This is a genomic window from uncultured Roseobacter sp. (genome assembly GCF_947499265.1).
Lineage (GTDB): Bacteria > Pseudomonadota > Alphaproteobacteria > Rhodobacterales > Rhodobacteraceae > Roseobacter.
On record NZ_CANMNK010000005.1, the window covers coordinates 389,983 to 446,106 of the forward strand.

Consider the following 56,124-nt stretch of genomic DNA (forward strand, 5'->3'; position numbering starts at 1 on the left):
TTTGTGATGGCGACCAGTACAAGCTCTTTGGCCTGATCCGGTCTGACACGCATCTTTTCTGCGCGCCAGAAGGCGCCACGATCTTTTTGTGGGGGTCGGATCGGTTGGGGCGGGATGTGTTCAGCCGTATTCTCTACGGCGCACAACTCTCGCTCACCGTGGGCCTTATTGGCATCACGGTGTCCTTCGCCCTTGGCATCTTTTTTGGCTCCATCGCGGGGTATTTCGGCGGCAAGACGGATTGGGTGATCAACCGGGTCATCGAGATTCTGCGCTCCTTGCCAGAACTGCCGCTGTGGCTGGCGCTGTCGGCAGCGGTGCCGTCGAACTGGAGCCCGGTGGCGGTTTTCTTCATCATCTCGATCATTCTGGGCATACTCGACTGGCCCGGGTTGGCGCGGGCGGTCCGAAGTAAATTCCTCTCGTTGAGAGAGGAGGAATATGTCAGAGCGGCAGAGATGATGGGAGCAAAACCCGGTCGGGTCATTCGCAGGCACCTGTTGCCCAATTTCATGTCCCACCTCATCGCTTCTGCCACGCTGTCGATCCCGGCGATGATCCTGGGTGAAACAGCCCTCAGCTTCCTGGGCCTCGGCCTGCGCGCGCCTGCCGTGAGTTGGGGCGTGATGCTCAATGATGCCCAGAACCTCGCCAGCATCGAGATTTACCCGTGGACGGCCATCCCGATGCTGCCGATCATCTTTGTGGTACTGGCCTTCAACTTTCTGGGCGACGGGTTACGCGCCTCTTTGGACCCTTACAAATCCTGAGAAATCGTTGAAGTTTGGGCAACAATTTGCCACGCAAATACCAGATTTCACCTTCAATCTCACGCAACGAACACGTGTGAGGGATATAAATGGATGTGATGTTTGCTCTGTTGGAGTGGTTCACCAGCTTTCTGTTCAACTGGGAATCTCGCCTCTCGGTGATCTACCTCTGCGCGACCGTGGTGCTGGTTTACGTACTCTGGATCCTGCGCGGACGGTCAGGCAGTTTCACTGCCTACCTGCTGCCAAAAGAAACATATCTGCACAAATCCAACCTCGTCGACATCAAAATCTTTTTATTCAATACGCTGCTAGCAGTATCCGGCTTCTTTGCAGCCGTTACACTGACACCTTTGATGACGGTCTATTTTCTGGATGCAATGTTACTCTTGACCGGCGGTGACCTGGCTCCCGTGCCCGGTCAAGACGACTGGAAAAAGCTCGCCTTGGCGACGCTGATCATGATCCTCACGCTCGACTTCTGCAAATACTGGGCACATCGGCTACACCATGAAACGGCGATCCTATGGCCCTTCCATGCGGTCCATCACTCCGCCGAAGTCCTGACACCACTGACGGCCAATCGTAACCACCCGGTTTTCATTGTCATCCGACTGTTCATATACGGTCTGATCGTCGGATTGATACAGGCGCTCATGCTGTTTCTACTGATGGGTAAGATCGATGTTCTTACCGTTGGCAGCGTGAATGCCGGATATTTCCTGTTCAACGCGCTGGGATCAAACCTGCGCCACAGCCACATCTGGCTCAGCTACGGGCGCGTGCTGGAGCATATCTTCATTTCACCCGCGCAACACCACATTCATCACTCCATCGAACGCAAACACTACAATAAGAACTACGGCGAGGTTTTTGCCTTTTGGGACTGGATGTTCGGTACGCTCTATGTTCCGGCGAGCTATGAAAACATCAATTACGGCCTCTCGGACGAAGAAGGGAACCGCATTGAGCAACCGCATCCTACCCTGCGCGCCGCCCTGCTGCATCCCTTCGTCGAAAGCTGGGAGGCGCTGTGGAAAGGCACCTCGCGCGATCCGAACCTGACGCCCGACGCGGATCAGACGGCACTGCAATGAACCGCGGTCTTTCCCTTTGGCTCGACGTACTGCGGGTGGGTGCAACGCTTGTGGTCGTCTTGTCGCATATCGCCTATGCCCGTTTTACGCGCGGGGATTATCAGTTCATGCGCGATCTCAATCTGGGCAGCGATGCTGTCATCGTTTTCTTCGTGATTTCGGGAATTGTGATTGCTTACGCCGCTGAGCGCGACAAGCATCTGCCGACCTACACCTTCAACCGCGGCACGCGGCTGCTGTCGGTTCTGCTGCCTGCTCTGCTGTTGACCTTCGTCTTTGACCAGATGGGACAACGCATTGACCCCGGTGCCTATCCGGCTGGGTATTACGGGGCCTTGCCGCTTTGGGAGATGCTGCTGCGCGGGCTGAGCTTTTCCAACGAATGGGGCGCATTTGAGCGCGTGCGTCTGGGCACCAACGGTCCGCTTTGGTCACTGAGTTACGAGGCCGCCTATTACATCCTTTTCGGGGTGGCATTTTTCATGTCAGGCGCGCGCCGGGTGATCATCCTGCTGGGCCTGGTCGTGCTCTTCGGTCCGCGGGTTTTGCTGTTGATGCCTGCATGGCTGATGGGCGTCTGGCTCTGGCGCAAACTGGCCGCCGGTGGCGCGGGCACGCTCCCCTCAAAAACGGCGCGCATGATGGCATGGGGGGCACCCGTGCTCTACGCGGCCTGCTTGTGGATCGGCGTGCCCGACATGCTCGCACATCTGACCGCCGAGGCCATGGCCCCCGCCCGCTACCGGCACGTGCTGGCCTTCTCCGATGAATTCATCTGGAACGCACTGGTCGGCGTATTCACAACCATCCATATCTTCGGCATGGCCCGCCTTTTGCAAAACCACACGCGGGACAACCGCGCCGTGCGCTGGTGGGCCGGTGCGAGCTTCTCGATCTATGTGACCCATTATCCTGCGTTACACCTGATCGACTCTGTCTTTCCGGCGGAAACACTGGCGCGAGACGCCCTTTTTGTGGTCGGATCCATCGCCATCAGCCTGATCTTTGCCCAGATCTTCGAAAGGCGGATCGCGGGGCTGCGCAGCTGCATCCGTGCGCTCATCGGGCATTGGGGCCCTAGCGGTCGTCGCCCGCGTCCTCACCATCCATAAGCTCCTCTTCCATGGAAGCCTGCGCCGCCGCCGAGATGGATTTCTTATCCTCTTCGGACAGGTCCTCGACCTTGCCATCCTTCAGCCGCACGGTGACCTCTTTATGCGCGAACTGGATGCCCTCGCGCTCGAAAAGGATACGGATTTCTTCGTAAACCCGCTTGCGCACCAACCATTGATCGCCGGGTTTGGTCATGAATTTGACCCGGATAATCATCGCGGAATCCTGCATTTCAATGACACCCTGGGACTTCAGCGGCTGGATGAAGTTTTCACCAATCACCGGATCGTCCAATAGTTCGACCCCCAACTTCTTGATCAGCTTGCGCACCTTCTCCACATCGGTGTCATAGGTCACGCGCAGGGGCAGTTTCATGATCACCCAGTCGCGTGAATAATTCGTCATGACCTGAATTTCGCCAAAGGGTATGGTATGCAATGCGCCCAGGTGATGGCGCAGCTGGAAAGACCGCACCGAGATTTTCTCCACCGTGCCTTTGACACCACCGATGTCCAGATACTCACCTTTGCGAAAGGCATCATCAAACAGGAAGAACCCGCCCGAAAAGATGTCGCGCACCAGCGCCTGAGACCCAAAGCCCACCGCGACACCGACCACACCTGCGCCAGCAAAAAGCGGGCCGACGTTCACACCCATTTCCAACAGGATGATGAGGCTGATCGTGACCAACACCACGATCAGAATGAAATTGCGGAACAGCGGCAGCAGCGTCGCCAGACGGCTGGCCCCGGTCCCACCACCATCGCCGCCCAGATCCTCTTCGCTCACGTCCCCCTGTTCTTCCAATATCTTATTGTCGATCCAGATGCGGAAGGTGTGATAAACAATATAGCCGATGAATATGATCACCATGATGTCGAGAAGCTGGGCCGCGTAGCTTTCCACCATCTGGGCCGAATTATTGTCCCAGATGTAGAAAAACGCATAGACTCCGGCGACAAACGCCAGAATACCCGCCACACGCCGCGCCAGCGCTTCGAAGGAATTCAACGCATGCCGCGGACGCAGCGGCATTGGCGCCTCTTCCATCGGGATGTCGTCCGGGGTGACCCCATCTGCCGCGCCTGCTTCGTTCAATTCGCGCAAGGCCCGGGCGCGTTGAAAGCTGCGCTCGATCATGAAATTGATCACGCCATAAACCACGATGATCGACATCAGGATGATATACGCCCCGGCGATCAGCGGGATCGACGACGGGTGCCCCAGCACCAGATCATAGGTCAGTTCGAGCCACGCAAAGATCACGTAAAGGATGACCACCGGGGCCCAGATCGTTGTCATGAACTTCACAGCCCAGCTGACCTGGGTCACGGATTTACCGTTCCGCATCGCGTTGGAAATGGCGGCGCGGTTTACCAGCACCATAACGATGTTCAGCAACACCACGATGGCCGACATCAGCGAAGACAGGAAGGCGTAGACGTCGTAATTAAGGCCCAACTCACCAATCCAGACGCCAAAGAGAATGGCCGTGATATCAAAGGTGCCCAGCACCCAGAGCCAGGTGTGAAGCCGTTTGGCATCCCGGTTGCTCATCACGGGCACCCGGTATTGTTCAAGGTAGGGGGATAGCACCATGCGCCACAGGTTCGCGACCAGACGGCACATGAAATAGGCGGTATTGATCACGCTGACGGTGAACTGCATCGCCTTGTCTTCCAGCGGGCCAAAGATCAGCGCCCCAAGGACATAGGCCACCAGCATGGACACCAGAATACCGATGACGCCCATGAAAAACCTGAAGACGAGAAAGGGCATCTTCTCGGCGTATCCCACCGGGTTTTCCCGGATGCGGGAGACCACGAAATTCCTGACAATCCTCTTGCCATAGACCTGGCTCTCGAAAACCATCCCCACAGCGAAAAGCAGCAGCGAGACAATCAGCGCATAGGCGAAAGCCCAGATCGTGCCATCCGGGCTGGTGGCGCGCAGGATGTAGATCACCTCGTTGAAGGCATTGGGCAGATCCAGGATGCGATCCACCAGCGCCGTGCGGAATCGCACCACCGTGTCCTGCGCCTTCATCAGGCGCGATCCTTCGACGCCTTCGGCCGGGGCATCCTCGACCTCGGCGGCTGTGCTCAGAATCTCGCCATCATTGTTGATGACGACCACGCCGACACCATTCTCCGACGCTTGACGCATGATCTCCGAAATTTGATCGGTGCTTTCGCTGCTCGACGAATTCGCACCTGGCAGGAGAGAGCCCAAACCCTGTGCATCTGTATCTGTGGGAGAAATCGAACAAAAGAGCGCCAAAAAGCAGAGAAGAATGGCAAAAAAGCGCACGCGCATAAAGAAAGTCCGGGCAATGTTAATTTGGTGTTTGACGGTAGGGGAGCGCATGACCCATTGCAATTGCACATCAGCGCAATATCTCGCGATCACTGGTGTTTTGCACATAATTCGCTTTTGTGCCAAATATGCAGTGAAAACGGGGCAAAGCGCCCCTCACCCGACCCAAGGACCGGCCGATGCGCCTGAATTATTTGCTTTGCACCGCGGCTGGTGTTCCCAAATTCCCCACGACAGGTATACGCTCCCCTGGCTCTGACAGGCGGGACATCCGGTAACATGAACGTGCATCATCAAGCCGGGTCAACGGCCCAACCTGAAAGTGCCGCGGAGCCCGAGCGGTCGCTGCGTGTCATGCTTTACAGCCATGACACCTTTGGTCTGGGGCATTTGCGGCGCTCACGTGCGCTGGCCTCCGCACTGACGGCGGCAGACCCGAAAGCCTCTGCCATCATTCTGACCGGATCCCCGGTTGCCGGGCGCTTCACCTTTCCGGAGCGGGTCGACCACATGCGGCTGCCGGGCGTCACGAAACTGCCCGACGGGACCTATGTGAGCCAGACCCTGGGCCTGGACATCGATGATACGACCAACCTGCGCTCGGGCCTGATCCAGACGGCGGTGGAGCAGTATGAACCGGACCTGCTGATCGTCGATAAAGAACCCACAGGGTTTCGCGGGGAATTGCTACCGACACTGGAATGGCTTGAGGGGCGCGATCAGACCCGCTGTGTTCTGGGCCTGCGCGATGTGCTCGACGCGCCCTCGGTCCTGGCGGCTGAATGGGATCGCAAGGGTGCGGTCGCAGCAACCGAACGGTTCTATGATCAGATATGGGTCTATGGGCCTCGCTCGGTTTATGACCCGACAGAGGGGTTGCAGCTGTCGGAGGCTACGCGCGCGCGGATCTACTGGACCGGGTATCTGCGCCGCGAAGTGATTGATGCCGCAGATACCCCGGATACCCCCTATGTCTTGATCACACCCGGCGGCGGCGGTGACGGTCAGGCGATGGTCAGCCTTGTCCTCGAAGCTTACGAAAAAGACCCGACCCTGAAACCCGACGCGGTGCTGGTCTATGGCCCCTTCCTGTCCGGCGAGGTCCGCGAGGCTTTTGAAGCCCGCGTTGCGAAGTTGAATGGCCGGGTGACGGCGGTCGGGTTCGACGCCAAGATCGAAGCGCTTTTTGCCGGGGCCGAAGGCGTTGTCTGCATGGGGGGCTACAACACGTTTTGCGAGGTCCTGTCATTTGATAAACGGGCCGTGATCGTGCCGCGGACGATCCCACGGCTGGAACAATGGATCAGAGCATCGCGCGCCGAAGAGCTTGGCCTTGTCCGAATGCTGGACGAAGAGCGCGACGGGATGACGCCGGAGACAATGATCGCATTCATCCGCGGCTTACCGTCCCAGAGAAAACCATCGCACGCCGGTGCGAACGGATTGCTGGATGGTTTGGATGTCGTCGTGGCACGCGCTGCACAATTGATGGCGGATAAATGACATCAAACCGCGCGCGCCTGGGCGTGATCGTTAAAGGATGGCCGCGCCTGTCAGAGACATTCATCGCCCAGGAGCTTGTGGCGCTGGAGGAGGCTGGCCTGGCGTTCGAGATCTGGTCGTTGCGCCATCCCACGGATCATAAGACCCACCCGCTGCATGATCGGCTGCGCGCGCCGGTGCATTATCTGCCTGAATATCTGAAAGATGAACCGTTGCGGGTGCTCAAGGGGTTTTTCAGCGCGCTCACACGCCCCGGTTTCGCCGCTGCCTGGCGCGCCATTCGTGCAGATTATCCGCGCGACCGCACGCCAAATCGCCTGCGCCGGTTCGGGCAGGCCTGTGTTCTCGCGCGCGAACTGCCGCCGGAAACGCGCGGGCTCTATGCACATTTCTTGCATACCCCGTCTTCCGTCGCCCGCTACGCGGCGATACTCACCGGCGTGCCGTGGTCATTCTCGGCCCATGCCAAGGACATCTGGACCTCACCAGAATGGGAGTTGCGCGAAAAGCTCTCCGCAGAAAGCCATGGTGCCACCTTTGGCGCGACCTGCACCAGTTTTGGTGCGGCTTATTTAAAAGACCTCACCGACACGCCCGACCGGGTGGATCTTGTCTATCACGGGCTTGATCTGGCGCGGTTTCCAGCCCCTCCGCAGCGAAAGCGACGACGCCCGGGTGATCCGATCAAATTGATGTCCGTCGGGCGCCTCGTCGAAAAGAAGGGGTTTGACCGGCTCATCCAGGCCTTCGGTCTGCTGCCTGCATCGGTTGACTGGCACTGGACCCATATCGGCGGTGGTGCCCTGAAAGATGAGTTGCAAGCGCTGGCGCGGACGCAGGGCGTCGCCGAGCGGATCACCTGGCATGGCCCCAGCGATCAACCAGAAGTCATCGAGGAGATGCGCGCGGCGGACCTCTTTGTGCTGCCCAGCCGGATCGCTTCCAATGGTGATCGCGACGGGCTGCCCAATGTTCTGATGGAAGCGGCCAGCCAGAAGCTGCCCATTCTATCGACACCGGTCTCCGCCATCCCGGAATTCATCGATACCGGCACCCATGGCATTCTGACCGATGATGCCCCCACAAGCCTTGCCCGCCAGATCGAGGCGATTGCCGCCAGCCCGGAGAACGCCCAAAAAATGGCGGACGCGGCCTATGACAGACTGGTATCCGCCTTCCAGATGCACCCGGGCATTGCGCAGCTGAAATCGCGACTGACGCAGATGTTGAGCGACGGGTCATGACCAAAGTTGCCTTCTATGCGCCGATGAAACCGCCGACCCATCCGGTGCCCTCGGGGGACCGTGCGATGGGCCGCGCCATCCTCGCGGCGCTCAGATATGGCGGGATAGAGGCTGAACTGGTCTCAAAGCTGCAGACACGCGACAAGGACGGTCATGTCGATACCCAAGCGCGGCTGCTGGCGCTGGCAGAGGCGGAAGCAACACGGTTGATCGCGCAAGGGCGCTATGCGGATTGGCAGGTATGGATCACCTATCACTGCTATTACAAAGCCCCTGATCTGGTCGGCCCGACGGTGGCCGCGGCGTTGAACCTGCCATATTTCCAGATCGAGGCCACACGGGCACGCAAGCGGTTGAACGGACCGTGGTCCACCTTTGCCCAGGCCGCAGAAGCGGCCAGCGATGCAGCGGATGTGATTTTCCACCTGACCGCCAGAGACGCAGAATCTCTTTATGCCTACGCGCCCGCACACCAGCGGATCGTCCACCTGCCGCCCTTCCTGCCGCGCAACGATTTACCCCCCGCCAGCTCCGGCGATGGCCCGATGCTCAGCGTCGGCATGCTGCGGCATGGCGACAAATTCGCGTCCTACGAGCTTATCGCCGACACGCTGACCCTTCTCAAAACGCCCGACTGGCGCTTGGTGATCGCGGGTGACGGGCCAGCGCTCAACGCCGTCGCCTCCATCATGCAACCCTTTGGAGATCGGGTAGAGCTACGCGGATCGCTGGACGACGCGGCATTGGGGGAGGCTTACGGGCAGGCCAGCCTGCTGTTTTGGCCCGGTGTCAACGAAGCCTTCGGCATGACCTACCTCGAAGCACAGGCCGCAGGGCTGCCCGTCGTCGCGCAGGACAGACCGGGTGTGATTGACGTTCTGGCACCACATCAGCATCCAACGCCCGCAGGCGGGCCGGAGGTATTGGCGCAGGAAATTGATTTGCTCCTCGGTGATTGCGCGGAACGCGCGCGGCGCGGACAGGCCGCACGCGACTATGTTGCAACCCACCATCTGCTCGGGGCTGCAAGCAAGACACTCTGCGATGCCGTCACCGGGGCAATTGCATGATACGTCTCGCATTGATCCGCCACGGCCACACCGCCTGGAACCGGCAGGGCCGCATTCAGGGACGCACCGATGTGCCGCTGGATGCAGAAGCCGAAGCGCAACTTGCCAGCCTGGCATTGCCGGATGACTGGCGCGCGGCAATGCTCTGGTCGAGCCCTTTGCAACGTGCAACGCGCACGGCAACCCTGCTGGCGGGCAGACCTCCCAAGACCGCCCCCGCGTTGACAGAGATGGATTGGGGCGATTGGGAAGGTCAGGAGGGCGCAGTCCTGCGGGCCGATCCATCGTCTGGATACCGGGACATAGAAGATTGGGGGTGGGATTTCCGCCCCCCAAAGGGTGAAACCCCCGCAGAGCTACGCGCGCGCCTTCTGCCCTGGGCGCAAGACCTGCGTGAGGACGCAGTAGCGGTCTGCCATATCGGCATCATGCGCGTTCTGATGGCCCATGCTACGGGCTGGGATTTCAAAGGTCCCGCGCCCTTCCAGATCAAGCGCAACAGGCTATTCGTGATCACGATCTCCGATGATATCTGGACCACTACAGATACCCCCATCAGACTAAGGCAACGCGCGTCATGAAGATCATGATCGCCGTGACACATCTTTTGGGCACGGGTCATCTGACCCGCGCGCTCACGCTTGCACGGGCCTTCGCGGCGGAAGGACATGCCAGCACGGTCGTGACCGGCGGTATGCCTGCGCCCCATCTGGACAGCACGAATGTGTCCCTTGTCCAACTGCCGCCACTGCGGTCGGACGGGGTGAATTTCACGCGGCTCCTGAACGCCGAGGGGCTGGATGCCGGTGAAGAGGTAATGCAGGCCCGGATGCAGGCGTTGGAGGTGACGCTGCACGACCTCAGGCCCGACGTCCTGATCACGGAGCTATTTCCCTTCGGACGTCGGGTGCTGCGCGCGGAATTCTTGCATCTGCTCACCTGCGCCGCGACACAGCTCAAGCGGCCGCTGATCTGCGCCTCGGTCCGCGATATCCTCGCACCCCCTTCCAAACCTGAAAAGGCCCATGCCACCGAAAACATCATCACCTCCCACTACGATGCGGTACTGGTGCATTCGGATCGGGCGATAACACCGTTGAACATCAGCTGGCCCGTGACCGAAACGCTGGAGGATTACCTGGACTATACCGGATTTGTGGCTCCGCCCGCACCTGCCCCGCATCCGCACCACCTGGGATCTGGAGAGATCCTGGTCAGCGCGGGGGGCGGCGACGTCGGCACAGATCTCTTCGCCGCGGCCCTTGATGCCGCACGCCGAGATCCGGCACGGTCCTGGCGGTTGCTGATCGGGGGGACAAATGCCCAGAGCAGGGTAGCGGCGCTGCAGGTCGATGCCCCCACAAACGTCGTCATTGAACCCGCCCGGCCCGATTTCAGACACATGCTGCACCACGCGGCGGCATCCATTTCGATGGCAGGCTACAACACCGCGCTTGATCTTCTGCAAACCGGCACACCGGCTGTCTTTGTCCCCTTCGATGCCGGTGGCGAAGTCGAGCAGAGCCTGCGCGCCAAAGCTTTGGCAGCGCTGCCCGGCATATCAGTGCTTCCCACCGCGCAGTTGAGCGGCGACGCGCTCTTGCACCATCTGGCGCAGGTGATGACCGCGCCTCAAAGATCGCCGCAAACCAACGCACTGGACGGCGCACGCAAGACCGTTGAAATCGTCGAAACCCTCGTGAGCGCCCGCCGATGAGCATCGACTGGTCTCCCCTGCGCGCGGAACTGGCCCTTTGGCGCGCGGAACAGATGGTCCTGCCCCTATGGTGGCGGGATGATGATGCGATTGCTGCAACCTCCGAACTGGACCGTTTGGCGCAGCTGTCTGACGATCTGTCACTGCCTGTGCATCTGGCCGTCATTCCCGCCCACGCGGAGACGTCACTCGCCACCATGGTCACGGCGCATCCCAATCTCATCCCGATGGTGCATGGCTGGGCGCATGAGAACAGGGCGCCCAGCGGGTCAAAGAAAGCTGAGTTTGGCCATCCGCGCGTTGGTGCCAACGACGAACTTCAGAGAGCTCTAAGCACCTTGCGCGGCCTTTTCGGGTCAAGCCTGATGCCTGCCTTTGTTGCCCCATGGAACCGCCTGCATCCCTCCTTCATGCAAAACCTGTCCGACCTGGGCTATGCCGCAGTTTCCACGTTTCTGCCCCGCCCCTCCGCGCATCCCGCGCCGGGATTGCTGGCCGTCAATACACATATCGACCCGATTGATTGGCGGGGCACGCGTGGCTTGCTGGACCCTGATCGCATCATCGCCGACGCCGTCGCCCAGCTTCAGGCCCGACGCCGAGGGGATGTCGATAGGACAGAGCCACTTGGCTACCTCACACACCACCTCGTGCACACCCCGGATGTCTGGACATTCTCACGCGCCTTTCTGAGCGAAATGCTCAACGGTGGTGCGACGCGCACACTACTGACCGAAGCCATAAAGGAGACGACATGAGCCGATTGGAATCCATGCGCAGGCGATTGTCCGCACAGATCGATGGCCTGAACTGGGCGTCGAAATCTGTCGCGGACATGCCGGGCGATGTTCTGGAATTGGGGCTCGGGAACGGGCGGACCTTCGATCACCTGCGCGAGCGCCTGCCCGACCGCCGGATCTGGGTGATCGACCGGGTGCTGAAACCGCATCCGTCCTGTATTCCGCCAGAGGATGATTTCCTGTTGGGTGAGGCCGACGACATGTTGGCTGAACTGGCCAACCGCGATGCCAAGATGGTTTTGGCCCACTATGATTTTGGATTTGGCGTCAAGGAACTGGATGTCGAAGAGGGCGCGCGCCTCTCACCCTTCATCGCCCCCCTGATGCACCCTGGCGGCCTGATCGTCAGCCAACAACCTCTGATCGGGTTCACCCAGATCACAGGCCCGGACACCATTGATCCGGAACGCTATCTCTTTTACCGCGCCCCATAATTTCCCGCGCGGCTTGCAGGAAGAGGTCGTTCGAAAAAGGGGGGCACAGCGTCCTGATCTCGGGAACTCTTTGCCCTGTCAGCGCGTTCTCTTGGTGGAACTGGAAAGGAAAAAACCATGCTTAGAATTGCTACATTGTGCGCTGCCCTGATCGCTCTTGCCGCTTGTGAAACCACAAAGGGTGCTGGAGAGGACATTCAGGACCTTGGTGAGGCGATTGAAGGGGCCGCAACCAACCCGACCTGATCACTCAAATGCATCTCGCTGGTGGGAGAATGCCGTTTTTTGCGTGAAGTCAGGTCCTGAATCGGGTTATCCTGCTCTGGATATTCTTCAACAAAGGACCATCCGATGATCAGACTTGCTTTTGCACTCGCTGCCGTTCTGGCTTTGACCGCATGCGAAACCACCAAGGGCCTTGGGCGCGACGTCCAGAATGCGGGCGAAGCGCTGGATCAGGCCATCTGATCGGGGCGTCCCACGGATACCATGGGCCACGGTGCACCGCGCCTGCCCCCTAACCCGGCCCAATATGCGGCCGGGTTTTTTCGTGAACCCTCTATACTATCGCCTGATCACGCGGTGCAGGATCTGCAAAACGGTGTCGCCGGCACCAGAATAAGCCGCGCATCGCTGATACCCTCGCCACAGGTGACGCAGACGCCATAGGTGCCTTTTTCAATCCGGTCCAAAGCGGCATCGATGCTTCTAAGCTCCGCTTGATCCGCCAATCCCATGGCCTCCAGAACCTCGTCCCCCTGCCGCTCCGAAGAACGGTCTTCCCAGTCTTTCGACGGCGACTCGTCAAGCTGGTGTTCAATCCATTGCATCATGCTCGCGAGCTCTTCACGACGGGCCAGCAAAATCTTTTTCTGAGCAGTGATATTCATGAGGGCGCTCCCATTCGGCGCAGGCAGGGTGGCACACTCTCAGCCGCGCCGCATTGATTTGGGTCAAGCTGGCGTAGCATGGCGGAGGCGCGCGCTATCTCACCACCCAAAAGATACCCAAGACCGACCGGCACGCGCTCCGAACTACTGGCCGATTTTACGCGCCACCAGATACGATGCGGGCAGGGCCAGCACCGCACCCGCCGCCGCCGCGATCACGATCGGCAGCACATCCGTCATACCCGCGCTGAGCACGGCAATGACGCCGCTTCCGGCCAGGGTGGCAGCAATGAAGCAATACAGGATGGCAGTGAGGCGGAACATTTTCAGGGCCCTTTGTCAGGCGCACGCAAGCGCGGTTTCAGTCTGCGCACAACCTATTCTCAGGCAGCAGAAAACGCCTTGATTTGGGTCAATTTCAGAATGGGTTTGAACGATGTGCGACGCGCCGCCGCAATAGCGAAAGGCGTCAGGGGATCGGACCGAAATCCTTTCCATGCCTTGCGGCACATCCTGACGCCTTCTTGAACCTATCATCCCCCCAGAGGGCGATATATATGGCCCAGCTTGCATAAGAGCGTTACCCCTCTCAGCCGAGACGCCTGGTCCAAAAACCAACCATCCCCCGCTCAACCCTGCCTAAACCTATCGTCCGTCCTGATCCTTGCGGACCCGTCAGGTAAGATCTGCCTCTGCTTATCCAGACCTTCGCCACGGCCCTTTCGAGCCCACACGATCCGACCTGTATCCTCCTGATGTTCTGCGATCCGGACCTGACCCCGAGGAGCCTATCCCGTTCCGCTTTCCACCCTGAGGGGCTTTTGCGTCCACCCCTTTGTTCGAAGAACTCCGTTGCGGTGATCTAAAGGTGCACCCAAAGGTTGAGTCGCGCAACAGAAAAATGACGGTTTCGCGAAATTTCTTGTGGATAAGCTGTTGATTTATTTGGTATTTCTATTGTGGGTAACTTGGGGATAAGCGCGAAATATCGTTTAAGTCAGGCGGCTTGCCGCGCTGCGGAAAGGCTGTGGATTGGGGTGGATTTGCGCGGGCTACTTTTTCGAAATGCTGCAAACCTATTTCACCTCTTAAAATCGAGGAATTCCGCACCACTTAGCGCTAGCCGGTTTCCTTCCTCTAGGCCCTCTAACCAGCAAGAACAATTTAGAATGTGATTAAGCTTTCTTTTTCCTTCAACTTTTGGTAGTATCAAAGAATATTTTGGAGCATCTGAGTGTTTGTAGTATATTTATCCATCTCGGCAGCAATAGGAATCTCTTTTGGAGGCGCAATTTCGGAGAAAAGAGCCGAAACGGTCATCACACTACCTCCAGCTGGGCACCTTATGGCTCAATGCGAGAATGAATGCTTAGAGCAAATTGAGGAATATGAAACGTGGAAGCGGAGCTTTGAGGCATCCAGCTTCTCGCAGTTTGGAGCTAAGAATGATATCGAAGACAAGTTCATGCCGAAGTCATTTGATGGCATGAATCAATCTACTCCGTTGGTTGCGCCGCCTTCATCGGGAATAAATACTCGCAACTTGAGAATTCAAAAAAAGATAGACGGCCTAAATATTTATAATGGAATAAAATAAACCAAGGGCTTCCGATTTTTTTTGGAAAGGATGGTTATATTTTGAGCAAATTTCACTTAAACACCAGTGGTTGGTTTCTCGTTGTCGCACTCGCTATTACACTCACTTTTTTTGCACCTTACTTTTTTGGTTTACACAATTCCTTCAAGGCAATTGATCATGCAATAGGTGAAGCGCACACGCTCACTGTAGATGGATCACGCCGCTCGATCATATCGAGAGGGCAATTTACCTGCGCGGAACCCGCCCCTGACACTATGTCAGCTTTTGCCACACAACTCGCTTCAAGCATTTCAATGAGCAGTGCATCGAGTAATACGCAAGAAGATGCCGCTAAGGCGATGATGGATATTGCCTCTGACCCCAAAACGCAGGCATTGTTTCGGCGAACACAAGGAATTCAAGCAATTCGGGACGGGATGTTCCGCCTGTGCGAAGCAAGAATGAATACTGCTGTTAACGAGGACTTTTATGAAGAGCAAATGACAGATTTGCTGATGACACTAAATTTCATTGTCCCGTTGGAGCTCTGCATAAATGCAAGCACCAAGATGGGTGAAATATTTTCACCTCCCGCTAGTGAAATCCTGGAAGACTCAAGGAGCACAGGCGAAAACGACAGCGCAGTCTTAATAGCCAACTATATGAACCTTTGTCTAGACATCTCGAAGGAGTATGGCCTAACGCTTGCGCGAAATGCTTCAGAGACCCGCGCCCAAAGAAGGCAAGTCGAATACGAACTGAAGGTAGAACAGGCGAAACTTGATGCTTTTTCACGTCGACTAGAAACTGATTCAGAGAACTGAATATGTGAGCTTCAGCCGTCCATCTTCAACGCCGAAATAAACGCTTCCTGTGGAATATCCACCTTCCCAAACTGCCGCATCTTCTTCTTCCCCGCCTTCTGCTTGTCCAGCAGCTTGCGCTTCCGCGTGGCATCGCCGCCATAGCACTTCGCCGTCACGTCCTTGCGCATTGCTGAGAGCGTCTCGCGGGCAATCACTTTGCCGCCAATGGCCGCCTGAATCGGGATTTTGAACATGTGGCGCGGGATCAGGTCCTTGAGCTTTTCGACCATCGCGCGGCCACGCTGCTCGGCCCGGTCGCGGTGCACCATGGTGGAGAGCGCATCGACGGGTTCGTCATTCACCAGGATCGACATTTTTACCAGCTGGTCCTGCCGGTAGCCGATCATCGCGTAGTCAAATGAGGCATAACCCTTGGTCACCGATTTCAGCCGATCGTAGAAATCAAACACCACTTCGTTGAGCGGCAGATCGTAGACCACCATGGCGCGGGATCCGGCATAGGTGAGGTCCATCTGGATGCCGCGCCGGTCCTGACAGAGTTTCAGCACATCGCCGAGGTAGTCGTCTGGCACCAGAATGGTCGCCTTGATGCGCGGCTCTTCAAGGTGATCGACCAGCGTGAGGTCGGGCATGTCGGCGGGGTTGTGCAGCTCCATCATCTCGCCATCCTTCATGTGGATGTGGTAGATGACGGAGGGCGCCGTGGTGATCAGCTCGATGTCATATTCACGTTCGATCCGGTCGCGGATGACCTCGAGGTGCAGCAGCCCCAGAAAGCCACAGCGGAAGCCGAACCCAAGCGCGGCAGAGGTTTCCATTTCGTAAGAGAACGACGCATCGTTCAGCGCCAGTTTTTCGATGGCATCGCGCAGGTCTTCGAACTCCGCAGAATCCACCGGGAAGAGGCCGCAGAAGACCACGGGCTGCGAGGGTTTGAAACCCGGCAGCGCGTCCTCGGTGCCCTTCTTTTCATGGGTGATGGTGTCGCCGACGCGGGTGTCGCGGACCTGTTTGATCGAGGCGGTCAGGAAGCCGATCTCGCCCGGCCCAAGCTCATCGATCACGGTCATTTCGGGGCGGAAGACGCCGATGCGGTCCACGTGGTGGGTGGAGTTGTTCGACAGCATCCGGATGCGTTCGCCCTTCTTCAGCACCCCGTCCATGATCCGCACCAGAACGATCACGCCAAGGTAGCTGTCATACCAGCTGTCCACCAGCATCGCCTTCAGCGGCGCATCACGCGTGCCCGTGGGCGCGGGTAGGTTCTGGACGATGCTCTCCAGCGTTTCCATGATCCCCTGCCCGGTCTTGGCGGAGACCTGGATGGCCCCGGAGGCATCAATGCCGATGACATCCTCGATCTGCCCGGCCACGCGGTCACAATCCGACGCGGGCAGGTCGATCTTGTTCAGCACCGGCACGATTTCATGATCGGCGTCGATGGCGTGATAGACATTGGCGAGCGTCTGCGCCTCGACCCCTTGGGTGCTGTCCACAACCAGCAACGAGCCTTCGACCGCGCGCATGGAGCGGCTGACCTCATAGGCGAAATCGACGTGGCCGGGGGTGTCAATCAGGTTGAGGACATAATCCTCGCCATTCTGGGCGGTGTAGTTGATGCGCACGGTCTGCGCCTTGATGGTGATGCCGCGCTCGCGCTCGATGTCCATGCTGTCGAGCATCTGCTCCTTCATATCCCGGTCGGCCACCGTATTCGTGGACTGAATGAGCCGGTCGGCCAGCGTGGATTTCCCATGGTCAATGTGCGCGACGATGGAGAAATTGCGGATATGTGAAAGCGGTGTCATGGTGAGGATATGTAGGGGTTTTACGGGGCGGTCAAGGTAGTGCGTGATGGTTGAGATTACGAACCAAGAAACAGCGCTAAAATGGCTGGAGCAACAGGACCACCAAACTCAGATTTGGTTCGCAACACGTTGCGCGTTGCGTGCTCTACCGGGCCTCTACAACGACGCCTCGGGCGATCAAGGTGCAGACCTCGCGATTGTTCTTAACTGCTTTCGCGCCGGAGTGATCGCAAGCGCAGCATCCACCATGCAACCCTTTGATCTCGATGTCCTTGAGGTACGCGCCGCATCGGCCATTGCTGCTCTCAACGCACTTGAGGCTGACGGTACGCGACGTCAGGATGCCAAATTGGCCAGCAAGAGTGCATTGAATTGCATCGTCTCACCACCCCCCGCTCGACACGCAGCCGAAGCTTTGCAACGCTGTTCTCAAGTGGTTGACTATGACCAAATTGGCCCCGTTTCTTTTGAACGCGCCACACAAGATATCGAAGATCCACTCAACTGGGATGTGTTGTGGTCATCTGGTTATCCCGACTCCGACGACCCGTTCAGGGAGACTGGTATCCTCGGCGATGAGTGGAGCGATCTGCGCGGCCAAATGGGCCGGGAAGGAACAAATTTGGCCTTCTGGATTGAATGGTACCAAGGGATTATGAATGGCGCGCCGCTCCCGTGGGCTTTGATTCAGCGGATTGCGCTCGAAATAAAGGATGACGAGTGGGACGCTGGACCCAGCGTCGTGGCAAAACGTATCACGGAAATCCGCAAGGAATTTGACGCTGCTCAATCGATTGGGTCGGAAGAAACAGCATCTCAACCGTCGGAAGCACAAAAGGAAGCCATCGCAAAGCGGATTGCGAGTAACCGCGATGCGATTGCCCTCGCCGTTGCAAGCGTCTTGGAACAGTTGAACGAGTACCGCGAACGAGTACGAGGTCTGAACGGATTGGAGCCGGATTATCGTGAAGAGCTACTAAGCTTCATCGACCAGCTGTCGGTAAAGCTATCAGAGCTTATGAGTATGCTCCCGGATGAAACCGACATCACCATCCGTGAAACCGGTGATAAGGCCGCTAGTTGGCTAAGCCAGTATCGCGCGCTGGTTCCCGGCATAGCGAAACGTTATGCCGAACCTGAAAATTTTGCAGAAGCAACAGTGCCTGTTGGGATCATTCTTGGCTGTACAAGTATTGGCGCAATGATAGGCGGTCCGTTTGGCGCAACGGCGGGCGGCGTCGTCGGCGGATTAATCAGCAATCAGATGAAACCAGGTCAGGCAGCCAAGGCGATCTTGGATAGCTCATCTACATCACCCGACGCATAGTCTATGCCCAATCTATGATTGGGCAGCGCCCGAACCGCCCCCACGGGGCGGGCGCTTCGCTTCCTGCCCCTCGGTTCGGACGCGATACACTAAATTGAGCGCACTGAATCTATTGTGCGTCCCCGGGGCTCCGGCTATCCAATCGTGAAACCATTACCCAGACAGTTTCCGAGAATAGCATGCACGCAGGATGCGGCGGCTCGAACACGATCGCGGCCTGACCCAGCAATTCAGCTCTGCGGTCCCACGGATGCGAAAATTTTACCCTTCATAGTTGAAATTTCTGGGTTTCTTGAAGAGCATGCGTATAATTTGACAGGACATGTGCGAAATTGCGCAGTGGCACGGCGCGGAGCAATTCTTAAGTCGCTCCTGTAAATCCCTGAATATGAGGTCTCCAATGAGCCACTCCCCCTTTCTCCGCACCATTGCCCCCGTCGTCGGTGGCCTGGCCATTGCAGCCCCACAGGTGGCCAGCGCCCAGGACGCGACCTTCAAATTCTACGGGCAGCTCAACTTTGGCCTTTTCAGCGTCGATGATGGTACCCAGAGCGAAAGCTTCATCACCGACAATGACAATTCCAACACGCGGTTTGGGGCCATCTGGGAATCCCCGCTCGCCAATGGCGCAAAGCTCAAATTTCATTTTGAAACGGCCGTGGGCCTGAACGGATCCGGGTCCGTGTCGATTGACGATACGGATTTGGAATTCGACTGGCGCCGCACCGAACTGCGCAAGGTCGAAGTGGTTTATACGACCCCAACCATCGGCGCGTTCTCCTTCGGTCAGGGCAGCACGGCCACGGATGGGTTTGCGGAGGCAGATTTTTCCGGCACCTCGGTGATCGCCTATTCCGCGCTGGGGGATCTGGCAGGCGGCATTGATTTCCGACCTTTGGGCGGTGCGGCATCCGGTGTCGATGTGGGGGACGCTTTTTCGAACTTTGACGGCGCACGGCGGTTCCGCATCCGCTACGACACACCGGACTTCAACGGGTTTTCGGTCAGCGCCTCCGCGGGCGAAGAGGTCCTGCGCGAGGGCGATGATCGTGAATTCTATGATCTTGGTCTGAAATATGCACGCGATTATGGCGACATCAAGGTCGATGGTCGTCTGGGGTACTCCTGGATCGACAGCGACGAAGAGGTCGCATTTGGCTCACTGGCCGTGCTGCATGAGCCGAGCGGCTTGAACGCTGCGGTCTCCACCGGACGGCAGCAAGAAGGCGATGACGACTATGTCTATGTCAAACTGGGATACATCCAGAACTGGTTCACGGTCGGTTCGACCGCGCTTTCCGTTGACGTCTACGAAGGCAATGATTTCGCCATCACCGGATCGGAAAGCTCCTCGGTGGGCCTGGGCGTGGTGCAACGCTTCGATGACCAGAACCTGGAGGTTTATGCGACATATCGGACCCTCGAATTTACCGAAGCGTCGACGCCTGTCGAAGACATTGACGTGATGGTCATCGGTGCGCGCTGGAAGTTCTGACCCCATCTCTGCGCGCGATCTGACTGGGCGGGCAGGTGAAATTGCGCCTTTTGTGCAATTGCAACCTGGCCGCGCCTGCGGCATAGCTTTAGGAAAAGGCTAAAAAGCGGGGCATCGGATCAGATGTTGAAGGGGTTTGTAATAGTAGCAGCAGTTGGCCTGATGGTGGCTGGATGCTCCGGCAGGGCGCCTGAACCGGTGCCTGGGCGTCTCAACATCAGCGATGCAAACACGTTCTCGTCAGGGCCCATTCAATCTGCCTGTCTGATCCAGCGACGCCCCGATGCAACCCCGGAACGCTGCGGCTGTATTCAGCACGCCGCCAATCGCACGCTCAGTGCGTCACAGCAGCAGCGCGGGCTGCAATACTTCGAAGAGCCCCACCTTTTGCAAGAGGTGCGCCAGTCCGGCACGCCCAAGAACGAACGGTTCTGGGAGGCTTGGAAGACCTTTGCAGAAACCGCCGGCGCGCTCTGCCGAGGGGTTTAGGACCACCCCTTTGTGAGCTTCAGATCACAGCTCCCGCATCCAGAACCGCAACGGCTTGGCCGTCTCTTCTGTCTCGCCCACGTCTTTCCAGGAAAATGACGCGATGACATCTGGCAGCGGCGCATAGCCCCGTTTGCGCCAAAACCTGTCCAGCGGCCTGTAATCTACTGGTCGTTCTGGATGGTCTTTGGGTCGGATAACCGAACAGAAACAGACCCTTGAGTAGTCTAACGCCTGCGCATGTGCTTCGCGGGCATCGAAAAAAGCGTGTCCAACCCCCTGCCCGCGATATGCAGGCAACAACACGCTTTCTGCGCAATAAAATACCTCCGAAAGCGCCACGCCCGTGCCAGCGAAGGCGCCGGCAAAATCATCCGCGTGATCCGTGAGCGGCGCACCGGTTGCGGCCCCGACAAGCCGCGCGCCATCAAAAGCGCCCACAACCAGCGCGCCCGCGCTTTCAACGTAGTGGCTCAGGTAAGCTTGCTCATAGGCCGCATCGCCGTCGTAGAGATAAGGCCAGTCGCGAAACACCTCAATCCGAAGTGCGGCCACTTCCGCCAGCACATTTTTCAGCGCGTCACCGGTCAAAGGGCGGATGTCGAGCGCCATCGCCTCAGGATACCTGCGAAATCCAGTCGTTGAGATTGTACCGGGTTGTCACCCGTGTGATTTTCCCATCCGCGAGATCAAAGAACGACCCCGCCGTCAAAGTATATCGCTGGCCTCTGGCCTCGGGCAGACCATCGTCGGTGGTGATATAGCGACCCTCGACAACATATTCCGCCGCAGCCCGATCAAACTCCGGCGCCTCAAAGATCACCATATCCACCAGCGTTTCATCATAGCAGAGCGCCATATGGGTGCAGAATTCAGCAAAGGCCTCCTTGCCCAGGCGCACCGTGCCTTCATTGACGTGATGGGCCACGTCATCAGAGAGGCACGCCAGCATCGCCGGGATATCCTTGGCATTGAACGCGTCGAAATACTGCTTGACGATATGTGGCATTGGGTCCTTTCAGATCATCTCAGTCGGTGGACCGAAGCGGGCGATGAGCCGTTCCATGATCTGGTCCCGCGCCTGCCGGTAGCTCACCAGTTTCGCCTCACGCGTTTCGCCCAGGCCCGTCGGATCAAGGATCGGCCAGTATTCGACGTCCAGATGATAAAACCGCGTCAAATCCAGCGCGCGGCGTTGGGAGGCCGGGCTGAGCGCGATCACCAGATCAAACGAGCCCAGATCATCGCCCCAGTTTTCCATCTCGTCAAAACTGCGACTGCGGTGCCTGGACAGCTCCACATCCATCTCCTGGCAGACCGCGATGGAAAACCCGTCGATTTCCATATCATTGGTCACGCCCGCCGATTGCACGTAGGTGCCTGTGCCATAGAGCTTTTTCATGATCCCCTCGGCCATCGGTGAGCGCACTGCGTTGTGATCGCAACAAAACAGGACCGACTGGGGAAGCTCCTGCCTCATTCAGCCCCCGAAATGCAAAACGCAGATCAGCGTGAAGAGGCGGCGCGCCGTGTCGGTATCCACCTCCGCCTTGCCTTCAAGGCGTTCTTGCAACACCCGCGAGCCTTCGTTGTGGATCCCCCGCCGCGCCATATCGATGGTCTCAATCTGGCTGGGTGGCAACTTCTTGACGGCCTCGAAATAGCTTTCGCAGATCTGAAAGTAGTCTTTCACCACCTGACGGAAGGGCCCAAGCGACAGGTGGAACTCCGCCGCCTTTTCCGCGCTTTCGGTATTCACGTCAAAGACCAGCCGCTTGTCGCGGATTGCCAGCCCGACATGATAGGGGCCGTCCGGCACCACACGTCCATCTCTTTGGGGCAGGACAAATGTGTTGTCTTCCAACAGGTCGAACATCGCAACGCGACGTTCCTGTTCAATTTCCGGTGTCGCAGGTGGCAGGCCGGAATCGTCTAAAATGATCTCAGATATACGGGACATGGTCAGGATTCTTTACGCGGGTACAAGTCAGTCGACAATCCTTAGCGTAGGTGCGCGCCCGTGCGCAATGATCAAGAAGACCGCTAGCCCTCGTTGAGTTTTCTCAGCCGCGCCGTAACCGACAGACCGTGTGCTTCAAGGCTTTCGGTCTGGGCCAATACCTCCGCCGCCGGGCCAATGGCGCGCAGCGCGGCGGGCGTCATTCGGGCCAGTGTTGTGCGCTTCATGAAGTCGAGCACCGAAAGGCCGGAGGAAAACCGCGCCGACCGGGCAGTGGGCAGGACGTGGTTGGGTCCGCCGACATAATCGCCGATGGCCTCGGGCGTCCACTGCCCCAGAAAGATCGCACCGGCATGGGTGATCTGGGCGCTCAGGCTCTCGGGATCTGCGACGCAAAGTTCCAGATGTTCGGGCGCAATCCGGTCGGTCAGACGCGCGGCTGTTGCAAGGTCCGGCACCGTGATGACCGCGCCGAAGTCGCGCCAGCTTGGTCCCGCGATCACTCGGCGTTTTAGCGTCTCCAGACGCGTGTTCACCGCGTCGGCCACCGCCTGCCCGAAAGCGGCATCGATCGTGATCAGAATGGATTGCGCGCTTTCGTCATGTTCGGCCTGGCTCAGCAGATCCAGAGCAATCCAATCGGGGTCGTTGTCGGCATCGGCAATTACCAGAATCTCGGACGGGCCCGCAATCATGTCGATGCCGACCTTGCCGAAAACCCTGCGCTTTGCGGCGGCGACAAAGGCATTTCCCGGTCCGGTGATCTTATCCACCGGCGCGATGGATTGCGTGCCATAGGCCAGCGCCGCGATGGCCTGCGCGCCACCGATCCGGTAAACCTCATCGACACCCGCCAACTGTGCCGCCGCCAAGACCAGCGGGTTCAACTCACCTTCGGGCGCAGGAACGACCATCGCCAGGCGCGGCACCCCGGCAACCTTGGCGGGCACGGCGTTCATCAGCACAGAGGATGGATAGGAGGCCAGCCCACCCGGCACATAAAGCCCCGCGGCGGCAACCGGCGTCCAGCGCCACCCCAACGTTACGCCCGTGTCATCTGTCCACTCTTTGTCTTCTGGGCGCTGGTGTTCGTGATAGGCGCGAATACGGTCCGCGGCGAGGCTGAGCGCATCCCGCTGATCCTGTGGCACATTGGCGGCCGCTTCGGCAATTTCTGCGTCAGACACCCGCAAGGTATCTGGTGTCAGACTGAGTCGGTCGAACTTTTGGGTCAGGTCGATAACCGCGGCATCCCCCTCCTCACGCACCCGCGCGATGATTGCGGCCACCGTATCATCCACATCTGGGCTGTCCTCACGCTTTGCACTGAGCAGCGCTTGAAAACCGGTTTCGAAATCTGCGTCGTCGGTGTTCAAAAAAACTGGCATTTTGGAACCTTTGGCGGATCACCAGAAGAGAATAGTGCCTTCGGCGAGGATATTTGCGGCCAGAAGAATGGCCTATTCGGGATGCTGCGGTGTTTTCTTTGAGGGCGCCTGGTAGGGCTTGGTCACATCTTTCAATGTCACCTCAAGGGCTTCCACGGCGAGGCGAATGGCACCATCACCGGCCAGCGTCAGCAGAACATGCCCCGCAGGCGCTTCCGTTTCCTCGAAACTGGTCGAGAGGATCGACAGAACCGTATCGGTGTCCTTGCGATCAATCCCGTTGCTGGCAACGGCGGTGACCCCTTCGAAGACCAGAAGCGATTGCACGCGTTCCGGGGAAGCAACACGCGCGGGTCCTTCCTCCCACCGGAACCGATTGATCAGCAGCGCAAACCTGTTGGCAGCACGATCCCAGCGCATTTCACCGGTTGGGAATACCGCATCCTGCACCAGCGCCGAGATCACCGAGAGATCTTCGGAATCCAGCGCGCCGAGATTTAACGGCGCCTCGCGGCTGTCCTCAAAACGTGCGTCTGTCATGTGTCTGAAATCCGTTCGATGTTCGCGCCGACGCCGGAGAGTTTTTTCACCACATGCTCGTAGCCGCGATCGAGATGATAAACCCTGCCGACACGTGTTTCGCCCTCTGCGGCCAAGCCTGCGAGGATCAGAGAGACGGAGGCGCGCAAATCTGTGGCCATGACCGGCGCCCCTTTGAGCTTCTCGACACCTGTGACCGTTGCGGTCCCGCCATGCACTTCGATATCCGCGCCCATCCGCATCAATTCCGGCGCATGCATGAAGCGGTTTTCGAAGATCTTTTCCTCCAGCACAGACGTGCCGCTCGCTGTGCACAAAAGCGCCATCATCTGCGCCTGCAGGTCCGTAGGAAAGCCCGGAAAGGGTTCCGTCGTCACATCGACCGCGCGAATATCACCGTTGCGGCGTTTGACCGACAATCCGTTTTCCGTCTCAGCAACATCAATTCCTGCTGCGTCGAGTTTTTCGCAGAAGGCCTCAACCAGATTGATCCGCCCCCCCAACAACTCGACCTCACCACCGCAAATCGCAGGCGCCAACATGTAAGTGCCCAATTCGATCCGGTCGGTCACAACAGTGTGCGTGGCACCGCCCAGACGGTCGACACCTTCAATGGTGATGATCGACGTCCCCTCACCCGCGATGCGCGCGCCCATCGCCCGGAGGCAGCGCGCCAGGTCCACGATTTCGGGTTCGCGCGCGGCATTGTTGAGCACGGTTGTGCCCTTGGCCAAGGTGGCCGCCATCAATGCGTTTTCGGTGGCACCGACTGAGGCGAAATCGAAATCGACAGTGCCGCCCTGTAATCCGCGTGGCGCTTTGGCGTGCACATAGCCATCTCTAAGCTCCAATTCCGCCCCCATCGCTTCAAGCGCTTTGAGGTGCAGATCGACAGGTCGCGCACCAATCGCACAGCCCCCCGGTAGCGACACAACGGCGTGACCCTCGCGCGCCAGCATCGGCCCCAGCACCAGGATAGACGCGCGCATTTTACGTACAATGTCATAGTGTGCTGTGTGGTTATTGATGTCGTGGCTGGACAGGGCAATCACCTGACCGCCTTGCAAAGATGTGACTTCAGCGCCCAGCGATTGCAGCAGTTGGGTCATCGTGCGGATGTCGCTGAGGCGCGGCGCGTTGATTAAAGTCAGCGGTTCCTCAGACAACAGCGTTGCTGGCATCAGCGTCAGGCAGGCGTTTTTGGCACCCGCAATGGGGATTTGCCCGGAAAGCGGGCCGCCGCCTGTAACAAGAATGGAATCCATACGCCTATGCGTCCTTTTCTGATCCGGTTGCTACCGGGTTGCCTGTTTGCGCCCCTTTCACGCCTGCCCGCGCGCGCGTTTGCGCCTTGCGCCGCGCTAGGTTCGCTTTCAGCGCAGCCTTGAGTCGGTCTTCGCGCGTGTCCGCGGCTGCGTTGGGCGTTTTGGGGTCTGTTTTCTTCGCCATGGCGCTTGTCTACCGCAGGGTGCAGGCAGGGTCCAGATTAGGCTTGCGCAGATGTCCGATTGGGTCTAATCAGCCACCGCATCGGCGCTGCTGTAGCTCAGAGGTAGAGCACTCCCTTGGTAAGGGAGAGGTCGAGAGTTCAATTCTCTCCAGCAGCACCAGTTTGTCTCCTTGTTTTTAGGACTGTCCCTGTTTTTAAGGGCGAAGCGTTGCCACCACTGGTACATGAAGGCGGTACATGATGAGACTGATAGTGCCCAACCCTACATTGCTGAACGGCGTATACCATATCCGAATGAGCATTCCCTCGGACATCGCCGAAAGGGTACGAGGAATACGAATGCAATCCCGATAAGCCAACTGTTGAACAGGCCTTGTTCAACGATGATGCGATCCCTGAAAAACAACAATTGTTCGCACAATGAAAGTTGTGCGACTGTGCTATTCCAATCTGCCAGAGGATGATCAGGAGGCAGCACGGCAGCGCGTGGTCGCTGCGATAGGGTCGATTGAGACTACAAAAAGACCCTGACAAGCTTGAAGAAGAAGGCGCCGAAATCAAACCAAACACTCATCTATTGGATGGAACTAGGCGGTACGTGATGGATGTTCGAGACTTGGACGTCCGTCTCATTGATACAATCAATCCGTTTCAATCCGCGTATTCTATCCTTTCTAAGAATGTGGATGAAGGAACCCACCCCAAAATAGGTCGGGTCTGGCTCTCGCGAACTGAACCCGCTGCGGGGTTTCAGCCATTCGGCTTCGATCCCCTTCGCGTAAACTGGCAGCCTTGGAAGGCTGGCAGTTTCTCATTGTTGAAGTGGGGTTGCGGCCCCCAGGCTATCAAGACCTGAACGCCCATAGCCGATTGGTCCCATCGCAGGCTCAGGCGCACCTAGCTTAGACAAAATTTTCTTGCTTGTTCATGCATTCTGGGTCGATGGTGGCGATGGGACGGTGAAATGTCGATCAAGCAACACAGAGAAAAACGGGCCTTTGACCAGCATTTGAAATCTGCGGTCAACGGCACTGCTGTGCGCGCTGTGTAACCAACATTGATCACTTACGTCCCGGTAAAAGAATAGCCTGAAAGGGAGATAATTTATGCTCAACTGTCGAAAGCGTGCTTATCGATGGCGACCAGCGGCATGCGCGGCGCTGTTTCTTATATTTCAACCGGGAATCACCAGTGCTCAGGAAGCGCAAGGGGCGGAAACACTTGTCGCACCGCCTGCGCCAGAAATCACCTTCACCTCCTGGACCGGCCCCTACATGCGGAGCCAGATGCTGGGCTTTGTGCGCCCCTATGAGCAGGAAAACAACACCAGCGTGCATGTGGCGCATTACAACGGCGGGATCAATGAAATCCGCGATCAGGTCGAAAGCGCCAATGTGATCTGGGACGTGGTGGACCTGACCCAAGCCGACAGCCTGCGCGCCTGCCGCGAGGGTTTGCTCGAAAATCTCTCGGACATCGACCTGCCAACCGGCGCGGATGGGACAGCCGCGAGCGAGGATTTTGTGCCCGGCGCGCTGAATGAATGTGGCGTGGGTGTGATCGTCTGGGCCACGGCTTTTGCGCATAGCAATTCGACCTATGGGGACAGTCCGCCGAGCACCATTCAGGACTTCTTTGACGTCGACACCTATCCCGGGGCACGGGCCATCCGAAACGATCCATCTGTCATCATGGAATGGGCTCTGATGGCGGATGGCGTGGCGCGCGAAGACGTCTACCCCATGCTGGAGACCGAAGAGGGTGTCGAACGTGCCTTTGACATGATGGACAATATCCGGTCGGGTTTGCAGCTCTGGAGCGCGGGGCGCGAGCCCGTCCGCATGCTCAACTCCGGCGATGTCGCAATGTCGATGATCTGGGCGACGACGGGGGCGACGGCTTCTCAGGAGGATGGTGCGGACTTCTCGGTGAACATGGATGGGCGGGTGATCGAGCTTGATCTCTTCGGCATCCCGAAGGGCAGCCGCTACAAGGAGGAAGCGATAGATTTCATCCGCTACGCCAGCAGCACGCAAGCCCTGGCTGACATGGTCGGATACCTGCCAAACGGCCCGGCGCGCAACTCTTCGCTTGACCTGCTCAGCGCGGAGACCCTGGCGCAGATCCCGAATGGCCCAGCCTATGAGGACCAGGCTTTCATCCGGTCGGATGCCGAATGGTGGGCTGCCAATCACGCCCGCCTCGAAGAAGCATTCAAGATCTGGACATCCGCCGGAGCCCGTCAGGGCGCGGCCGGAACTGTGCGCTAAGCGCGGACCAACAGGAAAAAGGTAAGAAAATGAGTGAACAAACAACACAAAAACCCGATAATCTTGTTGCCAAGTCCGGGCTGTTTGCCGGGATGAACCCGGTCATGGGCATTTTGTCGATGATCATGATCATCGGCTTTGTCGGCTATACGATCATGGACGTCGAACGCTCCTCGGAGGTGTTCCTGTTGGGCAAGGATTTCATCATCAACACGATGGACTGGTTCTATGTGATCGTGGTGAATGCCGCGCTGTTCTTCGTCATCTGGCTGATGATCAGCCGCTTTGGCGACGTGAAATTGGGCAAGGATGACGACACGCCGGATTTCTCGACATTTTCATGGATCTGTATGCTCTTCTCAGCCGGGCTTGGCTCAGGCCTGATTTACTGGGGTGTGGCGGAGCCGATGTTCCACATTCAGGGCAGCCCCTTCATGGAACGCGCAGGATATGAAGCCGGCAGCGTGGATGCTGCGGTCAAGGCCGTCACCGTGACCAATTTCCATTGGGGGTTCCATGGGTGGGGTCTTTATGTGCTTGTGGGCCTATGTCTGGCTTACTTTTCATACCGTCGCGACCTGCCGCTCACACTGCGCACAGCGCTCTACCCCGTGCTGAAGGAGAAGATCTACGGCCCCTGGGGTCATCTGGTTGACCTTATCGGCGTCTTTGGCACCATTTTTGGTCTGGCCACATCGCTGGGGTTGGGGGTCACGCCCATTGCCGCCGGATTGGAAAATCTTGGCTGGATGGCGAACACGCAAACCAACCAATTGATCCTCGTCGCCATCATTACCTGCCTCGGCACCGCGTCGGCAGCCTCCGGCGTGGGCAAGGGCGTGCGCATTTTGTCGGAATGCAATGTGATGGCATCGATTGGCCTGCTGGTCCTCTTCATTATTCTCGGGCCAACGGCCTTCCTGCTGGGGATCACGATCTCCGGCTTTGGCGACTATCTGTGGAATGTCATCCCGATGGGCTTCTGGATCAATGGCGATCCAGAGGTGCAATGGCAGGGCTGGTGGACGATCTTCTACTGGGGCTGGTGGATTGCCTGGTGCCCCTTTGTCGGGCTCTTCATTGCCCGTGTCTCAAAGGGACGCACAATCAAGCAATTCTGTTTCTGCGTGCTGCTCATTCCAACCTCGGTTGTGATGCTATGGATGGGCGTTTTTGGCGGCGCGGCCACCGGTGTGGATCTGTTCAATAACGCCGGTGTTGTGGACGCGGTGAACAATGACTACGCCGCTGGTGTCTTTGCCACCGTTGCGGGGTTTGGCTTTGACTGGCTGACCTATCCGATCACGGTGCTGATCACGATCCTGCTGATCTCCTGGTTCGTGACATCGTCGGATTCCGGGACGTTGGTGATGTGCACGATGCTGTCGATGGGAGATGAGCATCCGCCGGTCAAGTTTCGCATCTTCTGGGGTCTGACTGCGGGTCTCGTAGCTGCCGTGCTGATGCTGGCCGGAGGTTTGAGTGCCCTGCAGACGGCCTCCATCGTGGCCGGTCTGCCCATCGCGGTGATTTTGCTCCTGATGATCTACGGCATCGTCAAAGCGCTGCACGAGGACAACCCGGCTCCGGAATATGTGGACAAATTCGACCTCGAATTCCTGAACCGCTGATGGCATAGGACCGTGCGAGGGGGAAATGGCATTTCCCCCTCGATATTTTCGATCCACCGGCGTTTCGAGATTTTTGCCTTACAATTGTCTTTGCAAGGCGTGGATGGTGATGACGTCGAAACCCGTGTCATCAGCAGTAAAAAGTAGAACAGAAAGCGCGGCGGCAAGAGGTCCTTTTCTGCCAACACCCACCAGTGAATTCTGTCTAGCCAGTAGTCTTTGAATCACCCCGAACGCGTGAATGATTGCGAATGCGCGCCGAGGCCCTATGCTACGGTCATGGAACACCCGCAACCTGATGACGAACGAGAAACTTCATTCAATTATGTCGTGGCAATCGGTGCCTCTGCGGGTGGTCTGAAGGCTATTCAGGAACTGATTGCCGAACTGCCCGCGGATCTGGACGCCCCAATTGTCATTGGGGTCCACAGCGAACCATCTTCGAAACTTACCGAGATTTTGAAGTCCAAGAGTTCCCTTAAGATCAGAAAGACCATGGACGGCGACATCCTGAAAAAGGGGTGGATCTATGTGGTTCCCGGAGCAAAACATGCGTTGTTTCAAAACCAGAGGATTCATCTGTCCGATGTGGTCCGGGACTCGGGCTTTCGTCCGTCCATCGATGCGATGTTCATGACACTTGCTGCGGAATACGGGGGGCGCGGCATCGCGGTGGTGCTTTCCGGAACAATGAAAGACGGCATGAGGGGAGCCCAGGTTGTTTATGACATGGGGGGACAAACGATTGTTCAGGATCCTGAGGATGCGCAGCACGCGGGTATGCCGAACAGCGTGATTTACAACGATCATCCTGAGACAATCCGAACCGCCTCCGAGCTAGGTGTTTGGTTGCGTAACCTTATCGGAGATAAATGATCCTACTGTTACACGTGTTTCTAGGTGTGGGCATTGCAAGATTGGGTCAGGCTCATCTTCCGCAGTCCAGCCCTTTCTTGAACGGCGGCTCCGAGGCGTATGTGTGGCTGGAATTCAGGCGCGGGCAGATTGGCGACTGGAAGAAGGCGCAGACTTGAAGCTGGACCAATCTCAGCAGATATTCACAACGCCTGAAACCTATCCATCTGAGCAAGAGGGGCATTCCGCCCCCGCCCTCCTCCTTTGAAGGTGCGTGCAATCCGAAGTCCATTTCAAGAGTGTCATTTATCCAATAAGGGAAATTCCCCGCGCGATACGCGCGGTTTGACATGGGTCAATGGTAGCGAACTCATTTTCACGAAAATGAATACAACTCAAAAAAGGAAGGAGTTGTTGTGCCCGCAAACCATTGGAAAAAAGTGTTGCTTGTTCCCCTGCTCATGGGACTATTCTCTTGCACGGAGGAAGCGATGCCGGACGCTTCAGATGGTGCCGCTTTCTTTGCCGAGAACTGTGTCGCGTGCCATGGCGCAACAGGACAGGGCGATGGGCAGAACGCAGACGATTTGTCGGCTGTGCCAACCGATTTGACAGAGCTGAGCCGTCGAAATGGTGGCGTCTTTCCCGCAGCGCGTGCTCTCAGCTATATTTATGGCGATCCGCAACAAGGCCACCTTGCGCGCGTGATGCCGCAATTTGGCGGCGCAATGGCGGAAGATTTGGTTCCGGTGGAAATTGACGGCGTATTTACCCCGACACCCCGTGCCTTGGCTGGCCTACTCTTCTATCTTGAGAGCATTCAGCGCTAGCTTTGTTTCAAATGTGATCGCACTGCCCTGACTGTGAACACAGTCGACATTTGTTACCCCGCACTGCCAGCTTTCGGCGGTCTTTAGGTAAGATGGAAAGCCTGCTTGCGTGATTGATCAACCAATGGAGAACTGATGCGGTATCCCGCAGTTTGATTACTGACGACAAGCCTGCGCGCTCCTTATTCGAGCTTGGCACGAAAATGAATTCGCTCCAACATATCCAACTCGGCGAACTGCCAACTGAGGGATGGCGATCCGTCCCTAGGGAGCAGATGCAAAACGACGAACTTTGGCTTCGAAAGCAAGCCGCGTTGCGGGTTGTTCAGCAGCGTATTGCACCCGATCTGTCGTCGTATGGTCCGTTTATGAGGGCGTTTCCCCTTCGGAATGATAGGGGCATGCGACAAAGTGGTCGTTCTCAAGCACTGCAACCGCGGGCATCGTCTCTGCGCAGCTCGCGCGGGCGATGGGACAACGCGTGCGAAAAACACAGCCGGACGGTGGCGCCATTGGCGACGGCAGCTCACCCTCCAGAACAGGGCGGTGGCGTTGTCGTTCCGCTTTTGGTGAGGGGATCGGCACCGAGGCGATCAGTGCCTTGGTGTAGGGGTGGCGCGGATTTGCGATCAGCTCAGGCGCCGCTGCGGTCTCCACAATCCGGCCCAGATACATGACCGCGATCCGGTGCGAGATATGCCGCACGACGCTAAGATCATGCGCGATGAACAAAAGCGCGAGCCCCATGTCGCGCTGCAGATCCTGCAGCAGGTTCACGACCTGCGCCTGTACGGAAACATCCAGCGCACTGACCGGTTCATCACAGATCAGCAGTTCAGGACCGGTGATCAGGGCGCGAGCAATCCCGATCCGTTGGCATTGCCCGCCTGAGAACTCATGCGGGTATCGATTGATGAGCGCAGGCAGGAGGCCAACCCGTTCCATCATTCCACCGACCTTGGCGCGGATGTCTTCCTTCGAGAGGTCCGGGAAATGGGTCAGCAGCGGCTCGGCGACGATCTGGCCCACGGTCATCCGTGGGTTCAGAGCGTCCAGCGGATCCTGAAAAACCATCTGAACATGCCGCCCGCGCGCCCGTTGGTGGGCCGCGCTCAAGCCGACGACATCCTCGCCGCGCCACAGCACCTGTCCGGTGCTGATCGGTACGGTGCCTACAATCGCACGTGCCAGCGTTGATTTGCCCGAGCCGCTTTCGCCCACAAGGCCAAGTGTCTGGCCCGGCTCCAACATGATCGAAGCCTGCTTCACGGCCTGCAATGCATGCGGTGGCGTCCAGGGCCAACTACCCTGCCGGGCCACGTCGAATGTGACGCTGACGTCCTGGACCTCAAGCAGCGGCGCGCTCACACTACGGCCTCCAGTGCAGCGTGACAGGCCCGAATGCGCCCGGTGCCGAACCCTTCGAGCGACGGCATGGCTTGCAGGCAAGGTTCATGGCTGGCCGGGCAGCGGGGACTGAAGGGGCACCCCGGCGGCAGCGCTGTCAGATCGGGCGGGTCCCCCGGGATGGTCTGCAGCTTGTCCTGGGGCACATCGAGGCGCGGCACTGCTTTCAACAGGCCCAGCGTATAAGGATGGGAGGGTGCTTCGAACACATCATCGGTGGCGCCAATCTCCATCACCCGCCCGCCATACATGACCAGTGTTTCAAGGCAGGACCCTGCGACAATCGCCAGATCATGCGTGATCAGGATCAGCGCCGTGCCGAAATCCCGCTGGATCTCAGCCATGAGGTTCATGATCTGGTTTTGCACGGTCACGTCGAGGGCCGTGGTCGGCTCGTCCGCAATCAAGAGTTTGGGACGACAAAGCAGCGCCATCGCGGCCATGATCCGCTGACGCATCCCGCCGGAGAACTCGTGCGGGTACATCCTGAGCCGCGCGCGCGCGTCGGGGATGCGCACTGCATCGAGCATTTTCGCGCTTTCATCCAGCGCCTGGCGCTTTGACGTGCCCTTGTGCAGCATCAGCACCTCGGCCATCTGGTCGCCAACGCGCATAAAGGGATTGAGCGAGGTCATCGGGTCCTGAAAGATCATCGCGATCTCATTGGCGCGGATCGCGTTCAGCTTGGCCTCTGGCAGGTTCAGAATCTCCTGCCCGTCAAACCGCACAGATCCCGCAGCCGTTCCGTTCTTGGCCAGAAGCCCAAGGATTGCAAAAGCCAGCTGGGTCTTGCCCGACCCGCTTTCGCCGACGATGGCCAGACTGTCGCCGGCGTTGAGCGTGAGGTTCATGCCGTTCACGGCTTTGACGACCCCATCGGGGGTGTCGAAACTGACGGTGAGATCGGTGACGTCGAGCAGTGCCATGGGTTACCGGTCCTTCGGAAAGTTTGTCATTACCGATCCTTCGGGTCGAGCGCGTCACGCAGCCCATCGCCGACAAAGAAGAAGCCGAAGAGCGTGATCACGAAAAAGAAAAGTGGCACCAGCAGCATCCAGAGCGTGCCGTTGTTCATCTCGGAGGCGCCGTCATTGATCAGCGCGCCCCAGCTTGTGAGCGGTTCCTGCACACCGAGGCCGAGGAAGCTGATGAAGCTTTCATAGATGATCATCGAGGGCACCAGCAGCGTGGCATAGACGATCACCACACCCAGAAGGTTGGGGATGATGTGGCGCAGGATGATGGTGAAAGGCCGCACCCCCGTGGCGACCGCCGCTTCGATATAGGCCTTGCCCTTCAGTGTCAGCGTCTGGCCCCGGGCGATGCGGGCCATGTCCAGCCAGCTGATCAGCCCGATGCCGATGAAGAGCATCAGCAGCGAGCGGCCAAAGACCACCAGCAGCAGGATCAGGACGAACATATAGGGGATCGACATCAGCACATCGACGATCCGCATCATCACATTATCGATGCGCCCGCCGAAATACCCCGCGATTGCCCCGTAGAGCGTGCCCACGACCACCGAGATCAGCGCGCCGACGATGCCCACCAGCAAGGAAATCTGGGTGCCTTGCACGGTACGGGCAAAGAGGTCGCGGCCCACGGGATCGGTCCCGAACCAATGGCCGCTTTCGAGCGAAGGCCGACCGGCCTCGATGATGTTGCCCAGCACGTTCCAGTCGATGTCTTCATTGTTCCAGGGCGCGATAAACGGACCGATCAGCGCGAAGGCCGTGACCAGCATCAGTACAATCAGCCCGGCGACCGCCGCCCGGTTGCGAAAGAAGCGTTGCCGCGCATCGGCCCAGAGCGACCGGCCCTTGATCGGAGCCGCGCCCGCCAGATCATCAGCGATGGATTTGGTCGCAAACATCGGCCTAATACCTGATTTTCGGGTCGATCCAGGCATAGAGCACATCGACCAGAAGGTTGAAGAAGATGGTAAGCGCGCCCAGCAGGATGGTGATGCCCATCATCACGCCGTAGTCGCGGTTGAGCGCTGAGGCGACGAAGAACTGCCCAATGCCACCGGTGGAGAAATAGATATCAATGACCACCGACCCGGTGATCATACCCACGAAAGCGGGCCCGAGGTAAGAGATCACAGGTAGCAGCGCGGGTTTCAGCGCGTGGCGGAAGATCACGCGCCGCATCGGCAGACCCTTGGCCCGGGCGGTGCGGATGTAGTTCGAGGTCAGCACTTCGAGCATGGAGGCCCGCGAGATGCGGGCAATCGAGGCCATGAAACTGGTCGAGAGCGCAATCACGGGCAGGATCACGAATTGCCACTGGCCACCCTGCCAGCCCCCACCCGGCAACCAGCCGAGCCAAAGCGTGAAGGTCAGCACCAGGATCGGCGCCAGCACGAAATTGGGCAACACCTGCGCCCCGATCGAGATGCCCACCGCCAGATAGTCGAGCCAGGTGTTGTGACGTACGGCGGCGAGGATGCCGAGCGCGCCGCCCACCACCACCGCGACCAGAAAGCTCCAGAACCCGTAGGTCAACGTCACGGGAAAGCCCTGAGCGATGAGACTATTCACATCCTGATCGCGGTAGATGAAGGAGGGACCAAAATCGAATTCGGTCACGACACCGGTGATGTAGCGCCAGATCTGCATGTGAAAGGGTTGATCCAGCCCATATTGCGCCTGCAGATTTGCAAGGACCGCCGGGGGGATGCCGCGCTCGGTCGCGAAAGGGCTGCCGGGGGCTGCATACATCAGCACGAATGTGCAGACGATCAGGATCAGCAGAACCGGGATCGCGACCACCAGGCGCTTGATTATGAAGACAATCATCTAAATTAGGTAGCTCTGGAGCGGGCAAAGTCACCCGCTCCGATGAGCATCACTCAGGTGCGACGCGGTAAATGTCCCGCACGTACCAGTTGTTTTCCACGTTCTCCATCGGCCAGTTCTTGATGGTCGGGTCGAGCACGAAGTTCTGCGTGTAGTGATAGATCGGCAGGATCGCCATATCCTCAGCGAGAATCTGTTCGACCTGCGTATAGACCGGTTGCGGGTCGGACATCGTGACGCTTTCGGCCATCAGCCGGTCGACCTCTTCGCTGACGTATTTGCCGTCATTGTTGGCGTTGTTCGAGGTCAGAAGGTCGAGGAAAGTCGAGGCCTCGTTGTAGTCCCCACACCAGGCCGAGCGTGCGATGTCGAAATTCTGATTGCCCCGAATGTCCAGGTAGGATTGCCATTCGTAGTTGTTCAGCACAGTCGTGACCCCCAAAGGTCGCCACATCTGGCTGATCACGGTTGCAATCTGCTTGTGGTTTTCCGAGGTGTTGTAGATCAGATTCAGCTCAATGGGATTGTCCGGGCCATAGCCCGCTTCTTCCATCAGCGCCACGGCCTTTTCCATCCGCTCCTGCTGGCTCCACAGGGCGTATTCGATGGCCGGCAACTCAAAGCCCGCCGTTGCCCAATGGGTGAAACTGAAGGCCGGCGCCTGACCTGCCTTGAGCACCTGATCGGTGATCACCTCGCGGTTGATCATATAGCTGAGTGCCGTGCGCACGCGCGGGTCCTGCAGCGCCTCATGGCCGCTTTCGGATTGGTTCACTGTGTAATAGTACGAGCACAGTCGGGGCACAGAATGCGCCACATCCGGCGTCTCTGCCTCAAGGCGCGGATAGCTGCCCGCGGGCAGATCATCCATCATGTCGAACTCGCCCGCCTGGAACCGGGTCAACGCCTGATTTGCATCGTTAATCACAAAGCCGGTGATCTCGGTGATGATCACATCCTCCGCGCCCCAGTATTCCGGGTTCTGGACCAGGCGCACAAATTCGTTGGTCGCCATGTCATCAAGCGTATAGGCCCCGTTCGAGACGATATTCGCCGGATTGGTCCAGCCCGCACCATGTGCCTCCACCGTCGGTTGGTGCGTCGGCATGAAGGTGTAATGCACAGCCATCTGCGGGAAGTAGGGTAGCGGCTGGGCCAGTGTGACCTCCAGCGTCCGATCATCCAGCGCGCGCACCCCAAGCTCTTGCGGGCTTGCGTCACCGGCAATAACGGCCGCTGCGTTGGTGATCTGGCTGAGCTCCACATACCAGGCGTATTCAGATGCGGTCGCCGGATCGGCCGCGCGCTGCCAAGCAAAGACAAAATCCTGCGCGGTCACCGGGTCGCCATTGGACCAACGCGCATCCTCGCGCAGCTTGAAGGTCCAGGTCTGATTATCCTCGGACGACCATTCCTCGGCCACCCCGGGGCGCAATGTGCCGTCCGCATTCTGGGTCAAAAGCCCCTCGAACAACTGGCGCGCGAGGTGGCCGCCAACCGTTTCCTCGATCAGTTGCGGGTCAATCGACGGGAACTGGTCCAGCAGCCGGTATTGAAAGGTCTGATCCTCGGCAAGCGGCTCTCCCGTGACAGGGTGTGTGTCCGCGGCCCAAATTGGGGGACAAAGAGCCAGCGTCAGAAGTGTCGAGGTAGCCAAAATTCCATGTTTGGTCATTATTATCTCCCTGATGTTTGCTGTTGCAGCGTCTGATAGGTTTGCACCTGGCATCGCCATATGGTTGCAAAGATTGGTAGAAATGCCCGCATTGTACACCAAGAAATTTGGCATCGACCGCCGGATCGGCGACAAAACTCCGATACAGGCTTAAACGCCGCGCTTTAGATGAATAGACGCAATGAAAACCGAGGGTCTGTAACCCGCAAAGCTCCTATCCGAAACTAGCGGGGCGATGTGGCGGCATGGCGCGCGATTTCGCGAATGCTCCATTCAATCGCATCGCGCATGGTATCGCCAAGCGCCTCGTCGAAGGCTGCTGTCACGTCGCCGGGCGTATCCGAGGCGGCGGGGACAATTTCCTCGAAAGACCGGGATCCGATGATGCGATCCGAGAAGGCATCGATGATCTTGATGTTCAGGCGCACATCGATCTGCAGCGCAGACCCTTCCGCACCAACCGGCACAATCGCCTGGAACTCGCGAATGTCCGTCACGATCAGATAGTCTGCACGTAGACCAATTGTGGAGCTTCCGACCGCGGGCACCTTGCCGGTGTTCTCAAAGCTCTCGATCAACAATGCCTGAACGATCAGTGGGGCCCGATCGACCCAGCGCGCACCGGGCAGATATTGAACCTGCAGCGGCGTGGGTTGCACGGCGATCTGATCGGTATCCACCGCCGCCGTTGCGGTTGGCTGATTGACCACGATCTGATCGCGCAGCTGGGGCAGAGATGCGCTGAACGTGCTTTTGGGGCTGAGCACGTAGAGGTCTGTCGGCGTGGCAACCTCGGTCAGGCTTGCCAGCCCCGTGCAGCCCGCCAACATCGTCAACAGCAGCAGCCCCCTCATCCATTTCATACTATGTGTTATCATCGGCGAAACTCGGAGTTTTGGGTGCCAAGGAGGAATCGCGCGGGGTCACGTTCGATCTTGTTCACAAGGCGTTCCAGATTGACCACAAGGCTGCGCGCCTCCTCGGTAAAGCGCAGGAACTCTGGTAGTCCCAACCGCAGGAACTCGGACACCTGTCGTTCATTCCCTGTCACCACCTCGTCCAGCGTATCGGTGAAACTCGCCGCAGATTGCGATGCTGCGAGGACCTCATCGGAAATGGCGTCGATATTGGTTGCGGCCCCTTCGACGGCGGTGGTGAAGGCCGTTGCCGCGCCGCGCAGATCGCTGATGATCGTGCCGAAGTCATCTTCGATCAGCGCATTTGCCGAGGAGAACGTCTGATCGGCCGAGTTCAGCGTTTCGGATGCATCCCGCATTGCCGTGTCGATCAACGCCAGCGTCTCGGTCGCGTTGTCAAAGGCCTGCGTCGCGGAGGCCAGCGCTGCCTGCCCATCGTCCGCCAGCACACCTAACCGCTCCGTCACGGCGCCGACGTTTTCGCCAAGCCCCTCGATCACCCGCTCCCCTGTCTGCACGGTTGTGCGCAGATCGGAGGCCAGCGGCGTAAGCTGGTCTTTCGTGAAGGTATCGATGGTCGCAATCGTATCAGTGGCGCTCTCAAACGCCTCCCCCGCGCTGTCCAGCGTTTCGGTGGCGGTCGTCAGCGTCGTTTCCGCCGTATCCCCCAGCTGCGCAAGCCGGTCTGAGAAGGCTGCAACCTCGCGCGCAGCCGAGCCCAAATCACTGGACAAGGTTTCAAAGTCGCCAAGCACGCCGTCCAATCGACCCGATGATGTCGCCAGATTATCGAGGATGGTGCTGACAGCCGCCCGGTTTTCGGGGTCGAAAACGGCATTGACGTCTTCGAGCAACGCAATCGCGCGTTCAAGCAGTTCAGGCGCCCCTTCGAAAACCGACTGCAAGGGCGAGCGTTCGGAGCGGATGACCGCATCTTCTGTTAGTGGCTGTGCCATGATCGACCCGCCTGACAATGCAACATAGCTCACGCCCGTCACACCCTGGGCCTGCAATCTGGCGACTGTCTCCGTGCTGACCGGTGTGTCGGCATCCACTTCGATGCGCACGCGAACGCGGGAGGGGTCCTCTTCGTCCAGCATCAGTTCGATCACCTGACCCACCGGCAAACCGCTGTAGCGTACGTCGCTCGCCGCGGCCAGTCCGGCCACGTCTTGAAACAGGATATCATAGTAGGCGTATTGCCGGTCCACTTCGATCTTGGCCAACCACAGCAACAGCCCGACCGCGCCCAGCACCCCCAGCAAGGTGAAGACACCGATCAGAACGTAGTTGGCCTTGGTCTCCATAAACTGCTGTCGCCTCTACATCTTTTCCTGCGCGGCCCGTGCGCGCGGGCCGGTGAAATATTCCTGAACCCAAGGATGGTCCACGCGCGTCATCTCCTCAATCGGCCCTTCGACCAAAACCCGCTGTTCCGCCAGCACTGCAATTCTGTCGCAGATCGCGTAAAGACTGTCGAGGTCATGGGTCACCATAAACACCGTCAGGCCCAGCGAGCGCTTCAATTCGCCGATCAGGTCATCGTAGGCAGCGGCCCCAATCGGATCCAGCCCCGCGGTTGGCTCGTCCAGAAACACGATCTCGGGATCCATCGCGAGGGCGCGGGCCAATGCCGCCCGCTTGCGCATGCCGCCCGATAACTCCGACGGCAGCTTGCCACAGCTGAAGGGGGGGAGGCCGACCAGACTGATTTTCAACTCGCCTAGCGCCTTCATCAGGCTGTGCGACAGGTTCAGATGCTCCCGCATCGGCGCCATGACGTTTTGCAGCACGGTCAACGAAGAGAAGAGCGCCCCATCCTGAAACGCGACCCCCCAACGGCGTTCGGTCTGCGCCCGCTCCGCGCGACTGCCATGCAGCACATCTGCACCAAGCACATGGATCGAGCCTGCTGCGGGACGGTTCAGACCGACAATTGTGCGCAGCAAAACCGATTTTCCGGTCCCGGACCCACCGACAATCCCCAGGACCTCGCCGCGCCACACATCAAGGTCCAACTGGTCATGCACCACCTGCGGCCCGAACTGGTTGCGCAGGCCGCGCACCCTGATCACCGCCTCGCGGCTGTCGTCCTGCAGGCGCGTCATACCCCGATCTCCGCAAAGAAGATGGAAAACAGGGCATCCGCCGCGATGACCAGAAAAATGGATTGGACGACGGAAATCGTGGTGTGACGCCCCACGCTATCGGCTGATCCGCGCACCTGCATTGCCTGCCAACAGGCGACGATTGCAATAATGGCCGCAAAGACCGGTGCCTTGATCATGCCGATGGCCAGATGCCAGACATCGGTGTTTTCCTGCAGACGGGTGATGAACATGCCGGGACTGACGTTCAACTGGCTCCAACTCATCAACGCGCCCCCCAGCAGGCCCGAGATATTGGCGATAAAACCCAGGATCGGCAGCACGATCACAAGCGCGATCACGCGCGGCAACACAAGCACTTCAATGGGGTCAAGGCCAAGCGTGCGCATGGCATCAAGCTCTTCGCGCACCTTCATCGACCCAATCGACGCGGTAAAAGCCGAGCCCGACCGCCCGGCCACGATGATGGCCGTCAGCAGGATGCCCAATTCGCGCAGAATGGAGATGGCGATCAGATCGACCACGAAAACCTCCGCCCCAAACTGGCGCAGCTGCGAAGCCCCCTGGAATGACAGGACCACCCCGATCAGGAAGCTCATCAGAACCACAATCGGGATGGCGTTGAGGCCGGTCTCCTCCATCTGGCTGACCAGCGCCGCCGTGCGCCAGCGCCGCGGACGGAAAACGGTGGCGGCAAGTGACGCGAGGGTCTGGCCGACGAAGCTGAGCAGAGACAAGATCGACTGGCCCACGCCAGCTGTCTTCAATCCGACCCCGGCGATCCAAGGGAGAATACCGCGCGGCAGATCCTCGATCCCTTTCTCCGACGGCAGCGCCGCGGCGACCGTCGCAATCAGATCGGTCCGCGGGGTCGCCTTTTCGGTGAACTCGACCTGCACGCCCTGTTTTTCCAGACGCGCCTTGAGATCCGCGATCAGCCAGGCGCCACCTGTGTCAAGGGCTTCCAGATTGCTGAGATCGACGTGCAAAACCGTCGCCCGAACCGATGCGCCGGCAAAATCCGCTTCGACAGCACCCAGACTGTCGGTCACCAGCCGTCCGGAGAGGCGAAGAGTGGCCATTCCGTCGGAGTCGTCCAAGCTGAGCATCGGTCGTGACATCAATCGTCCTGGTCAGGCCGCAAAAGACCAATTGGGGCGCGTTTTCGGTATCTTAGAGATTGCGCGCCGGGCAACAAGTCAAGGATGGGCCGTCAGCGCGATTGCGCATGTCCCGCATCAGCAAAATGGGACGGTTTTGGTTGAATTGGGAAGGGCGGGCTTCCGGCCATCGCACCCACCAGGGCGCAGTGATGGGGCAAGACCAAACTGCGCAAGGCGCCTGTCTGCGCACCGGGAAGTTGCAAAGCGTCACCAGGGCGCCCCATGAGGAAACAATAGAGCTTCCGGACCCAAATAAGCCAACGATCCCCTGCCAATGTCGGCTTGCCATCGAAAGAATTCGCCTGAATACTTTTAGGAGAGTCGACAACCCAACTGTCCAGTTATAGGTGTACTGTCCTAATATGACGCGTCGAAAATCCCGGCGCCAAAACCTTTACGTTAGAAAGTAACCCAATGGGCATAATGCGTTATCCATTGGGCAAAACGCAAATCCGCGTGGAGAGCGATAGTTTGTATCAGACCAAAGGAAATGCCGAAGTCACCGTGGCGATGCTCCGCGCATTTGTGACCTTAGGCAAAAATTTGAATTTAACGAAAACCTGTGAGGAATTGGGCGTTGCCAGGCAGACGGTTCGTCGCCACATCAATGAGCTGGAGGGGATCAAAGGCCAGCCGCTTTTCTCTGTCCAGAACCGCGAATACTCCCTGACCCCCTTTGGAAATGCACTGCTGGCCGATGCCGAGATCATCCTGCGGCAGATCAAAGCCTGGTCCGGTCAGTCCAGATTGACCCGCCGAAGCTCGAACTGGTTGGAAATTGCTCACTATCTGGACGCCAGCGAAAGAGAGTTTTTTTCGCAACAGCATCCGATCAGCAAAATCGCGGAAGACGGCCTTCCAATCATGAAACGGACCCTCTCCGCCTGGGGGAAGGCGCATACGCAAATAGAAGATCCCGCAATGGCCGACGTCCGGCCATATCTGGTGATCTACAGAAAGAACCCGAGTGGCTGGATCTGCGTCGAAATCGGTGTGAAATCGGCATATGCGAAATGGTTCGGGTGGACCTGGTCAAAAAGCGCGATCGGAAAGCTCTCAGAAGCAGACAACGCCGGGGACGACTACAATGACTTCATTTCGGGCGCCTATGCCCGGATCCACGGCGAAGGTGGCGTGCGTCTCGATCATCTCTTTGCCTATCTGCCGCGTGAAAGTAATCCAGACCCTATTCCGATCAGTTTTCAGCGCTTGTTGATGGGCTGCGCCTTCCCGGATGGCGCCCCGGGGCTTGCAGTTCTCGTGTTGATGACGAATCAGGTTGAAATCGACGCGCTCCCCGAGAAGGACGTTTTATTCGTCCCGAACGACCTTGTTATGGACTTTGAACCCTGATTTTTACCGTTGCTACAAAGACGTATGCCCTAAAATGGTATTTCGATGATATTTTTCCTTTTATGACTGTAGTCATTCAAAACAAAGGAAAGCAAATGTCGGCACTCAACCTCTACACAATGATTGTTAACGTCGCGAACATAACCAAGGAACTTGAAGCTGCGGGGATGCGCTTAGAGATTGGAGATGATTTTGCGGCATACCGAAGATTACGGAACTCCCAGACGGATCGTTCACCGCTCTACCCGATGTTCGATGTCGCCTGTTCCTATGTCGATGTCTCCAACGCCTTCTGGGTGTGTGGTTTCAACGACAACAACCAATTGATCCACACTCAGGCGATCAGGCTGCTGGACTTGTCCGGCGTGGCTTTGGGCGAGCACATCAATATGCATCGCCACAAATACATCACGCCCAATTCAACGCCTGATCCTGACAGAACCTTTTACTCGCGGCCGCCTTCCCTGGACCAAATCACCGGGAAGGTTTGCTATCACGGCGAGTTCTGGCTGAGCGGTGGCGAAGGCGGGCACAGAAAACAAGGCTTCACGGCACTGCTGTCACGCGTCGTTTTCGAAATGGCGCTGAAGATGTGGGTGCCGGATTATGTTTTCGGCCTGGTGCCGGAACCGCTTGCGTTCAAGGGCATTCCCAGTCGTTATGGGTACACCCGTTGTGAGCCAGGCGCCTGGTACGGGCCAGACAACGAGATCACAGAAGAGGATTCGCTTGTTTGGATGAACACAGACGACATCGTTCACTTCCTCGAAACCCCGCCAAAAGCGCTTTCGCGTGAACGTCAGATCCCTGCACGCAGATTGAGGACGAATACTATTGATATGGTCGCATGAAAGAATGTCAGGAATCGATAGAGCGTATCTTGGAACCATGACAGTGAGTTGTTGAGTTGAATAAGTTATTTCGGTGGCGGTTGTGACCATGTCCCTGTTCAGGGCAATTGCAGGTCCAATCGCCGCCAGTATCGCCTTCGTCATGGAACTTACGCTGGTTCCTCTCATTCTTCCTGCGATTCAATCGCACTATGACCTGAGCCTTGGAAGCATGGCTTGGGTTTTCAATGCCTATGGCATTGCTGTGGCCGTGGGTGTCATCGCCGGCGGCTGGATCGGTGATGCCTTCGGTGCCAAACGGATCTTTGGCATCGGCGTTCTGATGTTTGCGTTGGGTGCGGCCATTGTCGCATCCTCGGCAAGCTTTGAGGCGTTGATTGCCGGGCGCGTTTTGCAAGGCTTTGGCGGCGGTGTCTTCTCTCCGTTGGTGCCGCTGCTGCTTACCAAAGCCCTGCCCCTGCGGCCCGGTAAAATCCTAATCATCTGGGGCAGCGTGACGGGCTATGTGGCTGCGTTCGCCCCATTTGCAGCAGGTCAGGTGGTCGCCTTCGTCGGATGGCAATCCGTTTTTGTGTTCTTTGTGGTACTCTCCGGTGCCGTACTGTTGCTCTCCGCCGGGAATGGCGCCACGCAGACCGAACCTGCCCCACGCACGACGCCAAATCTGTTCCTGCTGACGAAGGCACGCGTTCTGTGGCTGGTCTTCGGCTACATCTTTTGCACCTACGGGGCGATCACGTTCTATCTGTTCCGGTTGCCGCTCTTGCTGGCGGAGACAAACTACACCGTCGAAACGATTGGCGTTGTTCTGGCAACCATATGGATGAGTTTCTCAATCGTCGGCACTCTGCTTCGGAACTGGGTCGATGGCTCCCACATTCGCAGCATTGTATTGGCGGCACCCGTTCTGATCGCGGCCAGCTTTTTGACGGCATATCTCTCCAGCGACGCGATCTGGCTCATGATCTCCGCCATTTTGATCGGGGCCGGGTTTGCTTGCAGCAACGCGCCGTCCACGCAGTTGGTTCTGAAATTCGCGCCGCCGGGTCTCAGTGTCATCTCTGCCAGCCTGGACATCACCTTCGCAAGACTGGGCGGCGTTGTCACTGTCGCATGGCTGGCGCAGTCGGATTTCAGCCATTCCGTTCTGGTCATCGCAGGCCTGTCACTCGCAGCGGTGGTTTTTGCGATGGTTTTCTTGCGCAGAAATAGCGAGGCCTAGCCCGGAGGCGGCGGTCGAGCGACGGTCGGAAAGCTTCAGGCTAACAAGAAGAAATCTCGCCGAGAGTCCTCAGCGGTTGAATCGGCCATTCGGATATCAGCATACCACCTAAGGTTGACTGGCGCCCAGTTATCGCGTTTCATGGCGCGACTAGGGGAATGAGCCATGAAGTGTGCCAAAGCGCCCGGTGCGACGCCTGTGGCTCAAACCGCTACCAATACTGCATCAGGCCGTCGCGAAACATCAGATGGTGCTTTGCGAGGCTTTCAACAATCCGCCGCTACAAGTGCAGCTGTGACACAACTGCAAGCTTTGCAACGCGCAGCAGACGGCGCCGCTGTGGTGCAGCGCTATACGACGATCAAAGGCGATCCCGACAAGCGCATGTCTGGCGGCAAAAAGATCGTGCGGACCGGCCCCAAGACCGTTTTTGCCGACGAAAGCCTGATCGCCGAAGCGAACTCAAAGCTGGAGGATACCGCCTCATATGTCCGCCTTGCCGCAGATAGCAGCCGCGAATATGCCACGGATGACAGCGGTGATACCTTGCCGATGATCAAGCTGAACTGGAATGCGCGCATTGATGACAGGAGCTTTATGGACGCGGCATCGGTGGCAAACGAGGAAGGCGGCTTCAAGAGCTTCGCGGACTGTCACCGCACCGCCCAGGCGGTGATGGGATCGACCCAGACCGAAGGTGTCGATACCGAAAAACCGGTGCGGCGCAATTCCAAAGGCGCAGAAACGATTGAACCCACATCAAAGCGGGAAGTGCGACGCGGTGTCAATGTACGCGGCGACGCTGCAAATCGGGGTGCTTATGCGGTTCTTGGCGATGCTTTGCCAAAGGTGAAAGCCGCCGTGCATGGCATGGGTGAAGTGATTGGGGATGCGCTCAATACCGCAGTGCCAGATGGCGGCGGCCCAATATCGGGCAAACCCTTCAAGCAGTGGGCGGCCTATGCCGCGATTTACGCCGACCCGTGGCGGCGCGATCTGTTCAGCAAGTTTTCAGGCAGCAACGAATTCGCGACCCCGGAGGTTGGCGAAGCACTCACCATCGTGTCGGGCTTCATGGCGAAAGACGCCTTCAAGAACCGTGCAACCTATGATGATCTGGTGGCGCGCATTGGACAGCAGGACGTGGACGCTCTCCACATTACCGCTGACGATAGCTTCGATCAGATGTGGCGAAAACTCGGGGACGCCGGGGATGCACAAAGGGAGAAACTGGCAAAAACGCATATGCTCGCAAAGCTGAACGCCAACGCAGCCGTCTTGGAGGGCTTGTCCGTTTCCGGCACTATTCTGGATGAGTTGCGCGGCGATACCGCGCTGGAGGCAATCGTTTCACGCCTCTCGCGCGAAGATTTCCTCGCGCTCTATAAATCCGGCGCGATCGACATGGGCCAGACAGCCACCGCCAAGGCAGACGCGAGCATCGATCACGTACCGCCTGACATCGTCGCCGCCTCGGGGGCCATCGCGGCAGGTGCGAGAGACGCATCGACAGCGACGGTTCGCCAGCCCTGGAATTTCCATTGGGCCGGTGTCATCCTGAAAGACGGGGGCGACTATGTCACGCTGGAAAACCTGTCGGTCGAAGATCCCGGTACGCTCAATGAGAATTGGTTCTTCCAGATGTTTGGAACGGAGCAGAAAGATCAGACGTTCCACGCACAATACGCCGAAACGGGAGAGTTCGGGAACGTGCCTCTGACGATCAACTACAGCAACCATCCCGAAACGTGAGGCTGTTTCAAAAGTAATGAGGGAGCGCATCGGGGGCGACCCCTCGCCCGCACCCTGTCGCCGTGATCTTCCACAGCCTGACTACAACGACGGCAGCCACAACGCGATTTGCGGGAAGGCGATCAAGAGCGCAACCAATAGCAGCGAACATCCGATAAACGGGAACGCCGACGTATAGATGACGCGCATCGTCGTGCCCTTGGGTGCCACCCCCTTCATGACAAAGAGCAAGAGCCCGAAGGGTGGCGTCGTAAAGCTTATCTCAAGCGCCAACAGCATGATCAACCCGAACCAGACCGGATCGAAACCCAATGTCTGGGCCAGTGGAAAGAAGATCGGCACGGTCAGCAGCATCATCGAGATCTGCTCCATGAACATGCCCAGCAGGAGCAACACGGCAAACATCACCATTAGCATGGCAAGGGGCGCCAGTTCGAAAGACGTGGCCCAATTCACCAATCCGCGTGATGCCCCCGAAAAGGCCAGCAGCTGACTGAAGGTCGCGGATCCAAAGACGATCAGATAGGCCATCAGTGTCACGCGCAGCGCGCCGACGACGGATTTCTGCATCGCCTCCCATGTCAGGCACCGAAACACGGCAGCGAGGATCAGCACGCCAAGTGCGCCGAAAGCGGCGGCCTCGGACGGGGTGACAAAGCCGCGGATCATCAGCACGATGATCACCACCATGACGCCGACCATCGGCACGACCTCGCGCAGCAACAAGGCCAGCTTCTGTCCAAACCCCATTGGCACGACATCATAGGCGGGCGCTGCCGTCGGATCGATCTTCGTCTGAAGCCAGATCGTTGCGATGTAGAAAGACGCCAGGATCAGCCCCGGAATGACGCCTGCAATCAGCAATGCCGCCACGTCGATCTGTGCCAGCGTGGCCAGTAAAACCGCCAAAGCAGACGGCGGTATGATGATCGCCAGCCCGCCAGTGCCCAGGATCGGGCCAATGCTCATGTGCGATTTGTAACCCCTGCGGCTCATCTCCGGCACCATCAGCGACCCCAGCAGGGCGGTCGAGCCCATGGACGATCCCGACAGCGTGGAAAAGGCGGTCCCGCCCAGCACGGTGACATAGCTCAACCGGCCCGGGAGCCGCCCCAAGAGCTTGTCAATCGCGTTGAACATCCGCCCACCGAGGCCGGTATGAAAGAAAATCTCGCCCATCAGCAGGAAAAGCGGGATCGGTACGAGCGCGTATTTCGTGAGCGATCCAAACCCATTGTTCAAGAGCTGGGTCACACCGCGTTCCCCGCCCATGAACACCCAGGCACCGAGGATATTAGCCGCGAGAAATGCCAGTGCGACCGGCATCCCCATGGCCATCAGAAACAGGATCGCGCCCAGCAGCAGAGCGAGCGCCTCAAACCACTCCATTACTCGTGTATCCCCGCTTCGCCCGTGTGCATCAGGTCGGCCCCGAACACGAAACGCGCAAATTCGACGGCCATCAGGCCAAAGCTGATCGGAAAGGCGATGGTCAGCATCCAGCGCGGAAAATAGTAGGCGCGGGTGTCGAAATCACCGCGTTTAATATTGGTCAGAAACAGCTCCGCCCCTTTCCATGCCAAAATCAGGCAGACCACCACACAAGCAACCGCGACGGTCCTGCTGACAATGCGGCGCAAACCGTCGGGCAGGGCCGCTGTGACCAGTTCGATGTGCACATGCCCCTTTTCACGCACCAGCCAGGGCGCGCCCAGCATGGTCATGTAAAGAAGCCCATATTCGGCCGAGGTGAAAAGCCAGGCAAAGGGTTGCAGACCTGCGTTGCGCATCAGCACCGATGCAATGACCGAGATCATCAGCCACACCAGTGTGACGCCCGCAATGACCGCCAAAGAATAGACAAGGGCAGAATACGCCTTGGAGATCATCACCTTGGGTCTTTCATTAAGAGAACATGCGGACCCGCCTCAGAACGGGCCCGCAAACCGCTTACTTGGCCGCATCGAGATCGTAAAACAGCTCCAACAGGCGGTCGTAGTTGCCGGTGCCGCCGGGTTGTTCCGCCATCACGCTCTGCATGCGCTCCCAGGTTTTTTCACGTGCGGCGGCAAGGTAGTTTGCCTTGGCATCACCCTCCAGCGACACAACCTGCATGCCTGCGGCCTCAAGTGCGGCAAAATCCTCGTCACGCTTGATCCGCAGAGCCGCCACGCTGTCTTTCTCATGCTGGGTCGCCACATCCTGCAGGATCTTTTTCGCTTCGTCGGACAGGGAATTCCACTTTTCAAGGTTCACGATGACCCCGAGATCGGTCGAGAAAAAGCACGGCTCAATCCGGTAATTCAGGAACTCGTTCCATTTCAGATCAATGAGCCCGATCTGGGTCCAGCCGGTTGCATCCACGACACCACGCTGCAGGGCCGAGTAAACCTCGCCGGTGGGCAAGTCGATCACCTGTGCACCCAGATAGTTGGTAAAGAAAGCGTTGTAGACGTTGTTGCCGCGCAGCTTGAGCCCTTCGACTTCAAGGTTGCCGTCGGCATCAAAACTGGGCGCATCCCGCGTCCAGAGATTGTAACACACGCCGCTGTCAAACCAGCCGAGGTATTTCAGGCCCATCTTTTCCTGGTGGATCTGGTCAATCAACTCGGTGCCACCATTGGCGCGTGTCTCCACCGCCGTCAGGTTCGACGCCACCATCGCGTCTTTTTCCGGCAGCGCACCGCCATAGAAGGAACCCGGTGTGTAGACCATATCCACGATCCCGTCACGCACGGCATCAGGCTGCTGGAACATGCCGATCGCCTCCGGACCACCGCGCACGTCGATCTGGATCACGCCCGTGCCCACGTCGTTGACCTTGTCCACGAAGGTCAGAAAGCTCTTGGTGTAGATCAATGTCTCAGGAAACGCGTGTACCGCCGAGATCGTTTCTTCGGCCTGCGCCATACTGGCGATCAGGGTTGAACTGGCGAGAACACCGCCCAGAAAATTCGTCTTCATGTGATAACCTCCGATTTATATTGGGGTCGGCGCTGCGCCCTGACCCTTGCTTTTTGACATCTTTGCGATGCCGATCTGCGCTATTATAACCCGCGCGTTTCACTCCGCCGCCGCGGGCCAGGCCCAAGCGGCGGTTCGTCTTCGATGATCCTTGAAAGTGTCGATACTGTTGCGGTGCTGCTGTGTCAGATCGATGTCGTCCCAGCCGTTGATCAATTTGATGCGCCAGCTTTCATCGAGCACAAATGTGACGATGGTTTCAGCCAAGGTGATCTGCCCCGCTTCCAAATCAATGCTGGCGCGCACCGTGCCACCGCCGAGTTGATTGATCAGGGCGTCATAATCAGCGGCGCCAATCTGTGCTGGCAACAGCCCGTTGTTCACCGCATTGCTGGCAAAAATATCGCCGAATCTCGGGGCGATCACAGCGCGAAATCCGGCATCGACGAGCGCATAAACCGCGGCTTCCCGCGATGAACCGCTGCCGAAATTTTCCCCTGCGATCAGGATGCTTGCGTCCGCATGCGCATTGAACGCACAGTCTTCCGTCAGGGTCCCATCCGCGTCGCGCCGCAGATCGTGCAACAGGTACTGACCATAGCCGTCCGCCCGCGGCACAGACATGAAACGCGCCGGGATCAGCTGATCCGTGTCGATATTGGCCAAAGGCAAGGCAACGGCCAGCCCCGCATGTGTGGTCCATCCCCCCATCACGGGGCTCTCCCCCGCAACAAGGGGCGCACGTCGGCAATTGTGCCCGTCACCGCCGCCGCGGCCACCATCGCGGGGGACATCAGATGGGTGCGCGCACCGCGCCCTTGTCGCCCACGGAAATTGCGGTTGGTCGAGGAGGCGCAGCGCATGCCCGCGCCCACCAGATCACCGTTCATGCCGACGCACATCGAACAGCCCGAAGCGCCCCATTCCAGCCCGGCCTCGATAAATATCTCAGCGAGCCCTTCCTGCTCCGCCTGCGCTTTGATCGGCTGGGACCCAGGCGATACCAGCCCCGGCACCTTGGCACGGCGTCCCGCCAGCACCGCAGCAGCTGCACGCAAATCCTCGATCCGCCCATTGGTGCAGGATCCGATGAAAACCTGATCCACCGGTGTGCCTGCCAGCGGGCGCCCAGGGATCAGCCCCATGTAGTCGAGCGCGGCACGGGTGGCTTCGGCTTTGCCCGCATCAAGCGCGGTTGGGTCTGGCAAGGTGGCATTTACGGGCAAGGCCTGCTCTGGACTTATGCCCCAGGTAACGGTGGGTGCGATTTCTGCAGCGTCAATCCGGATTTCGCGGTCAAACTCTGCGTTTTCATCACTGGCGAGATCGCTCCATGCCACGACGGCCGCTGTCCAGTCTTCGCCGATTGGCGCGAAGGGGCGGTCTTTCACATAAGCCTGCGTGGCCTCATCCGGTGCAACCATCCCGAACCGCGCGCCCCCCTCAATCGACAGATTGCACAGCGTCATGCGCCCTTCCATCGTCAGGTCCCGAATGGCGCTACCCGCATATTCAATGGCGTACCCCTGCGCCCCGCCCGTGCCCAACCGCACGATCCAGTTCAACGCGATGTCCTTGGCGGTCACACCGGGGGCCACTGCCCCCTCGACCCTGATCCGCATCGCCTTGGGCTTTTTCTGCCAGACGGTCTGCGTGGCCAATACATGCGCCACCTCGGTCGCCCCGATCCCGAAGGCAAGCGCACCAAAAGCACCATGGGTCGAGGTGTGGCTGTCGCCGCAGGTGATGAGCAGCCCCGGCAGCGTCAGGCCTTGTTCAGGTCCGATCACATGCACAATCCCCTGCCGCGGATCATCCAGATCGAAGAGCTGCAGCCCGTGTTCATGCGCGTTGGCCCGCAGTGTTTCGATCATGCGGGCAATCTGCGGGTCGGCGATCTGGCCTCGGTTTCGCGTGGGTGCATAGTGATCCACCACAGCAAACGTCAATTCGGGGGTTGCAACCTGCGCCTCACGGGCGGCGAGCTTAGCAAACGCATGATGGGAGCCTTCGTGCACCAGATGCCGATCCACCCACAAAAGCGAAACACCATCGTCCCGCCTGAGAATTTCATGGGACGCCCACAACTTGTCGAGCAGAGTTCGCGGCTGGCTCATGCGCCCCCCTGCTCAGCTTGTCCAATGGCAGGTTCCCAATGCCGTCCACCCCCGTCACCGACACGCTCCAGCGGCATTTCAAGACTGAACATATCGGGCCGATAGAGCCCCGAAAGATACTCCACACCATTGCCATCGATATCCCGCACCACGCGTTTCAGGGACAAAAGCGCAGATCCGACAGCCACCTCCAGCGCCTCGGCGACATCCGGCCCGGCCAGCGTCGCAGATACCGATTGATGTGCTTCCTTGATCTGCACACCACTGCGTTCCAAAAGCTTGAAAAGCGGGGTGGTCGCCAGATCATCTTCGGAATAATTCCGCGCGATTGCGGTCGGAACATATGTCGTCAGATGGGAAAAGGGCACGCCATCCGCCATCCGTACACGTGTCGCGATCTGCGCTTTCTCACCGATCTCCAAACCCATCGCACGCGCGACAAAATCTGGCACCGGGCTGTAGGAGAAGGACAGCAGCCGCGCGGTGGTGGCCTGCCCCATTTCCACCAGTTGCGGCATCAGCGTGTTGAAATTCATCGCAGCCCGCCGACCTGTAAGCGCCTTGGCCCGCACCGTTGTGCCGCTGCCAGCGCGCTTTTCCACAAGCCCGGATTCGCAGAGCGCGTCCAGTGCCCGCCGAACTGTCACCCGCGAGACACCGTAGCTTTCAGCCAAGCGCAATTCACCGGGCAGGTTTTCACCATCACACAGCCGCCCATCGGATATCTGATCGCGCAAGGACAGATAGACACGGCGCGCTTTTGCGCCTTCAGGCAATGGTGCTGCGCCGACACTGTCCAAGCGATGATTCCCCTTACGAAACACTCAACAATGGTAAATGTGTCATATGAAAAATCAAGAGATTGTATATCATGGCATCTAAATTAGACTTAACAAAATCATGAAACATGTATTATCTATAATACTGATATCTTGAAGAGGGCATTATGCCGACGGTCGAAATTCACATTCTGGAAGGCTACTCTGCGCCGGAAAAACAACGGCTCGCGGCGGCGCTGACGGATGCCGTACGTCTCGTTATTCCAGCGGCACCTGACCTTGTGACAGTCATCATCCATGACATGGCGCCCGAAGAGGACACCCGGGGGCGCAGCACCCGCGTGCCAGCTGCGGCACGTTCCGATCCCGCCAAGCTGGTGCGTAACTATCTCGCCGCCATGGAAGCGCGCGATCTGGCGCGGGCCGAGGTGATGCTGGGTGACAGCTTTGAGATGCAGTTCCCTGGTGCGGCCCCCATGCGCAAACTAAAAGAGCTGATCGATTGGGCTAGACCCCGCTATCGATCGGTGACCAAAACCTATGAAGGTTTTGACGCCCTGCAAAGCACCGGCGCGGCTGCTATCGTCTATTGTCGCGGAACACTGTCAGGCGAATGGCCCGATGGCACCTCCTTCAGCGGCATCCGCTTTATCGACCGGTTCGAGGTCATTGACGACAAGATCACGCGGCAGGATGTCTGGAACGACATCGCAGAAACAAGGGCAAAATCATGAGCGAAATTGACCCGATCACCCTATCCGTCCTGTCGGGGCGCATGGAACAGATCGCTGACGAGATGGACGCAACGCTGTTTCGCGCCGCTTTCAACCCGATCATTGCCGAAGCACATGACGCCAGCCATGGCCTCTATCACGCGCAAACCGGCGACACGCTGGTGCAGGGCAAATCCGGCCTGCCGATCTTTGTCGGTGTGATGGCCTTCGCCGTGCAGGCGGTGATCGAAAAGGCGGCGAAAGACGGCGATCTCGCCGATGGCGACATCTATATTTTCAATGACGCGCATATCGGCGGCACACATCTCAGCGACATGCGGCTGGTGCGGCCCTATTTCCGGGATGGTGAACTCTTTTGCTATCTGGCGTCGGTCGGGCATTGGCACGATGTGGGCGGCGCGGTGCCCGGCAACTACAACCCCGCCGCCACCGAGGTGTTTCAGGAGGCCTTTGTCCTGCCTCCGGTCAAACTGGCGCGCGGTGGCGTAATCAATCAGGACATCATCGACATCCTACTGCGCAACACACGCCTGCCGCAATCCGCCATGGGCGATCTGAACGGGCAGCTGGGCGCATTGGATCTTGGCATCAAGCGCATGGACGAATTGCTCGACGAATATGGCACCGCTACGGTGGCGGCGGCGCTTGAGGCCTTGGGGCATCGGGCGGAGGCGTTGATGCGGTCGGAGTTGCAGGACCTGCCAGATGGGCGCTGGGAGGCCGAGGATTTCCTCGACAATGACGGCATCACCGATGATCCGCTGGCGATCCGCGTGGCCCTTGAGATCAAAGACGACAGGATGACGCTCGATTTCACCGGTTCAGCGGCGCAATGTGCAGGTCCGGTCAACATCGCCCTGCCGACCACCGTCGCCACTGCCTATGTGGCGATCAAACACATCTTCCCGACCCTGCCCGCCAACGCGGGCGTGATGCGCCCGATCGAGGTGATTGTACCCGAAGGATCCCTGTTGTCAGCAGAATTCCCGGCGCCCACCGGCGGGTACACCGAGACGATCCTGCGGATGATCGATGTCGTCTTTTCCGCCTTCGCCAAAGCGGCGCCGACCCGCGTGGTGGCCAATGCCTATGGCACAATCAACGCGCTGTCGATTGCTGGCAAACGCAGCAATGGCCAGCCCTGGGTCATGTTCAGCTTTTACGGCGGCGGGCACGGCGGATCGATTGACAGCGACGGGCTGAACCACGGGAATGCGCCGATTTCCACCGCAACGATCCCGCCGATGGAAATCCTTGAGGCCGCCTATCCGGTGATGTTCCGCACTTGGGCGCTGCGCCCCGACAGCGCTGGCGCAGGAACCCATCGCGGCGGGCTGGGCGCGATCTATGAGATTGAAGTGCTTGAGGAAAACGGCGCAGAGGCCTTTCTCTTTGGCGAGCGCGGGCGGTTTGCGCCCAAAGGCATTGCTGACGGGTCAGATGGTGCGATGAACGTCTTTGCCTATGAGCAGGATGATGGCTGGGCGCATCCCCCGCTGGCCTCGAAAATGCGTGGCATCACCCTGCGACAGGGACAGGCGGTGCGGCTGGAAACGCCCGGCGGCGGTGGCTACGGCGCACCGCAGGACCGCGCGCCCGCAGATGTCGCACGCGATGTAGCCCGCGGTCTGGTCAGCGCAGCAAACGCCGATCAACTGCATGGACCCTCCTGGCGGGAGGTTTCACCGTGAACGGGCGCATGATTGGTGTCGATGTCGGCGGTACCTTCACGGATGTCTTTGTGCTCGATGAGGCCAAAGGCACCGCCACGGTTGCCAAGGTGCCAACCACCCGGCCCGATCAGTCAGCCGGGTTTCTCGATGGCATCGCGCGCGAGGTGACGGATCTGTCGCAGATTGCTGTGGTGGTGCATGGCACCACGGCGGGCACAAACGCCCTGCTGGAACGCAAGGGTGCAAAAACCGGGGTGATCTGCACGCAAGGCCTGCGCGATGTGCTGGAAATGCGGCGTCGGGACCGCCCGCGCACCTGGGGCCTGCGCGGGGATTTTGAACCGGTGGTGGACCGGCGGAACCGGCTTGAGGTACCCGAACGCACGCTCGCCGATGGTTCAATCCGCACCCCCGTTGATCTGGATGCTGTGCGTGCCGCAGCCCGGCAGCTGCAGGCGGACGGTTGCGCCGCGGTGGCGATCCTCTTTGCCAACGCCTATGCAAACTCTGAAAACGAGGCCGCGGCGGTGGCCGCCGTGCGGGCAATCTGGCCTAATGACCACGTCTCAGCCTCCCACGAAATCCTGCCGGAAATCCGCGAATTCGAACGGTTTTCTACAACGGCTTTGAACGCCTATTTGCAACCCGAAGTCTCTGGCTATCTGGGTCGGTTGGAAAGTGCGTTGCGCCAGGGTGGCTTCGATGGGGAGTTCATGATCGTGCAGTCCAACGGCGGTGTCATGGCGGTGGATACCGCCTGCCGCCTGCCGGTGCGCACCGCCCTGTCCGGTCCCGCCGCCGGGGTGATTGCGGCGGGCTACATCGCCCAATCTGCGGGCTTTGACAATGTGATCACCGGCGATATGGGCGGCACCAGCTTCGATGTGTCCCTCATCGCCGAAGGCCGCTCCATGCTGTCCCCGCAAACGTCGGTCGATTTCGGTATGGTCGTACGCACGCCGATGATCGAGATCACGACCATCGGGGCCGGGGGCGGTTCCATCGCCTGGGTCGACAAGGGCGGGCTTTTGAACATCGGGCCGGAAAGCGCCGGGTCAGACCCCGGCCCTGTTGCCTATGGCATGGGCAATGACCGCCCCACCGTGACCGACGCTAATGTGGTGCTGGGCCGGATCGATCCGGACAATCCGATCGGCGGCAAGCTGGCGCGCCTCGATGTCGAGGCCGCGGCCAAAGCGATTGAT

55 protein-coding genes and 1 tRNA gene (2 of these 56 cut by a window edge) are annotated in these 56,124 nt (G+C 58.6%); 29 read left to right on the forward strand and 27 right to left on the reverse strand.

The features are described from left to right. From Q1A63_RS16005 to Q1A63_RS16015, 3 genes are all read left to right on the forward strand, one after another. Window positions 1–770, forward strand: partial view of an ABC transporter permease gene (locus tag Q1A63_RS16005; RefSeq protein WP_298974249.1) — the 3' portion only. The gene continues 385 nt to the left of window position 1, outside the view; 770 of the gene's 1,155 nt are visible here — the last part of the coding sequence; its start codon lies off the left edge, out of view; its stop codon occupies window positions 768–770. An 89-nt stretch (window positions 771–859) separates the two neighbouring features. Then, window positions 860–1,867: a sterol desaturase family protein gene (locus Q1A63_RS16010; protein ID WP_298974251.1), complete on the forward strand. Its 1,008-nt coding sequence runs from the start codon at window positions 860–862 to the stop codon at window positions 1,865–1,867. After that, a complete protein-coding gene (locus tag Q1A63_RS16015; RefSeq protein WP_299632226.1) occupies window positions 1,864–2,979 on the forward strand; it encodes an acyltransferase in 1,116 nt (371 codons plus the stop codon). Before Q1A63_RS16010 ends, Q1A63_RS16015 begins: the two co-directional genes overlap by 4 nt. On the opposite strand, the gene Q1A63_RS16020 is transcribed toward Q1A63_RS16015, so the two are convergent. Beyond that, the gene (locus Q1A63_RS16020) at window positions 2,945–5,146 is read right to left on the reverse strand and encodes a mechanosensitive ion channel family protein (protein ID WP_366524372.1); all 2,202 of its coding nucleotides are present in this window, start codon (window positions 5,144–5,146) and stop codon (window positions 2,945–2,947) included. The two genes, Q1A63_RS16015 and Q1A63_RS16020, sit on opposite strands and share 35 nt — an antisense overlap. A gap of 429 nt (window positions 5,147–5,575) precedes the next feature. Here Q1A63_RS16020 and Q1A63_RS16025 point away from each other — a divergent pair, with 429 nt between their 5' ends. The 9 genes from Q1A63_RS16025 to Q1A63_RS16065 all read left to right on the forward strand — a co-directional run bounded on the left by Q1A63_RS16025 (window position 5,576) and on the right by Q1A63_RS16065 (window position 12,532). Further along, a complete protein-coding gene (locus tag Q1A63_RS16025) occupies window positions 5,576–6,799 on the forward strand; it encodes a glycosyltransferase (protein ID WP_298974257.1) in 1,224 nt (407 codons plus the stop codon). Then, complete coding sequence (locus tag Q1A63_RS16030) at window positions 6,796–8,043, forward strand: glycosyltransferase family 4 protein (protein ID WP_298974259.1); 1,248 nt, start codon at window positions 6,796–6,798, stop codon at window positions 8,041–8,043. Before Q1A63_RS16025 ends, Q1A63_RS16030 begins: the two co-directional genes overlap by 4 nt. Then, window positions 8,040–9,113, forward strand: a complete 1,074-nt coding sequence (locus Q1A63_RS16035; RefSeq protein WP_298974261.1) for a glycosyltransferase family 4 protein — start codon at window positions 8,040–8,042, stop codon at window positions 9,111–9,113. The genes Q1A63_RS16030 and Q1A63_RS16035 overlap by 4 nt, the downstream gene beginning before the upstream one ends. Next, the gene (locus Q1A63_RS16040) at window positions 9,110–9,694 is read left to right on the forward strand and encodes a histidine phosphatase family protein (RefSeq protein ID WP_298974264.1); all 585 of its coding nucleotides are present in this window, start codon (window positions 9,110–9,112) and stop codon (window positions 9,692–9,694) included. Before Q1A63_RS16035 ends, Q1A63_RS16040 begins: the two co-directional genes overlap by 4 nt. After that, window positions 9,691–10,830 (forward strand): glycosyltransferase, encoded by a 1,140-nt coding sequence (locus Q1A63_RS16045; protein WP_298974266.1) that lies wholly within the window; start codon window positions 9,691–9,693, stop codon window positions 10,828–10,830. Before Q1A63_RS16040 ends, Q1A63_RS16045 begins: the two co-directional genes overlap by 4 nt. Then, a complete protein-coding gene (locus Q1A63_RS16050; protein ID WP_298974269.1) occupies window positions 10,827–11,588 on the forward strand; it encodes a polysaccharide deacetylase family protein in 762 nt (253 codons plus the stop codon). The genes Q1A63_RS16045 and Q1A63_RS16050 overlap by 4 nt, the downstream gene beginning before the upstream one ends. After that, window positions 11,585–12,064: a class I SAM-dependent methyltransferase gene (locus tag Q1A63_RS16055; RefSeq protein ID WP_298974270.1), complete on the forward strand. Its 480-nt coding sequence runs from the start codon at window positions 11,585–11,587 to the stop codon at window positions 12,062–12,064. The genes Q1A63_RS16050 and Q1A63_RS16055 overlap by 4 nt, the downstream gene beginning before the upstream one ends. Window positions 12,065–12,181: 117 nt before the next feature. Continuing rightward, window positions 12,182–12,310 carry an entericidin A/B family lipoprotein gene (locus tag Q1A63_RS16060; RefSeq protein WP_298974271.1) on the forward strand — a complete coding sequence of 43 codons (129 nt, stop codon included), beginning with the start codon at window positions 12,182–12,184 and terminating at the stop codon, window positions 12,308–12,310. A 105-nt stretch (window positions 12,311–12,415) separates the two neighbouring features. Continuing rightward, window positions 12,416–12,532, forward strand: a complete 117-nt coding sequence (locus Q1A63_RS16065; protein ID WP_298974273.1) for an entericidin A/B family lipoprotein — start codon at window positions 12,416–12,418, stop codon at window positions 12,530–12,532. Between the two features lie 107 nt (window positions 12,533–12,639). Here Q1A63_RS16065 and Q1A63_RS16070 read toward each other — a convergent pair whose 3' ends face one another. Further along, window positions 12,640–12,954 (reverse strand): TraR/DksA family transcriptional regulator, encoded by a 315-nt coding sequence (locus tag Q1A63_RS16070; RefSeq protein WP_298974276.1) that lies wholly within the window; start codon window positions 12,952–12,954, stop codon window positions 12,640–12,642. Window positions 12,955–13,098: 144 nt separating this feature from the next. Next, window positions 13,099–13,278, reverse strand: coding sequence for a CTP synthetase (locus tag Q1A63_RS16075; RefSeq protein ID WP_299402532.1), 180 nt, complete (start codon window positions 13,276–13,278; stop codon window positions 13,099–13,101). 910 nt (window positions 13,279–14,188) lie between these two features. Between Q1A63_RS16075 and Q1A63_RS16080 the strand changes: the two genes are divergently transcribed. Both Q1A63_RS16080 and Q1A63_RS16085 read left to right on the forward strand, forming a co-directional pair. Then, complete coding sequence (locus tag Q1A63_RS16080; RefSeq protein WP_298974281.1) at window positions 14,189–14,551, forward strand: hypothetical protein; 363 nt, start codon at window positions 14,189–14,191, stop codon at window positions 14,549–14,551. A 41-nt stretch (window positions 14,552–14,592) separates the two neighbouring features. After that, the gene (locus tag Q1A63_RS16085) at window positions 14,593–15,357 is read left to right on the forward strand and encodes a hypothetical protein (protein ID WP_298974284.1); all 765 of its coding nucleotides are present in this window, start codon (window positions 14,593–14,595) and stop codon (window positions 15,355–15,357) included. Window positions 15,358–15,368: 11 nt separating this feature from the next. Here Q1A63_RS16085 and lepA read toward each other — a convergent pair whose 3' ends face one another. Continuing rightward, window positions 15,369–17,168 carry a translation elongation factor 4 gene (gene lepA / locus Q1A63_RS16090; RefSeq protein ID WP_298974287.1) on the reverse strand — a complete coding sequence of 600 codons (1,800 nt, stop codon included), beginning with the start codon at window positions 17,166–17,168 and terminating at the stop codon, window positions 15,369–15,371. Between the two features lie 46 nt (window positions 17,169–17,214). Here lepA and Q1A63_RS16095 point away from each other — a divergent pair, with 46 nt between their 5' ends. The 3 genes from Q1A63_RS16095 to Q1A63_RS16105 all read left to right on the forward strand — a co-directional run bounded on the left by Q1A63_RS16095 (window position 17,215) and on the right by Q1A63_RS16105 (window position 20,479). Then, window positions 17,215–18,495, forward strand: a complete 1,281-nt coding sequence (locus Q1A63_RS16095) for a hypothetical protein (protein WP_299632227.1) — start codon at window positions 17,215–17,217, stop codon at window positions 18,493–18,495. Between the two features lie 400 nt (window positions 18,496–18,895). Beyond that, the gene (locus tag Q1A63_RS16100; protein ID WP_298974290.1) at window positions 18,896–19,990 is read left to right on the forward strand and encodes a porin; all 1,095 of its coding nucleotides are present in this window, start codon (window positions 18,896–18,898) and stop codon (window positions 19,988–19,990) included. A gap of 162 nt (window positions 19,991–20,152) precedes the next feature. After that, window positions 20,153–20,479, forward strand: a complete 327-nt coding sequence (locus Q1A63_RS16105; RefSeq protein WP_298974292.1) for a hypothetical protein — start codon at window positions 20,153–20,155, stop codon at window positions 20,477–20,479. A gap of 24 nt (window positions 20,480–20,503) precedes the next feature. Here the strand turns inward: Q1A63_RS16105 and Q1A63_RS16110 are convergent, their stop codons facing one another. From Q1A63_RS16110 to Q1A63_RS16145, 8 genes are all read right to left on the reverse strand, one after another. After that, complete coding sequence (locus tag Q1A63_RS16110) at window positions 20,504–21,091, reverse strand: GNAT family N-acetyltransferase (protein WP_298974295.1); 588 nt, start codon at window positions 21,089–21,091, stop codon at window positions 20,504–20,506. A 4-nt stretch (window positions 21,092–21,095) separates the two neighbouring features. Beyond that, the gene (locus Q1A63_RS16115; protein ID WP_298974297.1) at window positions 21,096–21,488 is read right to left on the reverse strand and encodes a ketosteroid isomerase-related protein; all 393 of its coding nucleotides are present in this window, start codon (window positions 21,486–21,488) and stop codon (window positions 21,096–21,098) included. Between the two features lie 9 nt (window positions 21,489–21,497). Next, a complete protein-coding gene (locus Q1A63_RS16120; RefSeq protein WP_298974298.1) occupies window positions 21,498–21,959 on the reverse strand; it encodes a low molecular weight phosphatase family protein in 462 nt (153 codons plus the stop codon). Continuing rightward, entirely contained in the window at window positions 21,960–22,439 is a 480-nt protein-coding gene (locus Q1A63_RS16125; RefSeq protein WP_298974302.1) for a UPF0262 family protein, read from the reverse strand. Window positions 22,440–22,522: 83 nt separating this feature from the next. Further along, window positions 22,523–23,827 (reverse strand): histidinol dehydrogenase, encoded by a 1,305-nt coding sequence (gene hisD / locus Q1A63_RS16130; protein WP_299632228.1) that lies wholly within the window; start codon window positions 23,825–23,827, stop codon window positions 22,523–22,525. A 72-nt stretch (window positions 23,828–23,899) separates the two neighbouring features. After that, the gene (locus Q1A63_RS16135; protein WP_299632229.1) at window positions 23,900–24,367 is read right to left on the reverse strand and encodes a DUF2948 family protein; all 468 of its coding nucleotides are present in this window, start codon (window positions 24,365–24,367) and stop codon (window positions 23,900–23,902) included. Further along, window positions 24,364–25,632, reverse strand: coding sequence for a UDP-N-acetylglucosamine 1-carboxyvinyltransferase (murA, locus tag Q1A63_RS16140; RefSeq protein WP_299632230.1), 1,269 nt, complete (start codon window positions 25,630–25,632; stop codon window positions 24,364–24,366). Before murA ends, Q1A63_RS16135 begins: the two co-directional genes overlap by 4 nt. Window positions 25,633–25,636: 4 nt before the next feature. Further along, window positions 25,637–25,816, reverse strand: coding sequence for a hypothetical protein (locus Q1A63_RS16145; protein ID WP_298974308.1), 180 nt, complete (start codon window positions 25,814–25,816; stop codon window positions 25,637–25,639). A gap of 86 nt (window positions 25,817–25,902) precedes the next feature. On the opposite strand from Q1A63_RS16145, the gene Q1A63_RS16150 reads away from it, so the two are divergent. The 5 genes from Q1A63_RS16150 to Q1A63_RS16170 all read left to right on the forward strand — a co-directional run bounded on the left by Q1A63_RS16150 (window position 25,903) and on the right by Q1A63_RS16170 (window position 31,403). Next, a tRNA-Thr gene (locus tag Q1A63_RS16150) sits at window positions 25,903–25,977 on the forward strand. A 946-nt stretch (window positions 25,978–26,923) separates the two neighbouring features. Next, window positions 26,924–28,087: an extracellular solute-binding protein gene (locus Q1A63_RS16155; RefSeq protein ID WP_298975802.1), complete on the forward strand. Its 1,164-nt coding sequence runs from the start codon at window positions 26,924–26,926 to the stop codon at window positions 28,085–28,087. 29 nt (window positions 28,088–28,116) lie between these two features. Further along, entirely contained in the window at window positions 28,117–29,718 is a 1,602-nt protein-coding gene (locus Q1A63_RS16160; RefSeq protein WP_298975799.1) for a BCCT family transporter, read from the forward strand. Window positions 29,719–29,997: 279 nt separating this feature from the next. After that, on the forward strand, window positions 29,998–30,594 hold the full coding sequence (locus Q1A63_RS16165) for a chemotaxis protein CheB (RefSeq protein ID WP_298975796.1): 597 nt from the start codon (window positions 29,998–30,000) through the stop codon (window positions 30,592–30,594). Window positions 30,595–31,064: 470 nt separating this feature from the next. Beyond that, window positions 31,065–31,403, forward strand: coding sequence for a cytochrome c (locus tag Q1A63_RS16170; RefSeq protein ID WP_298975793.1), 339 nt, complete (start codon window positions 31,065–31,067; stop codon window positions 31,401–31,403). Between the two features lie 366 nt (window positions 31,404–31,769). Here the strand turns inward: Q1A63_RS16170 and Q1A63_RS16175 are convergent, their stop codons facing one another. The 9 genes from Q1A63_RS16175 to Q1A63_RS16215 form a co-directional block, all read right to left on the reverse strand. After that, entirely contained in the window at window positions 31,770–32,771 is a 1,002-nt protein-coding gene (locus Q1A63_RS16175) for an oligopeptide/dipeptide ABC transporter ATP-binding protein (protein WP_298975791.1), read from the reverse strand. Continuing rightward, window positions 32,768–33,736 (reverse strand): oligopeptide/dipeptide ABC transporter ATP-binding protein, encoded by a 969-nt coding sequence (locus Q1A63_RS16180; protein WP_298975788.1) that lies wholly within the window; start codon window positions 33,734–33,736, stop codon window positions 32,768–32,770. The genes Q1A63_RS16175 and Q1A63_RS16180 overlap by 4 nt, the downstream gene beginning before the upstream one ends. A gap of 29 nt (window positions 33,737–33,765) precedes the next feature. Next, complete coding sequence (locus Q1A63_RS16185; RefSeq protein ID WP_298975785.1) at window positions 33,766–34,683, reverse strand: ABC transporter permease subunit; 918 nt, start codon at window positions 34,681–34,683, stop codon at window positions 33,766–33,768. Window positions 34,684–34,687: 4 nt separating this feature from the next. Beyond that, a complete protein-coding gene (oppB, locus tag Q1A63_RS16190) occupies window positions 34,688–35,611 on the reverse strand; it encodes an oligopeptide ABC transporter permease OppB (protein WP_298975782.1) in 924 nt (307 codons plus the stop codon). A gap of 49 nt (window positions 35,612–35,660) precedes the next feature. Continuing rightward, the gene (locus Q1A63_RS16195) at window positions 35,661–37,286 is read right to left on the reverse strand and encodes a peptide ABC transporter substrate-binding protein (protein ID WP_298975780.1); all 1,626 of its coding nucleotides are present in this window, start codon (window positions 37,284–37,286) and stop codon (window positions 35,661–35,663) included. A 224-nt stretch (window positions 37,287–37,510) separates the two neighbouring features. After that, window positions 37,511–38,164, reverse strand: coding sequence for an ABC-type transport auxiliary lipoprotein family protein (locus Q1A63_RS16200; RefSeq protein ID WP_299632231.1), 654 nt, complete (start codon window positions 38,162–38,164; stop codon window positions 37,511–37,513). Continuing rightward, complete coding sequence (locus Q1A63_RS16205) at window positions 38,161–39,510, reverse strand: MlaD family protein (RefSeq protein WP_298975775.1); 1,350 nt, start codon at window positions 39,508–39,510, stop codon at window positions 38,161–38,163. Before Q1A63_RS16205 ends, Q1A63_RS16200 begins: the two co-directional genes overlap by 4 nt. Before the next feature lie 15 nt (window positions 39,511–39,525). Continuing rightward, a complete protein-coding gene (locus tag Q1A63_RS16210) occupies window positions 39,526–40,311 on the reverse strand; it encodes an ATP-binding cassette domain-containing protein (protein WP_298975772.1) in 786 nt (261 codons plus the stop codon). Continuing rightward, the gene (locus Q1A63_RS16215; protein ID WP_298975769.1) at window positions 40,308–41,393 is read right to left on the reverse strand and encodes an MlaE family lipid ABC transporter permease subunit; all 1,086 of its coding nucleotides are present in this window, start codon (window positions 41,391–41,393) and stop codon (window positions 40,308–40,310) included. The genes Q1A63_RS16210 and Q1A63_RS16215 overlap by 4 nt, the downstream gene beginning before the upstream one ends. Window positions 41,394–41,909: 516 nt before the next feature. Here Q1A63_RS16215 and Q1A63_RS16220 point away from each other — a divergent pair. From Q1A63_RS16220 to Q1A63_RS16235, 4 genes are all read left to right on the forward strand, one after another. Then, a complete protein-coding gene (locus Q1A63_RS16220; protein WP_298975767.1) occupies window positions 41,910–42,827 on the forward strand; it encodes a LysR family transcriptional regulator in 918 nt (305 codons plus the stop codon). Between the two features lie 95 nt (window positions 42,828–42,922). Continuing rightward, window positions 42,923–43,678: a hypothetical protein gene (locus Q1A63_RS16225; RefSeq protein ID WP_298975764.1), complete on the forward strand. Its 756-nt coding sequence runs from the start codon at window positions 42,923–42,925 to the stop codon at window positions 43,676–43,678. An 88-nt stretch (window positions 43,679–43,766) separates the two neighbouring features. Next, window positions 43,767–44,900, forward strand: a complete 1,134-nt coding sequence (locus tag Q1A63_RS16230; RefSeq protein ID WP_298975761.1) for an MFS transporter — start codon at window positions 43,767–43,769, stop codon at window positions 44,898–44,900. Window positions 44,901–45,194: 294 nt separating this feature from the next. After that, window positions 45,195–46,652, forward strand: a complete 1,458-nt coding sequence (locus Q1A63_RS16235) for a hypothetical protein (RefSeq protein WP_299632232.1) — start codon at window positions 45,195–45,197, stop codon at window positions 46,650–46,652. Between the two features lie 81 nt (window positions 46,653–46,733). On the opposite strand, the gene Q1A63_RS16240 is transcribed toward Q1A63_RS16235, so the two are convergent. From Q1A63_RS16240 to Q1A63_RS16265, 6 genes are all read right to left on the reverse strand, one after another. Beyond that, on the reverse strand, window positions 46,734–48,041 hold the full coding sequence (locus Q1A63_RS16240; protein WP_299632233.1) for a TRAP transporter large permease: 1,308 nt from the start codon (window positions 48,039–48,041) through the stop codon (window positions 46,734–46,736). Continuing rightward, a complete protein-coding gene (locus Q1A63_RS16245) occupies window positions 48,041–48,541 on the reverse strand; it encodes a TRAP transporter small permease (protein WP_299632234.1) in 501 nt (166 codons plus the stop codon). The genes Q1A63_RS16240 and Q1A63_RS16245 overlap by 1 nt, the downstream gene beginning before the upstream one ends. A 61-nt stretch (window positions 48,542–48,602) precedes the next feature. Then, window positions 48,603–49,616 carry a TRAP transporter substrate-binding protein DctP gene (gene dctP / locus Q1A63_RS16250; RefSeq protein ID WP_299632235.1) on the reverse strand — a complete coding sequence of 338 codons (1,014 nt, stop codon included), beginning with the start codon at window positions 49,614–49,616 and terminating at the stop codon, window positions 48,603–48,605. A gap of 99 nt (window positions 49,617–49,715) precedes the next feature. After that, entirely contained in the window at window positions 49,716–50,327 is a 612-nt protein-coding gene (gene leuD / locus Q1A63_RS16255) for a 3-isopropylmalate dehydratase small subunit (protein WP_298975749.1), read from the reverse strand. Beyond that, window positions 50,327–51,733 (reverse strand): 3-isopropylmalate dehydratase large subunit, encoded by a 1,407-nt coding sequence (leuC, locus tag Q1A63_RS16260; protein ID WP_298975748.1) that lies wholly within the window; start codon window positions 51,731–51,733, stop codon window positions 50,327–50,329. The genes leuD and leuC overlap by 1 nt, the downstream gene beginning before the upstream one ends. Beyond that, window positions 51,730–52,533, reverse strand: coding sequence for a GntR family transcriptional regulator (locus Q1A63_RS16265; RefSeq protein WP_298975745.1), 804 nt, complete (start codon window positions 52,531–52,533; stop codon window positions 51,730–51,732). Before Q1A63_RS16265 ends, leuC begins: the two co-directional genes overlap by 4 nt. A 146-nt stretch (window positions 52,534–52,679) precedes the next feature. Here Q1A63_RS16265 and Q1A63_RS16270 point away from each other — a divergent pair, with 146 nt between their 5' ends. The 3 genes in view from Q1A63_RS16270 to Q1A63_RS16280 are tightly spaced (at most 8 nt apart) and all read left to right on the forward strand, a layout consistent with a single transcriptional unit that may run on beyond the window. Then, window positions 52,680–53,246 (forward strand): tautomerase family protein, encoded by a 567-nt coding sequence (locus Q1A63_RS16270; RefSeq protein WP_299632236.1) that lies wholly within the window; start codon window positions 52,680–52,682, stop codon window positions 53,244–53,246. Then, window positions 53,243–54,937, forward strand: coding sequence for a hydantoinase B/oxoprolinase family protein (locus tag Q1A63_RS16275; protein WP_299632237.1), 1,695 nt, complete (start codon window positions 53,243–53,245; stop codon window positions 54,935–54,937). The genes Q1A63_RS16270 and Q1A63_RS16275 overlap by 4 nt, the downstream gene beginning before the upstream one ends. 8 nt (window positions 54,938–54,945) lie before the next feature. Continuing rightward, window positions 54,946–56,124, forward strand: partial view of a hydantoinase/oxoprolinase family protein gene (locus Q1A63_RS16280; RefSeq protein WP_298975905.1) — the 5' portion only. It continues 873 nt past the right edge of the window; the window shows 1,179 of its 2,052 coding nt (coding positions 1–1,179); it begins with the start codon at window positions 54,946–54,948; its stop codon lies off the right edge, out of view.

What these genes read in the sequence shown, in the direction of transcription:
- Q1A63_RS16225 (WP_298975764.1), top strand. Translation starts at nt 42,923, where the DNA reads ATGTCGGCACTCAACCTCTACACAATGATTGTTAACGTCGCGAACATA.
- Q1A63_RS16025 (WP_298974257.1), top strand. Translation starts at nt 5,576, where the DNA reads ATGAACGTGCATCATCAAGCCGGGTCAACGGCCCAACCTGAAAGTGCC.
- Q1A63_RS16030 (WP_298974259.1), top strand. Translation starts at nt 6,796, where the DNA reads ATGACATCAAACCGCGCGCGCCTGGGCGTGATCGTTAAAGGATGGCCG.
- Q1A63_RS16035 (WP_298974261.1), top strand. Translation starts at nt 8,040, where the DNA reads ATGACCAAAGTTGCCTTCTATGCGCCGATGAAACCGCCGACCCATCCG.
- Q1A63_RS16145 (WP_298974308.1), bottom strand. Translation starts at nt 25,816, where the DNA reads ATGGCGAAGAAAACAGACCCCAAAACGCCCAACGCAGCCGCGGACACG.
- dctP (WP_299632235.1), bottom strand. Translation starts at nt 49,616, where the DNA reads ATGAAGACGAATTTTCTGGGCGGTGTTCTCGCCAGTTCAACCCTGATC.
- Q1A63_RS16170 (WP_298975793.1), top strand. Translation starts at nt 31,065, where the DNA reads ATGCCGGACGCTTCAGATGGTGCCGCTTTCTTTGCCGAGAACTGTGTC.
- Q1A63_RS16045 (WP_298974266.1), top strand. Translation starts at nt 9,691, where the DNA reads ATGAAGATCATGATCGCCGTGACACATCTTTTGGGCACGGGTCATCTG.
- Q1A63_RS16215 (WP_298975769.1), bottom strand. Translation starts at nt 41,393, where the DNA reads ATGGCCACTCTTCGCCTCTCCGGACGGCTGGTGACCGACAGTCTGGGT.
- Q1A63_RS16105 (WP_298974292.1), top strand. Translation starts at nt 20,153, where the DNA reads ATGGTGGCTGGATGCTCCGGCAGGGCGCCTGAACCGGTGCCTGGGCGT.
- Q1A63_RS16020 (WP_366524372.1), bottom strand. Translation starts at nt 5,146, where the DNA reads ATGCGTCAAGCGTCGGAGAATGGTGTCGGCGTGGTCGTCATCAACAAT.
- Q1A63_RS16185 (WP_298975785.1), bottom strand. Translation starts at nt 34,683, where the DNA reads ATGTTTGCGACCAAATCCATCGCTGATGATCTGGCGGGCGCGGCTCCG.
- Q1A63_RS16200 (WP_299632231.1), bottom strand. Translation starts at nt 38,164, where the DNA reads ATGATAACACATAGTATGAAATGGATGAGGGGGCTGCTGCTGTTGACG.
- Q1A63_RS16180 (WP_298975788.1), bottom strand. Translation starts at nt 33,736, where the DNA reads ATGGCACTGCTCGACGTCACCGATCTCACCGTCAGTTTCGACACCCCC.
- Q1A63_RS16055 (WP_298974270.1), top strand. Translation starts at nt 11,585, where the DNA reads ATGAGCCGATTGGAATCCATGCGCAGGCGATTGTCCGCACAGATCGAT.
- Q1A63_RS16115 (WP_298974297.1), bottom strand. Translation starts at nt 21,488, where the DNA reads ATGCCACATATCGTCAAGCAGTATTTCGACGCGTTCAATGCCAAGGAT.
- Q1A63_RS16010 (WP_298974251.1), top strand. Translation starts at nt 860, where the DNA reads ATGGATGTGATGTTTGCTCTGTTGGAGTGGTTCACCAGCTTTCTGTTC.
- Q1A63_RS16095 (WP_299632227.1), top strand. Translation starts at nt 17,215, where the DNA reads ATGGTTGAGATTACGAACCAAGAAACAGCGCTAAAATGGCTGGAGCAA.
- Q1A63_RS16015 (WP_299632226.1), top strand. Translation starts at nt 1,864, where the DNA reads ATGAACCGCGGTCTTTCCCTTTGGCTCGACGTACTGCGGGTGGGTGCA.
- leuC (WP_298975748.1), bottom strand. Translation starts at nt 51,733, where the DNA reads ATGAGCCAGCCGCGAACTCTGCTCGACAAGTTGTGGGCGTCCCATGAA.
- Q1A63_RS16060 (WP_298974271.1), top strand. Translation starts at nt 12,182, where the DNA reads ATGCTTAGAATTGCTACATTGTGCGCTGCCCTGATCGCTCTTGCCGCT.
- Q1A63_RS16050 (WP_298974269.1), top strand. Translation starts at nt 10,827, where the DNA reads ATGAGCATCGACTGGTCTCCCCTGCGCGCGGAACTGGCCCTTTGGCGC.
- Q1A63_RS16120 (WP_298974298.1), bottom strand. Translation starts at nt 21,959, where the DNA reads ATGAGGCAGGAGCTTCCCCAGTCGGTCCTGTTTTGTTGCGATCACAAC.
- Q1A63_RS16245 (WP_299632234.1), bottom strand. Translation starts at nt 48,541, where the DNA reads ATGATCTCCAAGGCGTATTCTGCCCTTGTCTATTCTTTGGCGGTCATT.
- Q1A63_RS16165 (WP_298975796.1), top strand. Translation starts at nt 29,998, where the DNA reads ATGGAACACCCGCAACCTGATGACGAACGAGAAACTTCATTCAATTAT.
- Q1A63_RS16100 (WP_298974290.1), top strand. Translation starts at nt 18,896, where the DNA reads ATGAGCCACTCCCCCTTTCTCCGCACCATTGCCCCCGTCGTCGGTGGC.
- Q1A63_RS16110 (WP_298974295.1), bottom strand. Translation starts at nt 21,091, where the DNA reads ATGGCGCTCGACATCCGCCCTTTGACCGGTGACGCGCTGAAAAATGTG.
- Q1A63_RS16155 (WP_298975802.1), top strand. Translation starts at nt 26,924, where the DNA reads ATGCTCAACTGTCGAAAGCGTGCTTATCGATGGCGACCAGCGGCATGC.
- Q1A63_RS16230 (WP_298975761.1), top strand. Translation starts at nt 43,767, where the DNA reads ATGTCCCTGTTCAGGGCAATTGCAGGTCCAATCGCCGCCAGTATCGCC.
- leuD (WP_298975749.1), bottom strand. Translation starts at nt 50,327, where the DNA reads ATGGGGGGATGGACCACACATGCGGGGCTGGCCGTTGCCTTGCCTTTG.
- Q1A63_RS16270 (WP_299632236.1), top strand. Translation starts at nt 52,680, where the DNA reads ATGCCGACGGTCGAAATTCACATTCTGGAAGGCTACTCTGCGCCGGAA.
- lepA (WP_298974287.1), bottom strand. Translation starts at nt 17,168, where the DNA reads ATGACACCGCTTTCACATATCCGCAATTTCTCCATCGTCGCGCACATT.
- Q1A63_RS16040 (WP_298974264.1), top strand. Translation starts at nt 9,110, where the DNA reads ATGATACGTCTCGCATTGATCCGCCACGGCCACACCGCCTGGAACCGG.
- Q1A63_RS16135 (WP_299632229.1), bottom strand. Translation starts at nt 24,367, where the DNA reads ATGACAGACGCACGTTTTGAGGACAGCCGCGAGGCGCCGTTAAATCTC.
- Q1A63_RS16195 (WP_298975780.1), bottom strand. Translation starts at nt 37,286, where the DNA reads ATGACCAAACATGGAATTTTGGCTACCTCGACACTTCTGACGCTGGCT.
- hisD (WP_299632228.1), bottom strand. Translation starts at nt 23,827, where the DNA reads ATGCCAGTTTTTTTGAACACCGACGACGCAGATTTCGAAACCGGTTTT.
- Q1A63_RS16070 (WP_298974276.1), bottom strand. Translation starts at nt 12,954, where the DNA reads ATGAATATCACTGCTCAGAAAAAGATTTTGCTGGCCCGTCGTGAAGAG.
- Q1A63_RS16210 (WP_298975772.1), bottom strand. Translation starts at nt 40,311, where the DNA reads ATGACGCGCCTGCAGGACGACAGCCGCGAGGCGGTGATCAGGGTGCGC.
- Q1A63_RS16205 (WP_298975775.1), bottom strand. Translation starts at nt 39,510, where the DNA reads ATGGAGACCAAGGCCAACTACGTTCTGATCGGTGTCTTCACCTTGCTG.
- Q1A63_RS16125 (WP_298974302.1), bottom strand. Translation starts at nt 22,439, where the DNA reads ATGTCCCGTATATCTGAGATCATTTTAGACGATTCCGGCCTGCCACCT.
- Q1A63_RS16065 (WP_298974273.1), top strand. Translation starts at nt 12,416, where the DNA reads ATGATCAGACTTGCTTTTGCACTCGCTGCCGTTCTGGCTTTGACCGCA.
- Q1A63_RS16240 (WP_299632233.1), bottom strand. Translation starts at nt 48,041, where the DNA reads ATGGAGTGGTTTGAGGCGCTCGCTCTGCTGCTGGGCGCGATCCTGTTT.
- Q1A63_RS16160 (WP_298975799.1), top strand. Translation starts at nt 28,117, where the DNA reads ATGAGTGAACAAACAACACAAAAACCCGATAATCTTGTTGCCAAGTCC.
- Q1A63_RS16075 (WP_299402532.1), bottom strand. Translation starts at nt 13,278, where the DNA reads ATGTTCCGCCTCACTGCCATCCTGTATTGCTTCATTGCTGCCACCCTG.
- murA (WP_299632230.1), bottom strand. Translation starts at nt 25,632, where the DNA reads ATGGATTCCATTCTTGTTACAGGCGGCGGCCCGCTTTCCGGGCAAATC.
- Q1A63_RS16275 (WP_299632237.1), top strand. Translation starts at nt 53,243, where the DNA reads ATGAGCGAAATTGACCCGATCACCCTATCCGTCCTGTCGGGGCGCATG.
- oppB (WP_298975782.1), bottom strand. Translation starts at nt 35,611, where the DNA reads ATGATTGTCTTCATAATCAAGCGCCTGGTGGTCGCGATCCCGGTTCTG.